47 protein-coding genes (1 of these 47 running past the window's edge) are annotated in these 57,671 nt (G+C 67.8%); 11 read left to right on the top strand and 36 right to left on the bottom strand.

Annotated elements, in window-relative coordinates:
- Positions 1 to 554: the 5' portion of a uroporphyrinogen decarboxylase/cobalamine-independent methonine synthase family protein gene (locus ACY0I8_RS01165; RefSeq protein ID WP_461393235.1), read on the bottom strand. 484 nt of this gene lie to the left of the window's left edge; the window shows 554 of its 1,038 coding nt (coding positions 1–554); it begins with the start codon at positions 552 to 554; its stop codon lies off the left edge, out of view.
- Between the two features lie 826 nt (positions 555 to 1,380).
- Here ACY0I8_RS01165 and lptF point away from each other — a divergent pair.
- Positions 1,381 to 2,517 carry an LPS export ABC transporter permease LptF gene (lptF, locus tag ACY0I8_RS01160; protein WP_461393234.1) on the top strand — a complete coding sequence of 379 codons (1,137 nt, stop codon included), beginning with the start codon at positions 1,381 to 1,383 and terminating at the stop codon, positions 2,515 to 2,517.
- Positions 2,514 to 3,596: an LPS export ABC transporter permease LptG gene (gene lptG / locus ACY0I8_RS01155; protein ID WP_461393233.1), complete on the top strand. Its 1,083-nt coding sequence runs from the start codon at positions 2,514 to 2,516 to the stop codon at positions 3,594 to 3,596. Before lptF ends, lptG begins: the two co-directional genes overlap by 4 nt.
- A gap of 6 nt (positions 3,597 to 3,602) precedes the next feature.
- Here the strand turns inward: lptG and ACY0I8_RS01150 are convergent, their stop codons facing one another.
- The 19 genes from ACY0I8_RS01150 to ACY0I8_RS01060 all read right to left on the bottom strand — a co-directional run bounded on the left by ACY0I8_RS01150 (position 3,603) and on the right by ACY0I8_RS01060 (position 25,791).
- Positions 3,603 to 4,079: a chemotaxis protein CheX gene (locus ACY0I8_RS01150; RefSeq protein WP_461393232.1), complete on the bottom strand. Its 477-nt coding sequence runs from the start codon at positions 4,077 to 4,079 to the stop codon at positions 3,603 to 3,605.
- Between the two features lies 1 nt (position 4,080).
- Entirely contained in the window at positions 4,081 to 4,461 is a 381-nt protein-coding gene (locus ACY0I8_RS01145) for a response regulator (RefSeq protein WP_461393231.1), read from the bottom strand.
- A 1-nt stretch (position 4,462) separates the two neighbouring features.
- Positions 4,463 to 8,011: a PAS domain-containing protein gene (locus ACY0I8_RS01140; RefSeq protein ID WP_461393230.1), complete on the bottom strand. Its 3,549-nt coding sequence runs from the start codon at positions 8,009 to 8,011 to the stop codon at positions 4,463 to 4,465.
- A 6-nt stretch (positions 8,012 to 8,017) separates the two neighbouring features.
- Positions 8,018 to 8,905 carry a CheR family methyltransferase gene (locus ACY0I8_RS01135; RefSeq protein ID WP_461393229.1) on the bottom strand — a complete coding sequence of 296 codons (888 nt, stop codon included), beginning with the start codon at positions 8,903 to 8,905 and terminating at the stop codon, positions 8,018 to 8,020.
- Complete coding sequence (locus ACY0I8_RS01130; protein ID WP_461393228.1) at positions 8,902 to 10,014, bottom strand: protein-glutamate methylesterase/protein-glutamine glutaminase; 1,113 nt, start codon at positions 10,012 to 10,014, stop codon at positions 8,902 to 8,904. Before ACY0I8_RS01130 ends, ACY0I8_RS01135 begins: the two co-directional genes overlap by 4 nt.
- On the bottom strand, positions 10,011 to 10,457 hold the full coding sequence (locus ACY0I8_RS01125) for a chemotaxis protein CheW (RefSeq protein WP_461393227.1): 447 nt from the start codon (positions 10,455 to 10,457) through the stop codon (positions 10,011 to 10,013). Before ACY0I8_RS01125 ends, ACY0I8_RS01130 begins: the two co-directional genes overlap by 4 nt.
- A 208-nt stretch (positions 10,458 to 10,665) precedes the next feature.
- Entirely contained in the window at positions 10,666 to 12,822 is a 2,157-nt protein-coding gene (locus ACY0I8_RS01120; protein ID WP_461393226.1) for a methyl-accepting chemotaxis protein, read from the bottom strand.
- A 45-nt stretch (positions 12,823 to 12,867) separates the two neighbouring features.
- Positions 12,868 to 15,000 carry a methyl-accepting chemotaxis protein gene (locus ACY0I8_RS01115; RefSeq protein ID WP_461393225.1) on the bottom strand — a complete coding sequence of 711 codons (2,133 nt, stop codon included), beginning with the start codon at positions 14,998 to 15,000 and terminating at the stop codon, positions 12,868 to 12,870.
- Positions 14,997 to 18,158 (bottom strand): hybrid sensor histidine kinase/response regulator, encoded by a 3,162-nt coding sequence (locus tag ACY0I8_RS01110; RefSeq protein ID WP_461393224.1) that lies wholly within the window; start codon positions 18,156 to 18,158, stop codon positions 14,997 to 14,999. The genes ACY0I8_RS01115 and ACY0I8_RS01110 overlap by 4 nt, the downstream gene beginning before the upstream one ends.
- Before the next feature lie 28 nt (positions 18,159 to 18,186).
- Positions 18,187 to 18,498 (bottom strand): STAS domain-containing protein, encoded by a 312-nt coding sequence (locus ACY0I8_RS01105; protein ID WP_461393223.1) that lies wholly within the window; start codon positions 18,496 to 18,498, stop codon positions 18,187 to 18,189.
- Between the two features lie 4 nt (positions 18,499 to 18,502).
- Entirely contained in the window at positions 18,503 to 18,931 is a 429-nt protein-coding gene (locus ACY0I8_RS01100) for an ATP-binding protein (RefSeq protein WP_461393222.1), read from the bottom strand.
- A 1-nt stretch (position 18,932) separates the two neighbouring features.
- The gene (locus ACY0I8_RS01095) at positions 18,933 to 19,976 is read right to left on the bottom strand and encodes a PP2C family protein-serine/threonine phosphatase (protein ID WP_461393221.1); all 1,044 of its coding nucleotides are present in this window, start codon (positions 19,974 to 19,976) and stop codon (positions 18,933 to 18,935) included.
- Between the two features lie 280 nt (positions 19,977 to 20,256).
- Entirely contained in the window at positions 20,257 to 20,697 is a 441-nt protein-coding gene (gene trxC, locus ACY0I8_RS01090) for a thioredoxin TrxC (RefSeq protein WP_461393220.1), read from the bottom strand.
- Between the two features lie 244 nt (positions 20,698 to 20,941).
- Complete coding sequence (locus tag ACY0I8_RS01085) at positions 20,942 to 21,832, bottom strand: chemotaxis protein CheW (RefSeq protein WP_461393219.1); 891 nt, start codon at positions 21,830 to 21,832, stop codon at positions 20,942 to 20,944.
- 510 nt (positions 21,833 to 22,342) lie between these two features.
- Positions 22,343 to 22,921 (bottom strand): cupin domain-containing protein, encoded by a 579-nt coding sequence (locus tag ACY0I8_RS01080; RefSeq protein ID WP_461393218.1) that lies wholly within the window; start codon positions 22,919 to 22,921, stop codon positions 22,343 to 22,345.
- Between the two features lie 108 nt (positions 22,922 to 23,029).
- Positions 23,030 to 23,587, bottom strand: a complete 558-nt coding sequence (locus ACY0I8_RS01075; RefSeq protein WP_461393217.1) for a 2-oxoacid:acceptor oxidoreductase family protein — start codon at positions 23,585 to 23,587, stop codon at positions 23,030 to 23,032.
- Between the two features lie 178 nt (positions 23,588 to 23,765).
- Entirely contained in the window at positions 23,766 to 24,518 is a 753-nt protein-coding gene (locus tag ACY0I8_RS01070; RefSeq protein WP_461393216.1) for a thiamine pyrophosphate-dependent enzyme, read from the bottom strand.
- A complete protein-coding gene (gene vorB, locus ACY0I8_RS01065; protein WP_461393215.1) occupies positions 24,515 to 25,591 on the bottom strand; it encodes a 3-methyl-2-oxobutanoate dehydrogenase subunit VorB in 1,077 nt (358 codons plus the stop codon). The genes ACY0I8_RS01070 and vorB overlap by 4 nt, the downstream gene beginning before the upstream one ends.
- Positions 25,588 to 25,791: a 4Fe-4S dicluster domain-containing protein gene (locus tag ACY0I8_RS01060; RefSeq protein ID WP_459941309.1), complete on the bottom strand. Its 204-nt coding sequence runs from the start codon at positions 25,789 to 25,791 to the stop codon at positions 25,588 to 25,590. The genes vorB and ACY0I8_RS01060 overlap by 4 nt, the downstream gene beginning before the upstream one ends.
- A 227-nt stretch (positions 25,792 to 26,018) precedes the next feature.
- Here ACY0I8_RS01060 and ACY0I8_RS01055 point away from each other — a divergent pair, with 227 nt between their 5' ends.
- Positions 26,019 to 26,417, top strand: a complete 399-nt coding sequence (locus tag ACY0I8_RS01055; protein WP_461393214.1) for a hypothetical protein — start codon at positions 26,019 to 26,021, stop codon at positions 26,415 to 26,417.
- A 187-nt stretch (positions 26,418 to 26,604) separates the two neighbouring features.
- On the opposite strand, the gene ACY0I8_RS01050 is transcribed toward ACY0I8_RS01055, so the two are convergent.
- Genes ACY0I8_RS01050 through ACY0I8_RS01030 form a run of 5 tightly spaced genes read right to left on the bottom strand, consistent with a single transcriptional unit; the run spans position 26,605 to position 31,148 of the window.
- On the bottom strand, positions 26,605 to 27,435 hold the full coding sequence (locus ACY0I8_RS01050) for a Clp1/GlmU family protein (protein ID WP_461393213.1): 831 nt from the start codon (positions 27,433 to 27,435) through the stop codon (positions 26,605 to 26,607).
- On the bottom strand, positions 27,432 to 28,064 hold the full coding sequence (locus tag ACY0I8_RS01045; RefSeq protein WP_461393212.1) for a 2-oxoacid:acceptor oxidoreductase family protein: 633 nt from the start codon (positions 28,062 to 28,064) through the stop codon (positions 27,432 to 27,434). The genes ACY0I8_RS01050 and ACY0I8_RS01045 overlap by 4 nt, the downstream gene beginning before the upstream one ends.
- Positions 28,061 to 29,962, bottom strand: coding sequence for a thiamine pyrophosphate-dependent enzyme (locus ACY0I8_RS01040; RefSeq protein ID WP_461393211.1), 1,902 nt, complete (start codon positions 29,960 to 29,962; stop codon positions 28,061 to 28,063). The genes ACY0I8_RS01045 and ACY0I8_RS01040 overlap by 4 nt, the downstream gene beginning before the upstream one ends.
- Entirely contained in the window at positions 29,959 to 30,507 is a 549-nt protein-coding gene (locus tag ACY0I8_RS01035) for a hypothetical protein (protein ID WP_461393210.1), read from the bottom strand. Before ACY0I8_RS01035 ends, ACY0I8_RS01040 begins: the two co-directional genes overlap by 4 nt.
- Positions 30,504 to 31,148, bottom strand: coding sequence for a methylenetetrahydrofolate reductase C-terminal domain-containing protein (locus tag ACY0I8_RS01030; RefSeq protein ID WP_461393209.1), 645 nt, complete (start codon positions 31,146 to 31,148; stop codon positions 30,504 to 30,506). The genes ACY0I8_RS01035 and ACY0I8_RS01030 overlap by 4 nt, the downstream gene beginning before the upstream one ends.
- 394 nt (positions 31,149 to 31,542) lie before the next feature.
- Here ACY0I8_RS01030 and ACY0I8_RS01025 point away from each other — a divergent pair, with 394 nt between their 5' ends.
- The 8 genes from ACY0I8_RS01025 to ACY0I8_RS00990 all read left to right on the top strand — a co-directional run bounded on the left by ACY0I8_RS01025 (position 31,543) and on the right by ACY0I8_RS00990 (position 41,539).
- Positions 31,543 to 32,931, top strand: a complete 1,389-nt coding sequence (locus ACY0I8_RS01025; protein WP_461393208.1) for a TrkH family potassium uptake protein — start codon at positions 31,543 to 31,545, stop codon at positions 32,929 to 32,931.
- A complete protein-coding gene (locus tag ACY0I8_RS01020) occupies positions 32,931 to 33,587 on the top strand; it encodes a potassium channel family protein (RefSeq protein ID WP_459941301.1) in 657 nt (218 codons plus the stop codon). The genes ACY0I8_RS01025 and ACY0I8_RS01020 overlap by 1 nt, the downstream gene beginning before the upstream one ends.
- A gap of 1 nt (position 33,588) precedes the next feature.
- Positions 33,589 to 34,260, top strand: coding sequence for a potassium channel family protein (locus ACY0I8_RS01015; RefSeq protein ID WP_461393207.1), 672 nt, complete (start codon positions 33,589 to 33,591; stop codon positions 34,258 to 34,260).
- A gap of 454 nt (positions 34,261 to 34,714) precedes the next feature.
- Positions 34,715 to 35,914: an aminotransferase class I/II-fold pyridoxal phosphate-dependent enzyme gene (locus tag ACY0I8_RS01010; protein WP_461393206.1), complete on the top strand. Its 1,200-nt coding sequence runs from the start codon at positions 34,715 to 34,717 to the stop codon at positions 35,912 to 35,914.
- 259 nt (positions 35,915 to 36,173) lie between these two features.
- Positions 36,174 to 37,481 carry a homoserine dehydrogenase gene (locus ACY0I8_RS01005; RefSeq protein WP_461393205.1) on the top strand — a complete coding sequence of 436 codons (1,308 nt, stop codon included), beginning with the start codon at positions 36,174 to 36,176 and terminating at the stop codon, positions 37,479 to 37,481.
- Positions 37,478 to 38,692 carry a cofactor-independent phosphoglycerate mutase gene (locus ACY0I8_RS01000; RefSeq protein WP_461393204.1) on the top strand — a complete coding sequence of 405 codons (1,215 nt, stop codon included), beginning with the start codon at positions 37,478 to 37,480 and terminating at the stop codon, positions 38,690 to 38,692. The genes ACY0I8_RS01005 and ACY0I8_RS01000 overlap by 4 nt, the downstream gene beginning before the upstream one ends.
- Positions 38,689 to 39,096, top strand: a complete 408-nt coding sequence (locus ACY0I8_RS00995; RefSeq protein ID WP_461393203.1) for an acyl-CoA thioesterase — start codon at positions 38,689 to 38,691, stop codon at positions 39,094 to 39,096. The genes ACY0I8_RS01000 and ACY0I8_RS00995 overlap by 4 nt, the downstream gene beginning before the upstream one ends.
- A 163-nt stretch (positions 39,097 to 39,259) precedes the next feature.
- Complete coding sequence (locus ACY0I8_RS00990) at positions 39,260 to 41,539, top strand: alpha/beta fold hydrolase (protein WP_461393202.1); 2,280 nt, start codon at positions 39,260 to 39,262, stop codon at positions 41,537 to 41,539.
- Between the two features lie 289 nt (positions 41,540 to 41,828).
- On the opposite strand, the gene ACY0I8_RS00985 is transcribed toward ACY0I8_RS00990, so the two are convergent.
- The 11 genes from ACY0I8_RS00985 to ACY0I8_RS00935 form a co-directional block, all read right to left on the bottom strand.
- Positions 41,829 to 43,718, bottom strand: a complete 1,890-nt coding sequence (locus tag ACY0I8_RS00985; RefSeq protein ID WP_461393201.1) for a polysaccharide biosynthesis protein — start codon at positions 43,716 to 43,718, stop codon at positions 41,829 to 41,831.
- A 126-nt stretch (positions 43,719 to 43,844) separates the two neighbouring features.
- The gene (locus tag ACY0I8_RS00980; RefSeq protein WP_461393200.1) at positions 43,845 to 45,020 is read right to left on the bottom strand and encodes a DegT/DnrJ/EryC1/StrS family aminotransferase; all 1,176 of its coding nucleotides are present in this window, start codon (positions 45,018 to 45,020) and stop codon (positions 43,845 to 43,847) included.
- Entirely contained in the window at positions 45,020 to 45,679 is a 660-nt protein-coding gene (locus ACY0I8_RS00975) for an acetyltransferase (RefSeq protein ID WP_461393199.1), read from the bottom strand. Before ACY0I8_RS00975 ends, ACY0I8_RS00980 begins: the two co-directional genes overlap by 1 nt.
- On the bottom strand, positions 45,676 to 46,281 hold the full coding sequence (locus ACY0I8_RS00970; RefSeq protein ID WP_461393249.1) for a sugar transferase: 606 nt from the start codon (positions 46,279 to 46,281) through the stop codon (positions 45,676 to 45,678). The genes ACY0I8_RS00975 and ACY0I8_RS00970 overlap by 4 nt, the downstream gene beginning before the upstream one ends.
- Before the next feature lie 47 nt (positions 46,282 to 46,328).
- Positions 46,329 to 47,543 (bottom strand): glycosyltransferase family 4 protein, encoded by a 1,215-nt coding sequence (locus tag ACY0I8_RS00965; RefSeq protein ID WP_461393198.1) that lies wholly within the window; start codon positions 47,541 to 47,543, stop codon positions 46,329 to 46,331.
- 7 nt (positions 47,544 to 47,550) lie between these two features.
- Positions 47,551 to 49,161, bottom strand: a complete 1,611-nt coding sequence (locus ACY0I8_RS00960; protein WP_461393197.1) for a heparinase II/III family protein — start codon at positions 49,159 to 49,161, stop codon at positions 47,551 to 47,553.
- Between the two features lie 212 nt (positions 49,162 to 49,373).
- A complete protein-coding gene (locus ACY0I8_RS00955) occupies positions 49,374 to 51,527 on the bottom strand; it encodes a bi-domain-containing oxidoreductase (RefSeq protein ID WP_461393196.1) in 2,154 nt (717 codons plus the stop codon).
- Positions 51,528 to 51,577: 50 nt separating this feature from the next.
- Positions 51,578 to 52,966 carry a hypothetical protein gene (locus ACY0I8_RS00950; protein ID WP_461393195.1) on the bottom strand — a complete coding sequence of 463 codons (1,389 nt, stop codon included), beginning with the start codon at positions 52,964 to 52,966 and terminating at the stop codon, positions 51,578 to 51,580.
- 133 nt (positions 52,967 to 53,099) lie between these two features.
- Positions 53,100 to 54,242 (bottom strand): glycosyltransferase family 4 protein, encoded by a 1,143-nt coding sequence (locus ACY0I8_RS00945; protein ID WP_461393194.1) that lies wholly within the window; start codon positions 54,240 to 54,242, stop codon positions 53,100 to 53,102.
- A gap of 244 nt (positions 54,243 to 54,486) precedes the next feature.
- Positions 54,487 to 55,719, bottom strand: coding sequence for a lipopolysaccharide biosynthesis protein (locus ACY0I8_RS00940; RefSeq protein WP_461393248.1), 1,233 nt, complete (start codon positions 55,717 to 55,719; stop codon positions 54,487 to 54,489).
- Between the two features lie 181 nt (positions 55,720 to 55,900).
- Positions 55,901 to 57,511, bottom strand: coding sequence for a Gfo/Idh/MocA family oxidoreductase (locus tag ACY0I8_RS00935; RefSeq protein ID WP_461393193.1), 1,611 nt, complete (start codon positions 57,509 to 57,511; stop codon positions 55,901 to 55,903).
- Between the last annotated feature and the right edge of the window lie 160 nt (positions 57,512 to 57,671).

The following is a 57,671-nucleotide window of genomic DNA, read 5'->3' as shown; positions in this document are numbered from 1 at the left end:
AGGGCCGAGAACAGGAACTCGAGCCCCGGCTCGTCCACGAACATGAACGCGTTGGGGTTCTTGGCCCGGAGCTCCTGGCCCATCACGTTCACCTTCCGGGCGAGGAACTCGATCAAAAGCCCCCGCACCTCGTCGTCGTAGATCAGCGGCCGGTCGGATTCGTCCTTCACGCTGAACCCGAACGAGATCGGCCCCTCCATCTGCCCCCGGATCGCCGGGCGATCGGCCAGGTCGAGCTCCAGGAAACGGCGGTACACCACCGAGTACCGTTCCGACAGGCGGTAGAGATCGGGGTCGTCCATCCGTTCCAGGAACGCGGGGAGCTCCTCGTAGAACCGCTCGGTGGAAAAGTCGATCCGCCGATTCTCCACGTCGATCCGCACCCCGGGGAAGTTCTCGGACACCTGGACGTACATGTCCTCGTAGTAGGAGAGCCGGGGCAACTGGGGCCAAAACGGGATGTCCAGGCTCAGCGCGACCTCCAGGGCCCGGTCCACGTCGGTGTGGGGCAAAATGCCCATGGCGGTGGTGAGGCAGTTTCCGGGAATCGGCACGGTGGGACTCCTCGCACGTAACTTCCGCTAGGCGGCCGGGCTGCTTGGCGGCTAGGCGGCCAAACGCTTACGGGACTCCGGCGTTGCCATCCGTCCCAACCTGTGGGAGCGGCTGCCGTATCGGGGGCCAGAATTCAGAGGACCGATGTCAGAAACCCTCTGTCCTCTGTCTTCTGGTACGGTCGACGGTCGACGGCCTCCGGTTCCGTGGTCCAGACGGGGGCGCGTCACCGTGTGGCCGAGGCAGAAGTTATTACTCCGGCGGCTAAATAGCCACGGTCGGGGGGCATGGGGCCTGCTGGAGCGCCGGGCGTGGCTCCTACAGTCGCTGCTTCCGGCACTCAGCCAACGACTGGGACTCTTCCGGCCCAGTGGGCTGACGAAAACGCCTAGAGCTCCTGAGTGGTTCCGTCCATCCGGCTGAGTGCCGGATGCAGCGTAAGCCGGATGCCGCACTCACGCACGGCCGGAAGCAGGCCCCATGCCCTCGCGATCTCCTCGCGCGCCTGTATTGACGCCGGGTTGATATTGTTTCTGCGAACAGGCCGCGCCCTGCAGCCTGCCGATGCTTCCATCCTACCCCGGTTTGCGCCGAAACGCACACCGAACCGCTCCCGGATCGGGCTCGCGCCCCGCGCGGTGGCGTGGAGACCCCCAGTTCCGGTACCCTTCCGGGGAACGTAGGCGACCCAGACCTTCCCCGCGGAGGGAATCGGACCCCCTGTCTGCGATGGCAGCCCGCGCTCAGACGTAACCATTCGTAACCGTTGCATCCCGGAGAAGTTTGGCCTCCCAGCTTCCCAGCCTCCTGGCATCCCGGCATACGATGACCGTTCTCGACCGATACCTTCTTCGGCTGTCCCTGCCCACCCTGGCCGTGAGCCTGGTGGTGCTGGCGTTCGTGCTGGTGATGCACCGCATGTTTCTCCTGGCCGACCTGGTGGTGGCCCGGGGGGTGCCCCTCGGCACGGTGGCGCGGCTCATGGGGCTTGCGCTTCCGGCGCTCCTGCCGCTTCTTTTGCCCGTGAGCCTACTGGTGGCCGTTCTCCTCGCGGCCGGCCGCTTGAGCCTCGACAACGAGGCCGTGGCCCTGCGGGCCCTCGGCGTGAGCCTCGCCCAGACGCTTCGTCCGTTCGGGCTCGTGAGCCTCGCCGTGGCGGTGGCGGCCGCGGCCGTGAGCCTCTGGGGGCAGCCGGCCGCGGCCCGGGCCTTCCGGCAGGAGCTCTACGACGCCGTCAAGAACCGGGTGGGGCTCACGGCCCAGGCCGGCGCGTTCACCGAGGTGGCCCCCGGCATCACCCTTTACGCGGGGGGAAGCCGGGACGGCGGCCGGGAACTCGAGGACCTCTTCCTCGTGGTGGAACGGGGCCCGAGACCCGTCTGGATCGCGGCCCGGCGGGGACGGCTCTGGGCCGAGGGCCGACGGCTGTCCCTCGACCTCGCGGAGGGGGAGGCCCACGAGTCCCAGGGCCCCGGCAAACCCTACCGGCGGGTCCGGTTCCGCCGGTACCGGGTGGACCTGCCCCTGCCCGCCGTGACGCCGGACCCCGACGTGGAAGAGATGACCACCCCGGCCCTCTGGGCCGCCGCGGCCCGGGGCGACCGGGAGGCCCGGTTCGAGCTCCACCGCCGGCTCTCCGTTCCCGTGGGGTGCGTGCTCCTCGGGCTCCTGGGCGGGTGTCTCGGGTTCCACCACTCCCGGTTCGGCAAGGGCCGCGGCTACGTGCTGGCCCTCGGGGTTCTGGTGATCTACTACGCGCTTCTCACCGTGGCCAAGGCGCTCGCCCGGTCCTCCGCGTTCCCGCCGGAGCTCGCCGTTTGGGGCGGTACCGCCGTGCTCGCCGGCCTCACCGCCTTCGCCTACCACCGGAAAAACCAGGAGCGGCCCCTCCCCCTGGAAGAGGGCCTCGAGGGGGCGTGGCTGGCGCTTCGCGCTCGGCTTCGCAGGGAGGGGGGGCCGTGAAGGTCCTGGACCGGTATCTGGCCGGCCGGTTTTGGTCCTTCTGGGTTCCCGTGGCCGGGGGCTTTCTGGCGCTCTTCCTCGTGGTGGAGGTGTTCGAGAAACTACGGATGATCCTCAAGTACTCGCCCCGGCCCTCGGACATGGCCCTCTTTTTCGCCGCGAGAATCCCCTGGATGCTCACCCAGATCCTCCCCATGACCGGGCTTTTGGCCACGGCCTTCGCCCTCACCGGACTCGCCCGCCGGGGGGAACTCGCCGCCCTTCGGGCCGGGGGGCTTTCGCTTCGCCGGCTGGCCGTGCCGTTCGTGGGCGCGGGGCTCGTCCTCACCGCGGGCCACGCCGTGCTCCAGGAACTCGTGGCCCCGCGGGGGTTCGCGCTGGCCCACGAGATCAAGAACGTCCGGATCAAGGGAAAGTCCGCCGCGAGCCTGGCGCGCACCACCGACGTGTGGCTTCGGGTGCCGGGGGGATTCCTCCACGTGGACCGGATCGATCCCGGGGAGAACCGACTCCAGGGCGTCGAGTGGGTGCGGGTGGAAGGGGGCGCGATCCGGGAACGGCTCACGGCCGCCTCGGCCCGCTGGACCGGGGAAACCTGGGTGCTCGAAAAGGGGGAGCGGCGGCGGTTCGACGCGGGGGGCGGGTTCGGGGCCGAACCGTTCGAGAGCCTCGCCTGGGACCTGGGGGTGCGGCCCGAGGACCTCGTGATCGAGGACCTCTCGGCCGACGCCCTCACCTGGCGGGACCTGCGGCGCCGCATCGCGCGGTACCGGGCCCGGGGCTTCGACACCCTGGACCTCGAGGTGAGCCTGTGGGCCAAAACGGCCCTCCCCGCGGCCACGGCGCTCCTGCCGTTCCTGGGGTTCGCGTTTTGCGTGGGCGGCCCGCCCCGGGCCTCGGGCCACCGGGGGTTCCTTGCGGCGCTCGGGGCGGCCGTGGCCTTCGGCCTCGCCCAGGCGGTGTTCCTGGCCCTCGGCCGCACGGGCGCGCTGCCGCCGCCGCTCGCGGCCTGGCTCCCGGTGGCGGCCTTCGCCCTCGCGGGGGCGTGGCGGCTCCGGCGGGCCGAGGCGACCCGCTGACGCCCCCTACCCCCCGCGCCCCTCGAACTTCAGCGTGGCCTGCACCCAGAACGGGGTCCCCAGGGTCCGGAACGGGATCACCAGCACCGGCCGGTCGCTGGGGTAGAGGATCTTGTGGCGCTCGCCCACGGCCACGGTGGGGGTGCTCAGCTGGAACCGCACCCCGAGCTTGTCGTAGGCCCGCTTCACACCCCCCGTCACGATGTTCGCGAGTTCCCCCACCGCGTCGGCGATCCCCGGGTCGTCGTCGGCCACCGACTCCCCCAGCAGGGCCTCGCAGATCCGGCGGGCCAGGGCACGGGGAAACGAAAGGGCCACGGCGCCGGTCACGTCGCCGGTGATCCCGATCAGGCCGCTTACGTCGGCGAGGGCCAAAAAGCGATTCTCTATCTTCGGCTGCCCGCGAACGACCTCGAGCCCCGCCATGGTGTCGAGGGCGCTCACGGTGGCCGAGAGGAACGGGTTCACGAACCGAACGTCCACCTCACCCCTCCCCGGCCCGGCCCAGGGCCCGGTTCACCGCCGCCAGGAGTTCCGCACGACGGAAGGGTTTCCGAAGCGTCTCCACGTCGCCGAGGGCCCGGGCCGTCTCGAGGAAATTCAGGTGGCCCCGGGGGCCGCCCCCGGAGATCGCGAGCACCCGGGCCCCGGGGTCGAGTTCCCGCACCTCCACGATGAGGGAGAGCCCGCCCCGCACCGGCATGAGGAGATCGGTAACCACGAGATCGGGCCGGTGTTCCCGAAAGGCCCGAAGGCCCTCTTCGCCGTCGGCGGCCACGACCACCTCGTGCCCGGCCCGGGTGAGAAGCTCGCCCAACACCCGGCGCACTTCCTCCTCATCGTCCACCAAGAGGATCTTCGCCATGTCACGCCTCCATCGCCGCCTCGGCGCGTCCTTCGTCCCTTCGTCCCGCGAGCGCCTCGGTCAAAGCCTCGAGCACGGCCCGGGCCGTGAACGGCTTCAGGAGCACCCGAACGCCCAACTCCGTCGCGGCCGCCCGGGCCTCTTCCCGATCGTACCCGGTGCAGAGCACCGCCGGAAGCTCGGGCCGCACCTTTCGCATCTGTCGCAGCACCTCCACCCCGTCGATCCCCGGCATGGCCTGATCGGTCAGGACCGCCGCGATCCCTGCCGGGTCCCGGTAGAACGCCGCCAGGGCCTCCCGCCCGCTCGAGTGGGCCAGCACCCGGTACCCGGCGGCCCGCAAGATGTCGGCCAGCACCTCTCGCACCCCCTCCTCGTCGTCCACCAGGAGCACGAGTTCGCCCCGCCCGCGGGTTACCGGCCCTCCGGCGGCCGAAGCCGCCCGAAGGGCCGGCACGAACACATGGAACGTGGTCCCCCGGCCCACCTCGGAGCGTACGTCCACGAAACCGCCCCAGGCCTTGACGATCCCGTACACCGAGGCGAGCCCCAACCCGGTTCCCTGGCCCACCTCCTTTGTGGTGAAGAACGGGTCGAAGATGCGGGGCAGCACCTCGGGCGGGATGCCGCACCCCGTGTCCGAGACCGTGAGCCGCAGGAACCGACCCGGCCGGACCCCGGGCCACCGCGCGGCCAGGTCGTCGTCCACCTCGGCATCCCGAATCGCCACCTCGATCCGGCCTTCGCCCTCCGGCAGGGCGTGGCCCGCGTTCGTCACCAGGTTCATGACCACCTGTTGCACCTGGACCGGGTCGGCCTCCACCCGGTCGTCCTCGACCTCCCGCCGGTAGCGCAGATCCACCCGGGGCGTCAACCCGGGCCGGAGAAGCTCCACGGCCTCCTCCACGGCTTCCCCCAACCGGATGGGCCGCGGATCCCCTTCGGGCTCCCGGCTAAAGGCGAGCATGCGGCGCACCAGCTCCCGGGCCCGCTCCGAGGCGCTGAGGATCCGTTCCAGATACCCCCGAAGCCGCCCGTCCCCGGCCAGATCGAGCCCCAGTTCGGCGTAGCCGACCACGGCCACGAGGATGTTGTTGAAGTCGTGGGCGATGCCTCCCGCCAGCGTGCCCAGGGCCTCGAGCTTCTGGGCCTGCCGGAGGTGGCGTTCCAGCTCCTCCTCGCGGGTCACGTCGAGGGCCACGGCCACCCGGTGCGACACCTCCCCCGAGACCGCGCGCACCGGCGACACCGCCACCGCCACCCGCCGGCGGTCCCCGTCCGTGCCCGGCACGTCCAGCCGGGCCCTCCAGACCTCGTCCTCCCTGTGCCCGGCCCAGAGGCCTTCGGGTAACCCGCCCGGGAACAGGTTTCGGAACGCCCGGTTCCCGTACAGCATCCTACCGCCGGGCCCCAACACCGCGAGGCCCTCGGCGGCCTGGTCCACGGCGGTCTCCAGCATCCGACGCGCCCCTTCGGCCTCCTCGAGGTCGGTCAGGTCCTGGATCGTTTCCACCACGGCCAGAAGCCGCCCCTCGGCGTCCCGCACCGGCGCGGCGTCGAACACGATGAACCGCCTCTTCCCGTTCAGGTTTTCGTACCACCCCTCGGCCCGGAGCCCCTGGGGGGCCAACGGCGACGGCCCCCACCGGGGGTACCAGCGGCCGGCCTCGATCTCCCGTCCCTCCCGCACGAGGTCGGCCAGGGTGGGCCGGGGCGCCGGGTAAAACCCCCGCCAGGCCTCCGCCGTGCCGATCACCGCGTCGGCCGGCACCCCGGTGAGCCGCTCGGCCGCCCGGTTCCACGCGATCACCCGGCCTCCGGGGTCCTGCACGAAGGCCGCCACCGCGAGCGACGCCACGAGCCGCTCGCCGAAGTCCTTGGCCTCGCGCAGGGCCCTCTCGGCCCTCCTTCGCTCCGTAACATCCTGGTACGAAACCAGAAATCCGCCGTCCGGCAGAGCCACAGCGTAGGCCTCGACCTCCCGGCCGTCCCGGCGGGGCGTGAGGAGGGTCTTCCGGCCCTCCCGCCGGGCCGCCTCCAGGTGGTCGGCCCGCAGTCTCGCGAGATCGTCCTCCTGGCTTGGGTCGTAGATGCCCCGGTTGCAGGCCCACCGAACCATGGCCTCGAGGGTGGGCTCGCTCCAGAGCACATCCTCGGGAATCCCCCAAAGTTCCCGGTAGCGGCGGTTGTGGTACCGGATCCGGTGATCGGGAGCCAACACTAAGATCCCGTTTTCCGCGTGGTCCAGCACCGTGGAGAGGAGCGCCCCGAGCTCCGCCTCTCGCCGGGAGCGCTCCACGATCGGCCCCACGTCCCGCAGCACCACGAGCCGGCACCGGGTTTCCCCGAACTCCGCAGGGGCTGCGGTCGCCTGCACCCAGGTCGTCCGGCCGGTCAGAGTGATCCGGAACGCCCCCTCGCCCGCGGGCACGGGCGGGGCATCGAAAGCCGCCCCGGCAACGTCCCCCAGCACCTCTTCGAGCGGCACCCCCGCCGCGGTCCCCGCCGGGCGGCCGCACCAGAGCTGGGCTGCACGGTTGGCCCACAGGACCCGCCGGGACGCCTCGTCCACCAGGAACACCGCGTCGGGGGCGGCATCGAGGATGCGGCGCAGACGCAGGTCCGCGCGGTGCTGCTGCCACCGTGCGCGCCGCCGGAGTTCCTCGAACGTGAACCCCAGGGCCACCAGGGCCACGGCCGAAAGGGTGAACGCCATGCCCGCCAGCCTCGCCGTGCGTACACCGGAGAGGTCGGCCCGCACCACGACCCACCGTCCCACCCGGTCCCAGCGGGCCGCCGCCACCTCCGGGCCGGCCGGCGGCTCCTCCGGGAGTTCGTAGTCCCCCGGCGGAAGGGGAGTGCAGCGCCGGCCCGCGGGGGAATCCCGACACACCGCCCCGTCCGTCACGACCCACCGGCCGCCCTCCCCCGCCTCGGCAGGCGGCTCCCCGAGGGAAGTTGCCACCTGGTCCAGGGCGGCGACCCAGGCCTTGGCGAGGCGGGCGGTCTCGCGCATGTGGGCCGACCACTCTCTCCGCCCCAGCGCGGCGGTGCCGGCCCAACCGGCGGCCAGAATCAGCACCATCGTCACGGCAGCCACATCGGCCACCCGGGTCCCGCCCCTTCGGGCCGACAGTGCTCGGCCCCTCCACCAGTTGGCACCGGCGGCTCCCCAGGCGAGAAGGGCCTCCGCCGCCTCGGCCGGCAGGCCCAACGCGCCCCACGCCTCCACGGCCCCCCATGCCGCCACCATCGCCCACCCCGGGGTTCCCAGGAACGCGCGCGCGGCCCGCCAGCCCCCTGCACCGAGCCCCAGGAGGGTGCCGCCCCATGGAATCCAGGCGGCGGCGCCAAGCCACCGGCCCGCCACTGTCCCCGGGCCGCCCGGGAGAAGGGGGGCCCACGCCGCCAGGGCCGCTGTCACGCCGAACGCGCCGAGCCACCAGGCGAGCCCCCGCTCGCCACGGGGGCGCTCCACGGCGAGGGCCGTGCCCAAGGCTACGAGGCCCCAGGCCACGCCCTGGAGAAACCGGAGATACTCGGCATCCATCGGGTCTCACCCTCCGTCGGTGTCGGGCACGGGCTCGTAGTACACCTGCCGCAGGTGCCGGCGGGCGACGAACCGGCGGCTCACCCCGGTCAGGAACTCCGAGGCGCCGATCAGAAGGGCGCCCCAGGGCTCTAGGACGTCGGCGATCCGGTCGAACAGCCCCTTCCGGTCCTCGGGCCGGAAGTAGATGGCCACGTTCCGGCACAGCACGATGTCGAACCGGCCCAGGAAGGCGAACGGTTCCAGGAGGTTGAGCTTCCGGAACCGGCACAGGGCCCGGACCTCGTCGGTCACCTGCCAGGTGGAGTGGCCCACGGGCCGGAAGAACCGCTCCCGGTACCGCGGCGGCAGGCCCCGCTCCACCTCGAAGGCGCTGTAGCGCCCGGCGCTCGCCCGGCCCACGGCGGCGCTCGAGATGTCGGTGCCCAGGATGGTCACCCCCACCCCCGGCGCCGCGTCCAGGACCTCGCGGCACACCATGGCCACGCTGTAGACCTCCTGGCCGAACGAGCAGGCGGCGCACCAGATCCGGATCTGGGGCGCGAGGGGGCCCGACCCCCGGGCCCGCTTTCGGTCGATCAGGTCGGGCAGCAGCTTGTGCCGGAGCAACTCGAACGGACCCTGGTCCCGGAAGAACAGGGTCTCGTTCGTGGTCATGGCGTCCACGAACCGGTGGACGAGGGATTTGCTCCGGTCGTGTTTCAGGCGGTAGAGGAACTCGCTGTACGAGGCGCAGCCGAGCTCCTCGAGCAGGCTCCCCAGCCGGGTCTCCACCAGGTACGCCTTCGCCGAGTCGAGATGGATGCCGGACACCTCGTACAGGAACTCCGCGAGCACCCGGAACTCCTGGGGGGTGATCCGGGGGCGCTTCGCCGCCCCCATCCGCCCGGTCACTCGCCCCATTCCGGCCCGGCGCCCCAGGGCCCGGGCCTCACCGCCCGCCGGATCTCCTCGGCCAGCCGGTCGAGCGGCACCACACGGTCGGCCACCCCGGCCTCCACGGCCGAACCGGGCATTCCCCACACCACCGAGGTCGCCTCGTCCTGCACCAGGGTGCGGCACCCGTTTTGTTTCATCCGGGTGAGCCCCTCGGTGCCGTCCCGGCCCATACCGGTCATCACGACGCCCACGGCCCGGCCCGCGAAGTACTGGGCCACCGACCGGAACAGGTAGTCCACGGCCGGCCGCACGGCGTGCTCCGGCGGGTCGCGGGTAAGCCGCAGGACCCGGCTCAGGCCGTCCACCCCGGCCACAACCTTGAGGTGAAACCCGCCCGGCGCGATGAGGACCCGTCCCGGCTCCACCCGCTCGCCGTCCCGGGCCTCCCGCACCTCCAGGGGGCATTTGCGGTCGAGGCTCTCGGCCAGGGACGCGGTGAACATGGGCGGCATGTGCTGGACCACGAGGATCGGCACGCCGAAATCGGCCGGGAACCCTGGAAGCAGCCTTGCCAGCGCGTTGGGCCCCCCGGTCGACACGCCCACGGCCACCACATCGGCCCCCTGCCAGGCCCGCGCCTCCGCCGGGGCCGGACGGGGCCGCGGGGCCGGGCGGGTGGAGGGGCGCGGGCGGACGAGGGCGTCCCGCCGGGCCCGGAACACCTCGATCTTCTTTTGCAGCTCGGCCCGAAGAAACGCCCGGTTCACCGCGGCCGAGGCCTCCTGGGGCTTCGGCACGAAATCGAGCGCGCCGAGCTCCAGGGCCCGCATGGTGAGCGCCCCGCCCCGCTGGGTCAGGGTGCTCACCATGATGGCGGCGGTGTTGGGGCACACCTCCGGGAGCCGCCGGAGCACCTCGAGGCCGTCCATCACCGGCATCTCGAGGTCCAGGGTCAGGAGGTCGGGCCGGAGGTTCTGGGCCCGGGCCAGGGCGATCTTCCCGTTGGCCGCGGTACCCACCACCTCCACGCCCGGGATCTCGGCGAGGGCGTCGCTGACGATCTTGCGGTAGACGATGGTGTCGTCCACCACCAACACCCGGACCGGCGGATCGGCGAGGGTCACTCCGCCTCCTCCAGCACGGCGTCCACGTCGAGGATGCCCACCAGCGCCCCGTCGGTCCGGAGCACGCCCAGGAACACGGCCCCCCGGATCCCCCCCAGGTTCGCGGGGGGCGGCGCGAGGGCCGCCGGGTCCACCTCCACCACGTCGGCCACCCGGTCCACCAGGAGGCCCACGGGCTCCTCGCCCGACTGGACGATGACGTTCCGGGTCTCCTCGCCGGGCGCCGTGTCGCCCAGGCCGAGCTTCCGGGCCGGGTCCATCACCGTCACCACCCGGCCGCGCAGATTCATCACCCCCACCACGTAGTCGGGGGCCAGGGGCACGGGGGTGGCCTCCACCTGCCGGTTGATCTCCTGCACCCGTCGGATGTCCACCCCGCACAGGGCGTCACCGATCCAGAACGTGCACACCTGCTCGGGCAGGTCGGTTCGCGCCTCGTCCATGCGCTGCTCCTTCCAAGTAACTTCCTGCTGGGATGCTAGGAGGCTGGGAAGCTAGGATGCTAAAATCCTTTTGGATTTCAGCGTCTGCGGCTGTCCCAACCTGTGGGAGCGGCCTCCGGGCCGCGAGGGTTTCTCCTTTTGCGGACCCGCGCCCCCGCACCCTCTCCCCCCACGCGGAGGCGAGCGCACGGGGGGCTTCGTCGCGGGGTTAGACCTTGAACCGGCCCATCATCTCCAGGAGCTTCGCCGCAAGCTGGCTCAGGTCTTCGGCCGCGGCGCTCACCTGGCTCGTGGAGTTGGACATCTCGCTCGCCGCGTGGTTCACGTCCGCGATCTCCCGGGCGATGTCCTGGCTCACCTGGGAGGTCTGGGCCACGTTGGTGTTCACCTCCTCCACGCCCCGGGCCGCCTGGGTCACGTTGTCGGCGATCTCGCGGGTGGTGGACGACTGCTCCTCCACCGCCGCGGCGATCGTGGTCACGATCTCGTTCACCTCCTCGATCACCCGGGTGATCTCGGCGATCTCGGTGACGGTGGCCGAGGTGGACCCCTGGATGCCCTCGACCCGCTCGCGGATCTCGCCCGTGGCCGCCGCGGTCTGGCGGGCAAGTTCCTTGATCTCGTTGGCGACCACGGCGAACCCCTTGCCGGCCTCCCCGGCCCGGGCCGCCTCGATCGTGGCGTTCAGGGCCAGGAGCTTCGTCTGCTCGCTGATCTCGTTGATGGTGTCGGTCACCTTGCCGATGAGCTGGGCGGCGTTGCCCAGTTCGTCCACCTTTTCGGAGGCGCTCCGGGCCACGGTCACGGCCTGGGAGGTCACGGTGCTCGCCTTCTCGGTGTTCCGGGCGATCTCGCGGATGGTGGAGGTCATCTGCTCCACGGCCGTCGAGATCACCCCCAGGTTCGTGGTGGCCTCCTCCATGGCCGCCGCCACGTTGGCCATGTTGGAACTCATCTCTTCGGCCGCGGCGGCCACCGTGTTGGAGCGCGAGAACATGTCGTCGGCCCCCTCGGACATGTGGGCGGCCAGTTCCGTGAGGCTCCGGGACGAGCGGCCCACCACCTCGGCGTTCTCCTTCACCTCCCGGATCATGTGCTGCACCTTCTCCACGAAGGTGTTGAACCACCGGGCCATCTCCCCCACCTCGTCCTGGCTCTGGACGTCCAGGCGCTTGGTGAGGTCGCCCTCACCCCGGGCCACGTCCTGGAGCATGGCCGTGGTGATCCGGATGGGCCGCGAGATCTTCCGGCTCACGGCCACGGTGAGGAGCCCGGCGATCAGGGTCACGAGCACGATGGCCCCCACCTGGGTCCAGACCTGCCGGTTGATCCGGCGTTCCACCCGGCCGGCGATCTCGGCCACCTTGGCCTCCACGTCGTCCACGTACACCCCGGTGCCCACGACCCACCCCCAGGGTTGGAAGAGTTTCACGTAGGAGATCTTCTCCACCGGCTCGTCATGGCCCGGCTTGGGCCAGAGGTAGGGCACGAATCCCTCGCCCTTTTCCCGGCAGACCTTCACGAACTCCCGGAAGATGTAGGTGCCCTTCTTGTCCTTGAGGTCCGAGAGGTCCTTCCCGTTGAGCTCGGGCTTGATCGGGTGCATGAGCACCACGGAGTTCATGTCGTTCACCCAAAAGTAGTCCTGGCCCTCCGGGCCGTAGCGCATGTCGGAGATCAGCCGGAGCATGTCCTTCTGGATCCGCTCCTCCGCCGCCTCCAGGTACACCCCGGTGCCCACGATCCAGCCCCAGGGCTTGAAGAGCTTCACGTACGAGAGCTTCGGCACGGGCTCGTCGTGACCCGGCTTGGGCCAGAGGTAATCGACGAACCCGGCCCCCTCGGCCGACTCGCAGGCCTTCACGAACTCCACGAAGAGGCGCTTGCCGTTGGGGTCCTTGAAGTCGGTGAGGTCCTTGCCGTCGAGCTGGGGCTTGAACGGGTGCATCACCATGGTGGGGTGGGTGTCGTTGATCCAGAAGTACCCGTCGGCGCCGTAGCGGAGCCCCTTCACCACGGCCTTGGCCTTCTCCTTCTTCTGGGCGTCGTCGAGGGACGGGTCGTCGTACACGGCCTGGATGGCGCTGTGGGCCGCCTCCACCAGGTTCTGGAGGCGATCGCGGTAGAGCTCCGCGATCCTCGCCGGGTCGTGGGCGTCCTCGTAGGCCTGCTGGAGCACGGCCTCCACGTCCCGCACGAGATCCTTGAGCTTCTCCCTCTTGGACTCCAGCATCCGGTCCCGCACTTCCCGGATCTCGGCCTCCCCGGTCTCCCGGATGGCCAGCGTCCCGGTGATCGCCGTGATGGCCCCCAGGGCCACCACCCCCGCCACCGCCAGCACCGTCATCTTTCCCGCGATGTTCATGCCGCATTCCTCCGCTTCGCGATGGGGATTCCGTTCCCCTGTCCCTCACACCCGAAACCGTTCCACGAGCCGCGACAGATGGGCCGCGGTGCCGGCCAACTCGGCCGCCCGGTCCCTGACGGCCTCGGCCTCGCCCCTGGCCCCGTCCACCTGCCCCGACACGGTGCCCAGAACGGACGAAACCTCGCCCGCCCGGTCCGCCACCCGGCTTACGGCGGCGGCCGAGGCGTCGAGCCCGGTCGCGGCCTGCCCCACCCCCTCGGCGATCTGGCGGGTCGTGACCGATTGTTCCTCCACGGCCGCCGCGATGCCGGCCACCACGTCCTCCACCCTACCGATCGCCCCGGCGACGGCCTCGATGTCCTCGCGGGTGGCCCGGGTCGAACCGACGATCGCCTCGATCCGTTCCCGGATCTGCCCGGTGGCCTCGGCCGTCTGGCGCGCGAGCTCCTTGATCTCATGGGCGACCACCGCAAAGCCCTTGCCGGCCTCGCCGGCGCGGGCCGCCTCGATCGTGGCGTTGAGCGCGAGAAGCCGGGTCTGCTCGCTGATCTCGTGGATGGCCTGGGTCACCGCCCCGATCCGGTCGGCCGCCTCGGTGAGTTCCCCCACCCGTTCGGTGGCCCGGCGGGCCTGTTCCACCGCTCCCCCCGTGGTGTCCCGAGCCGACTCCGTGCTCCGGGCGATCTCCGCGATGGTGTCGGCCATCTGCTGGGCCGCCCGGGCCACCTCGGCCAAGGTGGCGTTGGCCGTGCCCACCTCGGCGTCCACCTCGCCCGCGGTGCGGGCCAACTCGCCGGTGTCCGCCGCAGCCCGGTTCGCGTGGCCCGACGCCTCGCTCACCCCGGCCGCGATCGCCTCCACCGCCCCGGTGACGCCGGACGCCGTTTCGGCCACCTCCTGGGACGCCCGCTTCACCTCCTCCACCACCACCCGGATCTTGTCGAGGAACAGGTTGAACCAGAACGCCATCCGGTCGAACTCGTCCACCTCGCCCCCGCGGGCCGTGGAGTAGACCTGGCATTCCCGGCAGTCGGACACGAGGCCGTTCTGGACCTCCTCACAGCGCACGTTTTCGGATAGAGGTTGCAGGGTTCCGGACCGGCTCCAGCAGGGGTCGTCCACCCCGTAGGAGGGGCACTCCTCGGCCGAACACCCCATGACGTCGGAGCACACCGGAACCCGGTACGGGAGCCGCCGGGTGAGGTCCCCTTCGCCCTCGGCCATGTCCTTGAGGATGTCCACGGTGCGGGTGAGGGCCCGGGTGGTGCCCACCCCGATCCAGCCCAGCACGGCCAGGAGTACGGCCGCCACGCCCACGCCGGCCGCCCCGACACCCCACCGGGTGCGGTGGACCGAGGCCTCCGCCTCCCGCCCCGCCCGTTCCACCAGGGAGGCCACGGCGTCCTTCGCCCGGGCCGCCCGGTCCCTCACCTGGTCCAGCCCGGCGGCGGCGGCGTCCCGGGCGGCCCAGGTGGCCGCGGCCGCCTCGGCCACGCGCTCGAACGTCTCGCCGTACCGCCCGACGGCCTCGCCCAGGGTTTCGGTGGCGTCCCCTTTGAAATCCTCCATTTTCTGCTGCCGAAGTTTCGTCCGAAGGGCCTCCAGGCTCTCCCGGAACCCCTCGGCCAGGGCCGGATCCTGGTGGAGGAACAGGTTCTTCCCCGCCTCCCGGCAGCCCACGAACGCCTCCTTGAGGTACGAAAACCACTGGAGGCGCTCCGCGAGGCCGGCCTCCTCGGCCGCAAGGCGCGCCCGGAGCCCCTCGTCGGGGCCGAACCCCAGGGCCTTCTGACGCCGCGCCCACTCCCCGAGCTTCCCGACGAACCCATCAAGCGTGGCCCGCAGGCCGTCGAGCGCCCGTTCCAGGTCGCCCCCCGTGGCGGCTCCCACCGCCGCCAGGCGCCGGTCCACATCGGCACCCACCGCCACGAGCCGGTCCCGGAACGCCTCCACCCCTTCGGCGTCGAGCCGGCGGGCCTCGGCCGCCAGCGTGAGCGCCGCGATCTCGGCGTCGGCCACGGCCCGCAAGGCTTCGGTCGCCCGGCCGGTCTGGGACAACCGCTCCGCCACGGCCCCCAGGCCCAGGGACGCGGCCACCGCGATCCCGGCGAGCCCGGCCACGGCCACCCCCAGGGACACCCAGATTTTCTGCCGAAACGACAGCCGCTTTTTCATCCGTTCGCCTCCGTGCGCAGGATGCGGGACAGACTCGCCAGGAGCTCATCCCGGTCGAGTTTGACTTGGTAGTCCGTGACTCCGGCCTCTCGGCCCCGCTCGATGTCCTCGTCCTCGGCGAGGGTGGTGAGGGCCACCACGGGAAGATCTCGGAACCGTTCGTCGACCCGGATCCGCCGGGTGAGCTCCAGGCCGTCCATGTGGGGCATCTCGATGTCGGTCACGACGCCGTCGATCCCGTCGCCAAGCCGGCAGAGGGTCTCCCAGGCCTCCCGGCCGTCCTCGGCCTCCACCACCTCGTACCCGGCCGCCCGCAGGAACCCGGCCACCTGGCCCCGGAAGAAGGTCGAGTCCTCCGCCAGGAGGAGCCGCGCCCCCGCCCGGGCCGTGAGCTCCGCCTCGGCCCGGGGCCGGAACCAGTCGGGGTAGATCCGCCGGGCGAGGTCCATGGGATCCACCACCAGCACGGTGGCCCCGTCGATCACCATGGACCCGCCGATCCCCGGCTGGACGAGGGTCTCCCGGTCCACCGCCACCCGGCCCTGGAAGGCGTCCACCGGCCCGGTGGCCAGCACCCCGGCCACCCGGCCGGGAAGCCGGACCACGAGCACCACCGGATCGGCCGCTTCGTCCCGGGGGGACACCCGGGCCACCTCGTCGAGCACCAGAAGGGGCAGGGTTTCACCCTTGTACTGGAGCACCAGCCGGCCCCCCACGGTGGCCAGGGCGTCCGGCCGGATCCGCTCGATCCGCTGCACCACGTCGAGGGGCAGGGCGAACCGCTCGCCCCGCCCGAACCCGAACAGCAGGAACTGCTCCTCGCCGACCGCCCGGCCCCTCGCCGCGGCCTTGACCTCGGCCGCCCGCGCCGAGCCCTCCACGCTCGCGAGCCGGGCCTGGCGGGCGACGCCGGGGACGTCCAGGATGAGCGCCACCCGGCCGTTCCCCATGATCGTGGCCCCGGCGTAGCACCCGCACCCCTTGAGATGCCGGCCCAAGGGCTTCACCACGATCTCCTCGGCGTCGAGGAGTTCGTCCACCACGAGGCCGTACCGGAACGGGCCGGCGTTCGCCACCACGATGCACACGGCGCTCGCCTGGCGCCGGTCCGCTCCCCGGCGGCGGGGGTCGGGAGATGCCGCCGCAGCGGCCCCGGGGGCGGTCTCGTCCAACCCGAGGCGCAAGCCCCGTCGGTCGGCGATGGTCCGGCGGCGGTCCGGCCGCTCCTCCCCCGTGGACGGGTCCCGGTACCGAGGCTGGAGCCCCAAAACGTCGGCCAGGCGCACCAGGGGCAGCAGCCGGTCCCGGAGCCGCACCACTTCGGCGTTCCCCACGATCTCGACACGGTCTTTGACCTGGGAGGCGGGGATCCGGAGCAGTTCGTCCATGTTGACCTGGGGGATCGCAAACGCCTGCCCGCCGGCCCGTACGATCTGGCTCGGGATGATCGCGAGGGTGAGGGGCAGCTTGATCCGCACCGTGGTGCCCGCGCCCGGCGCGGACTCGATGTCCACGACGCCGCCGAGCTTGTCGAGGTTCGTTTTGACGACGTCCATCCCCACACCGCGGCCGGACACGTCGGTCACCTGCTCGGCTGTGGAGAATCCCGGGAGGAAGATGAGGCCCACCTTCTCCTTTTCGGACATGGCCCGCACCTGGTCCGGGGCCACGAGCCCTTTCTCCACGGCTTTGGCCACGATTCGCTCCGGGTCCATCCCCCGGCCGTCGTCGGAGATCTCGATGTTCACGTGGCCGGCCTCGTGGAACGCCCGGAGGGTCACGGTGCCCTTCGGGGGTTTGCCGGCGGCCTCCCGTTCCGCCGGGGGCTCCAGGCCGTGGTCCACCGCGTTTCGCACGAGGTGGGTCAGCGGGTCGTTGAGCCCCTCGAGGATCGTTTTGTCGAGCTCCACCTCGTTGCCCTCGACCACGAGCTCCACCTGTTTGCCGAGCTTCCGGGCCAGGTCCCGCACCACCCGCGGGAATTTCCCGAAGATCTTGCCCACCGGCTGCATCCGGGTGAGCATGATCGTCTCCTGGAGCTCCGAGGTGATGAGGTCGATGCGCTGGGCGATCCGCTCCACCGATCCGGCCCCGGTGTTCACGGCCTGGAGGAGCTGATTCCGGCTGAGCACGAGCTCCCCGGCCAGGGTCATCAGGTTCTCCAAGAGGGCCACGTTGACCCGGATGCTCGTCTCGGCGGGCGCCGCCGGGGAGGACGACTTGTCGCCCGCCCCGCCGGGAGCGGGCGAGGGCTTCCCGCGGGCCGGCCCCGGGGGCGATGGTTTCGGGAGCTCCGGGGCCGGCTTGGGGGCCTCGGCCGCCGGCCGGGCCACCACCTGCTCGGTGGGCGGCGGTTCGGGCGTCACCGGCTCGGGCGGCGCGTCGCGGAAGTGGGCCTCCCCGAGCACGTGGATCCGTTCCTCCGGCAGGTCGAACACGCCGGACACGATGTCGGTGCCGATGATGGTGGCGTAGAGCACGAGAAAGGGGATCGACCGGGGCAGCTCGTCGGCGAAGAGGTCCCCGGCCACGGAAGGCTCGACCTTGCTGTCCAGGATGACCCCGCCGTCGTCGAGCTCCTGGAGCACGGTGAGCGGCGACCGGCCCAGGCGGTGGACGTCGTGGATGAGGTCGTACTCGAACACGTAGAGGTTCTTGCCCCCCTTCAGAGCCTCGTCCACCTCGAAGCGGCTCACGGTGAACACCGGGCCCCGGCCTTCGAGCACCACCTGCACCCGTTCTGACACCGTGGGTTTTCGCTCCTCGGGCAGGTTGGCCGTGGTGAGGCCCTCCAGCGCCACTGTGAGTTCCGACACGTCGGCGTCGCGGCCGGCCTCCGTGTCCTGCAGGAGCTCCCGGAGGCGGTCGAACCCCTGCAGGAGCAGGTTGATGACGTCGGGATTGGGAACGAGCTCGTGGCTTCGCAACAGCCCCAGCACGTTCTCCAGTTTGTGCGCGAGCTGGTTGATCGCCTGGAGCCCCAGGAACCCCGCCCCCCCCTTGATGGAGTGGGCCGCCCGGAACACCTTGTTCACGAGCTCCTCGTCCGCCTCGCTTCCCGCCTGTTCGATGGCGAGCAGGTCCGACTCGATGTCCGCGAGGTGGTCCAGGGACTCCTCCACGTACATCTGGAGGGTTTCGTCGTCGAGAAACGTCATGGCGCGCTCCGTGATGGGACGTGGTGCCTCAGGCCGCCGACTCCACCTGGAGGTGGCGGTCGAGCCGCATGGTCCGGAAGAGCTTTGCGATCTCGGGGTGCACGCCGACCACCCTCACCCGGCCGCCCCGGGGCCCCACCGTGTTGTGGGCGGCCAGGAGGAGCCCGATCCCCATGGAGTCCACGTCGTCCACGCCGCCGAGATCGAACACCACCTCCGTGGCCCCCGCTTCCACGGCCTCCCGGAGGGGGACCCGGAGCTCCTCGGCCGCGGAAGCCACGAGTCCGGGCGCCGGCACCACGCGGACCACGGTTCCGTCCCGCTCCAACACGCTTTGCATCGGTTCACCTCCCTTCCGGCGCCGCCCGGTGGGGGCGACATTCCAGACACAGTTCGTTACCCCGTTCGTTGAACCGCACCTCGTCCGCGTAGAGCCGGAGCAGCCGAAGCCCCCGGCCGCCCTCCGCCGACGGGGCCGACCGGACCCCGAGCCACCGCTCCCAGTCGAACCCCTCGCCGCCGTCCGCCACCCGGGCCCACCACCGGCCGGGTTCGATCCGGACCTCCACCGCCACCTCCCGGCGGGGATCGAGCCGACACCCGTGGCGCACGGCGTTCACCAGGGCCTCCCGGAGCGCGAGCCGAAACCGGAACCGGTCGTCCGGGTGGGCGTCGGCGATCATCTCGGCCACCACGCCGAGCACCCGGTCCACGGCCCCGAACTCGGCCGGCATCGTCCCCCGGAACTCACGCACCACCCCCCGTTCGGGCATCTCACACCTCCAGGCCCACAAGCACCACGTCATCCCGGGGTACCGACCCGCCCAGCGCCCGCGCCGCCGCCTCGGCCACGGCGAGCTCCACCGGGTACCCGGCCACGTCCTCGAGGGCCCGGCAGAGGGCCCCCAGGGCCCGGGACCGCGCCGCCGCACCCGGGCCGTAGGCGTCCAGGAGCCCGTCGGAATAGAGATAGAAACGGGTCCCCGGTCCTACGGCGAGCTCCACCTCCCCCATCACGGGCGCCTCAAATACGCCGAGCACGTCGCCCTCTGACTCGACCACACGCGCCCGGCGGTCGGCCCCCACGAGGATGGCCGGAGGATGCCCGGCGCTGGCCAGGAGCACCCGGCTCCGGTACCGGTCCACCCGGGCGTACGCGGCCGTGACGTGGCCTCCGTCGGCCAAGAGCGGCCGCAGCGCCCCGTTGAGCGACCCGAGCACCGCCGAAGGCCGGCCGTGGCCCTCCACCGCCAGGTGGAGCCCCGCCTTCAGGGCCCCGGTGACGTAGGCCGCGCCCAGGTCGTGGCCCATGGTGTCGGCCACGAGCACCCCGTAGCTCGAGTGGTCGAGCCGGACGACGTCGTAGAAGTCCCCCCCGGCCTCGAGCGCCGGGGCGTACACCGCGCCGAACCGAAGCCCTGGCACCGAGCCCGGCCGGGGCAGCAGCCGAGCCTGGGCCCGGGCGAGGGTGGCCCTCTGCCGGGCCTCCTCGGCCCGTTCCCGCGCGCGCGCCCCGCGGTGCTCCAGATGAACGAGCACCCTCCGGGCGATCTCCGCAGCCGGGGCATCGGCCGGCACCGTGTCGTGGGCGCCAGCCCCGGGATCGGCCCCCCAGCCGATCACGGTCGGGCCCCGCCCGTTTCGAGGCAGCGAAAGCGCCGCCGCGGTCACGACGACCCCCGGCCGCTCCCCCAACACCGCAGCCCCAGCCGCCTCGGGCGTGGCCTCCAGGACCACCACCCCGGCGGCCTCGAGGGCCGCCATTAGCCGGGCCCGCGCCTCCCGGCGTTCGTGAACCACCAGAACGGTTTCGCCCACGCGTGCCGCCTCCTCACACGAAGGGCGGGCCGCCGCGGCCCGCCCCCAGAAACCAAACGCTGTATAGGAAATGAATCGTCCAACCCGGGCTACTTCTTGAGTCCTGAGGTGCAAAAAACTTTTTTCACAAATGAGCTGTCTTTTGCTCATTCTTGCATATACAGGAAAAACATTGCGGAGAGTCCCGGGGTGGCCCCTCAGAGGCCACGCGCTTTTGGCCGGGCGAACCCCAGGGAAACGGGAGGGAAAAGGGGATGGCGGTCGGATGGAGGACGGGCGGCTACGACCCGAGGTTTCGGCGGATCCAGTCGAGGAGCGCCGGCAGGGGCATGGCCCCGCTCTGCCGGGCCACCTCGGAGCCACCGCGGAAAAGAATCAGCGTGGGAACGGCCTGGATGCGGTACCGGCTCGCCAGGCTGGGCTCGGCCTCGGTGTTCACCTTGGCCACCCGCACCTGGGGCTCCAACGCGGTCGCGGCCTGTTCGAGAACCGGGGACATCATGCGGCACGGCCCACACCATGGGGCCCAAAAGTCAACGAGCACCGGAAGGCTCGCCTTCTCCACGTGGGCGGGGAACGACCCCTGGGAGAGCTCCACCGGCCGCCCGGTGAACAGGGGACTCCGGCATCGGCCGCACACGGGCCGCTCTCCAAGGCGCCCGGCGGGTACCCTGTTCAGCGTGGAGCACGAGGGGCATGCGATCAGAACCGGATCGGACATTCCTCTCCTCTCGGTGGAAGGATCGGAACCTCGAACGCCGGAAAGTTCCCTTTCGCCGCCTGTCGGCGCTGGCAGCACCTCGCTCCCGCAGGCGTTCCGGCGAACATTGCGGTCGAAAAGATAAGACGAGGTTTCGGGGCGGCAAGGGCTGACGCTCGCGCGGCCGCCCAGGCCGGCGCTCCAACCCCGCCCCACCCTGCTGGTTCCTGGCGGTGCGCCGGGGTCCCGGACGATCCTTGCGCTGTTACGGGTGCTCCAACACGATCCGGTCGACGGTTTCGAGGAGCTCGGGGAGGTCGGGTTTGCAGATCTGGGCGGTGGCGCCGAGGGCTTCGCCCTTTCGGCGCATCTCTTCGTGGATCATGGAGGAGTAGAGGACCACCGGGAGGCGGCGCAGGGCCTCGTCGGCCCGGATCCGGCGCAGGAGGTGGTGCCCGTCCATGCGGGGCATCTCGATGTCGGACACGACGAGATCCGGCCGCGGGGGATCCTGCAGCCGTTCCCAGGCGGCCTGGCCGTCGGCCACGGCCTCCACCGTGTAGCCCGCCCCCTCCAGGCGCGAGCACAGGAGCTTCCGCACGGCCCGGGAGTCCTCGGCCACGAGCACCCGCTTTCCCCTGCGGCGCTCGTCGAGGGGAACCGCGGCGGCCGCGTCCTCCTGGGGGGAGATCTCGGCCACGATGGTCTCGAAATCGAGAAGGAGGAGGATGCGGTCCCGGTTCTCCCCGAGCCGCAGGATGCCCACGGCGGCCTTGGACGCGGCCAGGCTCCCCTTCTCCACCGGCTCCAGGGCGCCCCACCCGGTGCGGTGGATCCGCTCGACCCCGTGGACCAGGAACCCCACGGTCATGCGGTTAAACTCGGCCACGATGATCCTGGCCCGGCGCGGATCGGGCTGGGCGGCGCTCCCCAGCCATTGGCCCAGGTCCACCAGGGGAATCACGGCGTCGCGATGGCGGAACATGCCCAGCACGCAGGGGTGGGCGTGGGGAATCGGGGTCGGCTCCACGGGCCGGACGATCTCGCGGACCTTGGCCACGTTGATGGCGTAGGCGCGGCCGTCCACCCAGAACTCCACCACCTCGAGCTCGTTGGTGCCGACCTCGGTCAGAATGCTTGTGAGCCCCTGGGCCATGGCGCTGCCTCCGCGGAAGCCGGGGGACCGAAACCGCCCTCCTTTCATCGGCCGCAGGGCCCAAAAGCTTTACTAACACCAACGGAAGTATTGTCAGCTCCCCGTCGTGGCTACGGAAATCCGCGGGTGGGGGGCTGGTGGAGAGCCGGGTGCGGCCCCTCACCTCGCCGCGCCTCACCAGGCTTGGATTGCTTTGGAAGTTCCGGAATTTCCGCTGCCGACGCTCCGGCCTGCCGACCTTGCGACGGCATGCGAGGGCGCGGCGATCGGGTGCCGCACTCGCACCCGGCCGGAACCAGTCCCCCACCCGCCTCAGGCAATGCGTTTGAAGGTATGAGTATCGGGGATCCGACCTGGGACGTCGGATGTCGGGGCGATCGAGCCCGGGTTCGGCGCCCCCCCGCCGGGGACCGGAGCGGGCTCCGAGCGGAACCCAGGAGGCCTTCGAGCTTCCCAGCTTCCCAGCTTTCCAGCCTCCCAGCTTCCCAGCGTCCTAGCTTCTTAGCCGTATCACTTCGGCTGCCAGATCACGGCCAGCACCTTCGCGGGCTGGTCGCCGTGGCAGGTGACCCGGTGGGGGAGGCTCGCGTCGTAGAGGATGGAGTCGCCGGGTTCCAGCACGTCGGTGTGGCCGGCGAGATACACCTCCATCCGGCCCTCGAGAACCAGGAGGAACTCCTCGCCCTCGTGGACCGAGGGCTTGGGGTGGGGCACCGTGGGGGGTTCCAGGGTGATCAGGAAGGGTTCGATGTGGCGGTCCTTCTTGCCGAACCCCAGGGACTCGTAGGTGTACCCGTACGAAACCCCTTCACGCGAGGCGAACCGGGACACCTGGCGGCTTTCGCCTTTGCGCACGATGGTGTAGGGATCCCGGGCCTCCTCGCCCCAGAGCTCCCCCAGGGGTACCCCCAGGGCGTGGGCGATCTTGCCGAGGGCCCCGAGCGGCGGGCTCACCAGGTGGTTCTCGATCTGGTTCAGCAGGGCCGAGGTGTAGCCCGTGCGGTCGGCGAGCTCCTGGAGGCTCAACCCCGCGCGCTCCCGCACCTGACGGATCCGCTCACCCACCATGACTTCTTTGCGTTCGGTCATCTCCGGACCTCCGGTATGGGTCAGTCGTCGGTCTTGGGGAGGCGGTCGAAGGCCCCGCGGCACACCATGCGCGCCCTTCCGTTCACGGTAGCGAGGGCCCGAGCGAGATCAGGCGGTCTCCCCTTTCCCGGACACCTGTGCCGCGCCTAGTTCCAACGCCTTGCGATTCAAGGGGATGAGCCCGTGGGCCTTCTCGGGCAGCGCCTCGGGCAAGGCCTCGATCACCGCGGCGAGGGGGAGGAGCCCGGTGAGCTCCACGTACGCGCCCAGGGCCACCATGCTGGCCACCCGGGCGTTACCGAGCTCCAGCGCTAACTCGTTGCAGGGGACCCGCGCCACCCGCACGTCCTCTCGCTGGAACGCCCCGTCCGCCACGATGGAGGAGTTTACCACCACGTATCCCCCCGGCCGCACCCGGGGTCCGAACTTCACGACCGAGGGCTCGTTCATGGCCACCACCCCCAGGGGCCGTGCCGTCACCGGGCTCCCGATCTCCCGGTCCGACAGGGTCACCGTGCAGTTGGCCGTGCCGCCCCGCATCTCCACCCCGTAGGCCGGGAAGAAAGTGACCCGCAGCCCGTGGCGCAGCCCCGCCACGGCCAGAAGGTTGCCGATCATCAAGATGCCCTGCCCCCCGAACCCCGCCATGATCACGTCGTGGTGCATCGGTCGCTGTCCTATGCTTGCTGCTGGAAGGCTAGAAGGCTGGGAAGCCGGAACGCCAAGACCTCTCGTGGTCCCCGCTTCGCAGCCGCCACCGATCGTTAGGGAGGGGCCCTCCCCCCGCCGTTCGTCCCAACCGGGACACCCGGCGCGGCCTCGCGGGGGCGCCCGCCCGTCTCCCTCAGAGCGCGTCTTTCCCCTTGCGCTCCTTGAACACGCCCAGCGGGAAGTAGGGGATCATCTCCCGCTCGATCCGCCGCACGGCGTCCAGGGGCGTCATGCCCCAGTTCGTGGGGCAGGTGGAAAGGATCTCCACGAACCCCATGCCCTTTTCCTCGAGCTGGGTCTCGAACGCCTGGAACACCGCCTTGCGGGCCTTGGCGAGGCGGGCCGGGGTGTCCACGGCCACGCGGGCCGCAAATCCCACCCCCTCCAACTGGGCGAGCATCTCGGTCATCTTGATCGGGTAGCCGTCCTGCCCGAACTCCCGGCCGTAGGGGCTCGTGGTGCTCCGCTGGCCCAGCAAGGTGGTGGGGGCCATCTGGCCGCCGGTCATGCCGTAAATCGTGTTGTTCACGAAGATGACGCTCAGGTTCTCCCCCCGGTTGGCGGCGTGGATGATCTCGGCCGTGCCGATGGCCGCCAGATCGCCGTCGCCCTGGTAGATGAACACGAACTTGTCGGGGTTCGTGCGCTTGATCCCCGTGGCCACGGCCGGCGCGCGGCCGTGGGGCGACTCCACCACGTCGACGTCGAAGTAGTCGTAGAGGAACACGCTACACCCCACCGAGGCGGCCGCGATCGTGCGTTCGCGCACCCCGAAGTGATCGATGGCCTCGGCCACGAGCCGGTGGATCACCCCGTGGTGGCACCCCGGGCAGAAGTGGAACGGTTTGTCGGTGAGGCTCTGGGGCTTGGTGAACACGGCCTTCATGCCGCCTCCTCCCCGGCGGGCAGCCGGCGCACGATCTCCTCGTAGATGTCGTCGGGGCTCGGCAGATACCCGGGCGGGTACCCCGCGAAGTGCACCGGCACCCGGCCTTCCACCGCGAGGCGCACGTCCTCCACCATCTGGCCGGTGTTGAGCTCCACGGTGAGGAGCGGCACCCCCTGCTCGGCCACCTGCCGCACCGCCTCGTCGGGGAACGGCCACAGCGTGATCGGCCGAATGTACCCGACCCTTCGGCCCTCGTCGTTCAGCCGGTCCACCGCGCTCTTGGCGATCCGGGCGGCCGACCCGAAGGCCACCACCGCGATCTCGCACCCCTCGGGCAGCTTCACCTCGGCCCGGGCTTCTTTGCGCCGAATCTCTTCGTACTTCTTGGCGAGCTTCCAGTTGTGCTCGGCGAGCTCCCCGTCGCCCAGATACAGCGACTTGATCCTCCGGCCCGGCCGGCCCGAGGCGCCCGTGACCGCCCACTCCTCCTTCGGGAACGCCTTCGGCTCCGGCTCCCATTCCTCCAGGGGCTCCATCATCATGCCCACCATGGCGTCGGCCAGGATCATGACGGGAGTCCGGTACTGGTCGGCCAGGTCGAAGGCCAGGATCGTGAGATCGTACATCTCCTGGACCGAGGCCGGGGCGAGCACGACGGTGCGGTAGTCGCCGTGCCCCCCGCCCCGGGTGGCCTGGAAGTAGTCGCCCTGGCTCGGCGCGATGCCTCCGAGGCCCGGGCCGGACCGTTGGATGTTCGCGATCACGCCGGGAATCTCGCTCCCGGCCATGTAGCTGATGCCCTCCTGCTTCAGGCTGATCCCCGGGCTCGAAGAGCTCGTCATGGCCCGTTTGCCCGTGGCCCCCGCGCCCAGGAGCATGTTGATCGACGCGATCTCGCTTTCGGCCTGCACGAACTGCCCGCCGATCCGGGGGAGCACCCCGCTCAGGTACTCCGGGATGTCGCTCTGGGGGGTGATGGGGTACCCGAAATAGTACCGGCACCCGGCCGCCACGGCGGCCTTGGCCAGGGCCACGTTGCCCTTCACCAGGGTCTTTTTTCGTTCGCTCATTTCCAGACCTCGATCACCACGTCGGGGCACATGCGGGCGCAGATGGCGCAGCCGGTGCAGGCCTCCGGGTCCTTGAGCCCGACCGGCTGGTACCCCTGGGGGTTCAGGCGGTCGGTGATCTCCAGGCACTCCCGGGGGCAGAACTCCACGCAGATGCCGCAGCTCTTGCAGCGCTCTTCCCGTATCACCAGTTTGGGCATGCTTCTCCTCCACGGCTTGGAGCCGCGGACCTTACCAGCCGGGCGGTTGAGGTGTCAATTGGCCCAGCCTTACGAAACCCAGCGTTTCGCCTCATCAAACCCTGCGTCGGACCGCCTGCGCAAAAGGCGGTCGTGAACCCCTTTACAAGTGGGGCCGACCTGCTATGTTGGATTTTCAGAACTTTGTTTCACCCAGCGAGCGACACGCTTCACCTAGGAGGTGGACCATGGCCCGACGCGCATCGACACGCCCCCCCAAGATCCGAGCCCCCTTGCCGGTGATGATGCGTCTACGCGGGCTCGCACCCGAGGTCGCCCGGTTCGTGACCGAGGTGGGGGAGTCGGTGGAGGCGGTGCCCTGCGGCAACGGGGTTTGCGCCCTCGTGGGGTCCCCGCCCGACGAGTTCCGGATCGTGTGGATCGACGCCGGCGGCCGCCGGTGCCTCGACGACGAGGTGCCCGCCGAGCGCCTGGAGGAGATCCGGGCCCGGATCCGGGAGGCCTACTTCCACACCCCCTGGGACGTGCGCTACCTGAGCGAGGCCGGAAAACGCACGTTCCTGGTGGCCGTGTCGGACGAACTGGCCCAGGCCGTGCGAGAGGCCTGCAGCGCGGCGCTGGCCTAGGGGAAGTTGGGCCGACGGGGGCCCGACGGGCCGATCGGTGCGGGTCGCCGGGGCCCAGGCCCGCGACGCCGTTTTGTCGGAGGAACGGTCTGTACCCTTTCGGCCACGGATAAACACCGATGTGCAGTGATTTCTAAGGGTTAACTGTGCGAATCCGTGTCCATCTGTGGCTCACCCCCTTCCCGATTCACGGCCGTTCCTCCCCCGTGTCCGGGTCGATCCGGAGCGACCCCCACCGCAGCGCCCCCACCCGGTCCGGGGGCACGGGCGTTCGCACCCACCATCCGCCGGGGGCCACCCGGCTCACCGCCCCGAGCCCCAGGCACCACCCCTCCCGGTCCAGCACCCCCACAAGCCGCCACGGGAGGGGCCGACCCAGGCCGTAGACCGGCAGATCCGGAGCAACGCGGATCTCCCCGGCGCCCTGGAAGTGGCTCCGGAACCGGGCCGCCCGCGAGGCGGCCCGCTCTTCGAAAGACCTCGCCCGCACCCCCTCCGGCGGCGGCCGCCGCACCACCCGAAACCGGGGATCCCGTTCCATCGGGCCCGCGACGGGCTCGAGTTCCCGGTCCCGCTCCAGGGCCACCACCGCGCACGGGGCCAGGGCCTCGGCCTTCCAGGTTTTGAGCGCCACCCCGCCCTCCGAGGGCGCCACAAGCCCGGTGGTGTCCACCACGATCCGCCGGCACCCCCGTTCCCGGGCCCGCGCCGCGAGTTTCGTCACCCCCACCACGGCGGGGAGCATGTGACCCCGGGGGCTCGTGCTCCCCACGAACCACCGGGCCTCCACCCGGGGTTCGCCCCCCTCCCCGCAGATCACCAGGCTCTGGACCGTGGGCGGCCCCCAGGCGCCCTGGCCCACGTCGGCGTCGACCCACCCCACCCGCTCCCCGGCCCGGGTCCAGGCCTCGACGAGCTCGCGGACCGTCGTGGTCTTCCCCCGGTCGGTGCGTCCGATCACGAGCACCGTGGGGACCTCGCCCACGAGCTCGGCGATCCGTCGCCCGCTCCCGGTCATCGGGCCGCCCCCCGGGCCAGCGCCTTCCCCAGTTCGAACGCCTCCCGGTTCGCCTCGAACCCCTGCAGCCGCTCCCGCACCGTGTCGAGGAGCGCCTCGTCCGGCACCGGCAGGTTCCCCAGGGCCGCCGCGAGCCCCAGGGCGATCACGTTCACCTGCCGGAGCGACCCAAACCGCTCTCGGCAGGCCGCCTCGAGCCCCACGAAATGCACCCGCGGCGTGACCCGTCCGATCCCCTCCCGGATGCGCTCGAGGCTCGGGTAGGCGGCCGTGCCGAGCCGCACCGCCGTGGGCACACGGGGCGCGGTTTCGCTCACGACCACCGTGTCGGGGTTCATGAGGGGAAGCGACCGCAGGGCCTCCAGGGGCTCGAGGGCCAAGACCAGGTGGGCCCCGCCCCGGGGGATCAGCCCCGAAAACGCCTGGCACCGGGGATCATCGAGCTCGGCCCCCTCGAGAACCCGGTAGCGCACGTGGGACGTGACCCGCCCCTCCCGCTGGGCCCCGCCCCGGCGCTCGGCGCCCGTCACCTCGACCCCGGAGCGCAGGGCCGCGAGCTTCAGCAGCGTGCCCAGGGTGATCACGCCCTGGCCCCCGATGCCGGCGATCAGGATGTCGTAGCGCCTCATGCCGCCCCCTTTCGCCGGATCCGGGTCGTGGTGATGGCCGAGTTGGGGCAGATCTCCTCGCACACCCCGCAGCGCTGACACAGCCCCGCGTCGATGAGGTAAACGGGCCCGTCCGGGGTCTCCTCCTCCCGGATCGCGGGGCAGGCGAGCTCCCGGTAGCACCGGTGGCAGCGCTGGCAGCGCTCGGGGTCGAGGTCCACCCACTCCTCGGCGGCCGGCGGGGCGAGCTTGCGGCGGCGCTCGGCCTGCAGCGCGCACTCGCCCTCCACCACGATCACCCGCACGCCCGACCCCGAAAGGGCCTCCCGCAGGAGCACCTCCAGCGGCCGCACCCGGAACGCATCGGCCCGCCGCACCCACTCCACCCCGAGGCTTCGGACGAACCCCACGAGATCCACGGCCTTGCGGGGGGTGCCGTCCACGAGCCGGTCGGTGGTGGGGCTCGGCTGGTGCCCGGTCATGGCGACCCACCGGTTGTCGAGGATGAGGAGCACCAGGTCCGCCCCGTTCTGCACGGCATTAAGGAGCGTGGGCACCCCCGAGTGGAAGAACGTGGAGTCCCCCACCAGGGCCACCACGGGCTGGTCGGTCACCTGGGCCACGGCCTGGCCGCTCCCGGCGCCGCAGTTCATGCAGGTGACCCAGTCCGACACCCGAAACGGCGGGAGCACCGACAGGGTGTAGCACCCGATGTCCCCGGCGAACACGGTGTCGGGCCCGGCGGCCTGTTTGAGGGCGTAGTTGGTGCCCCGGTGGGGGCACCCCGGGCAAAACGCCCCCTGCCGGGGAGGCACATCGGCCGCCACGGCCCGCCACGCCTCGGCCCCCTTCGTGCGGGACGCCGGCACCGGCCGGCCCAGGGCCTCGGCCAGGCCGTCCACCACCCGGTCCACGTCGATCTCGCCCGCGGCCGGGAAGATTTCCTTGCCCACGATGGGCGTGCGCACCCCGGCGTCGTAGGCCCACCGCTTCGCCTGGAACTCCAGGAACCCCTCGAGCTCCTCCACGAACACGGCCCGGTCGAGCCCGGCCAGAAACCGGGTGACCACCCCGGGATCCAGCGGGTAACTCAGCCCCACCTTGAGCACCGGCACGTCCCGGAGCCCGAGGATCTCCAGGGCCTCCATGGCGTAGGCGAAGAGAAGCCCCGAGCACACGAGGCCCACCCGGCCGCTCCCGGGAATCACCCGGTTGAGCCCCAGGCTCGCGGCGTCGGCCCGCAGCCGCTCCACGTTCGCGAGGCAGCGGCCGTGGTTTTTCACCGCGAAGTCGAAGAGGTTGAGGAACCGCTCGGGGTTCCGCTCGAACCGGCCCCGGTAGGTCACACGCTCCGGCAGCGTCCCGAGCCGCAGGGTGCCGATGTTGTGGCAGAGTTTGGAGGGGGCGTTCACCACGAACGGCAGGTCGTAGGCCTCCGAGAGCTCGAAGGCCCGGCGGGTCATCTCCTTGGCCTCCTGGATGTCGGCCGGCTCGAGCACGGGCAGGTGGGTGTGGAGGCTGTACCACCGGTCGTCCTGCTCGCCGGTGGAGCTCGTGGCCCCGGGGTCCGACCCGAGCACCACCACCATGCCGGCCCGCACCCCGGTGTACCCGGCGAAGTGGAACGGCTCGGCGGCCACGTTCATGCCCACGTGCTTCATGGCCACCATGGAACGCACCCCGGCCCACGAGGCCCCCAGGGCCCCCAGGGCCGCCACGTGCTCGTTGGTGCTGATCTCGGCGTAGAGCCCCGGGAACGCGGTCCGGAGATCCTGGAGCACGGTGCCCACCTCGCTCGCGGGGGTGCCCGGGTAGGTGGAGAAGTACCCGAGACCCGCCTCGAGCCCGCCCCGGGCCAGGGCCTCGTTGCCCATGGCCAGGATGGCCCGACCGGCCTCGGCCGATGCGAGCGGGTTCACGGCCCGGCCTCCAGGGGCTCGATCTCGGCCCCGTGGCGAAGGATCCGAAGGCCCTCCACGGCGACGGCCTCCTCCCCGGCCGGCAGGATCCAGCGGGTCACCCCGGCCCCGGCGAGCGCCCGGGCCCGGGCCCGTTGGGCCGGGGTGGAAAGCCGCCCTGCAGCCCAGAGCTCGAGGCCCACGCCGGCCCGCCGGAGTTCCCGGGCCAGCACCAGGGGATCCAGGAAATACACCGGCGCGTCCCCCGGGTCCCCCAGACGCCCGGTCAGAAGGAGAAGCCCCCGGCACCCCAGGGCCTCGGCGCCCCGGGCCTCGGCCAACAGCGCCGCCCGGTTCCGGTCGCGGCACACGAGCGGCACCACCACCGGCCGCTCGGGCCGGTCGAGGAGGACGCCTGCCGCGAGCGCCAGGGGGTGCACGCCCTCCCCCGGGTCGTCGAACGCGACCCCGACGCCTTCGGGGAGCCCCCGCAGGCGTTCCCACACCGCCCCGGCCCCGTCGGCCGACGACACGGCTCCCACGGCCACCCACCGTTCGGCGCTCATCGTCCCTTCCCTCCCGTGGACCGGGGCCGCCGGGGCGGCGGCGCGGGCGACCGGGCCCGCTCGAACGCCTCGGCCCGGCCCAGGGCCTCCAATCGCTCCCAGATCAGCTCCCACACGCAGTCGCGGCCCGGATCGGCCTCGCAGGCCCCGCCGTTGGCGTCTTCGCACGGCCCGTTCCGAAGGCTCTTGGGGCACCCGGTCACGGGGCAGAGCCCGGCCGTCTCGTTGAGGAGGCACTCCCCGCACAGGGCGCACTGCTCGTGGAACACCCCCACCCGCTCCACCGTGCCTACGAAATGGGCGTCGAGCCCGGCCACCACGGGCTTGCCCACGAGCTCCGCCACGGCCTGGGCCCCGCCCCCGCAGGCGAGGCACACGACCCCGTCGGCCACCTCGAGCTCCCGGGCCACCCGTTTGAGGTCCCGTCGGGTGAGCCGCCGGTCGCAGGGGCTCGGCAGGTCCACCCGGGCCAGCACCTCGAACCCCTCGGCCTCCATCCGCTCGGCCAGGTCGTCCACCTGGGCCGACCCGCCCGTCTGGCACACGGCCGCGCACTCGGCGCAGCCCACGATCACCCAGCGCGCCCCGTCCCCCAGGGCGAACCGGACCTCCTCCCAGGGCTTCGGCGTGGTCACGACCATGGCTGGCTACCTCCGTTGGCGGGGGACAACCGTGCGGACGCGAGGACGGGTGGAGGTGCGGACGGTCGAACTGCCGGAGGTCGGGGGTCGCAGGTCGTTGCAGCCCGACGACCAGCCACGAACGGCCTCCGACCTACGGAAGTTCACGCGACGAACGGCAGTCCCCCGATTCCCGATTCACGGCGATTGAGCGTCCCACCGTCCCGACGTCCGCCCGTCCTAACGTCCTAACGTCCGCACGTCCCAACGTCCGCCCGTTCAATAGCACCCCGGCTCCGGGGCGGTCAACGCGGGCAACGGGGCGCCTCGCTTGACTCACGGACCCAAGGGCGTAGAATGGCGCCGCTTTTTGCCCGGAAACCCGAAGGCCGGCACCGACCCGATTCCGACACCCGTGCGCCTTTCCAACCTCTCCGTTGCCGCCGTGCTGGAGCGGGAACTCCACCCGACCCAGCTCCTGGTGCTCTCGTTCGCGGCCGCGATCTTCGGGGGCGCCGCCCTCCTCATGACCCCGTGGGCCACCACCGGCCCCCCCCTGGGGTTCGTGGACGCCCTGTTTACCGCCACCTCGGCCACCTGCGTGACGGGCCTCATCGTGGTGGACACGGGCACGGCCTTCACCCGGTTCGGCCAGGGGGTGATCCTCGCCCTGATCCAGCTCGGGGGCCTGGGGATCATGACGTATTCGAGCGTGTTTCTCCTGCTCGCGGGCCGGGGCCTCTCGTTCCGGGGGGAGGCCCTCGTGGAGGAGACCCTGGGCCGCAAGCACCGCACGAGCCCCCGGCGGCTCGTGCGCGACGTGTTCCGCTACACCATGCTCATCGAGGCCGCGGGCGCGGCCGTGCTCTACGTCGCGTTCCGGCGGGTTCACCCGTGGGACGAGGCCCTGTGGTCGGCCGTGTTCCACAGCGTGTCGGCGTTCTGCAACGCGGGGTTTTCCCTCTACGCCACAAGCTTCGTGGCGTTCCGGGGCGACTGGCTTTTGAACCTCACCATCATGCTCCTGATCACCCTGGGCGGGCTGGGGTTCCTCGTCCTCGAGGACCTGGCCGACGCCTGGGCCGACCGCCGCGCGGGCCGACCGGCTCGGCTCGGACTCCACACCAAGGTGGTGCTTGCGACGTCTGCAGTCCTCACCTTCGGCGGCGCGGCCGGCGTGTGGTTCTTCGAGGCCCCCAACACCCTGGCCGGGCTTCCGTGGCACGAGCAGGTGCTGGCGAGCCTGTTCCAGTCGGTCACCGCGCGGACAGCCGGGTTCAACACCCTGGACTACGGATCGCTTACCAACACGACGCTCTTTTTCACGATTCTCCTCATGTTCGTCGGCGCGAGCCCGGGCTCCTGCGGCGGCGGCATCAAAACCACGACCTTCGCCGTGGTGACCGGGCTCTTTCGCGACCGGCTCCGGGCCCGGGAGCGGGTGAGCCTGTTCCGACGCACCCTCCCCGAGGCCACCGTGGCCCGGGCCGTGTCGCTCCTGATGGCCTCGTTCGCGTTCGTGACCCTCGTGATCTTCGCCCTCCTCGCCACCGAGATCGGACCGGTGCCCCACCGAAGCGGCGGGGGCACGTTCTTGGAGATCTTTTTCGAGGCGGTGAGCGCGTTCGGCACGGTGGGGCTCTCCACCGGCATCACCCCCACCCTGAGCACGGCCGGGCGCCTCCTTGTCACCTTCACCATGTTCGTCGGCCGGGTGGGCCCGCTCACGCTCGCGATCGCGGTGGGCCGGAAGCGCGAACCCGGCCGGTTCCTGTACGCCGAAGAGAACCTGATGGTGGGATGATGGACAAACGATTCGCCGTGATCGGGCTCGGGAACTTCGGCATGGCCCTGGCGGTGGAGCTCGCCCGGCTGGGCCGGACCGTGCTGGCGGTCGACGCCAACCCCGAGCGGGCCCGGGAGGCCCAGGCCTTTGTGGACCAGGCCGTGGTGGCCGACGCCACGGCCATCGAAAACCTGAAAGCCCTGGGCGTGGAGAAGGTCGACGTGGCCACCGTGAGCCTGGGCGGCCGCATGGAGGCCTCAATCCTGGTGGTATTGCACCTCACCCGGCTCGGGGTGCCCGAGATCGTGGCCAAGGCCCTGAGCGAGGACCACGGCGAGATCCTGCGGCGCGTGGGGGCCACCCGGATCGTGTTCCCCGAGAAGGAGATGGCCCACCGGGTGGCCGAACGGGTGAGCTCCCGCAACGTGATGGACTACCTCTCGCTGGCCTCGGGGTTCGGGGTGCTCGAGCTCGCCCCCCCGAAGGAGATGGTGGGGAAAACCCTGGCCGAGCTCGATCTCACCCGCCGGTTCGGGGTCCAAGTGGTCGCGGTCAAGGAACTCATCCCCGAGCAGGTCCACATCGCGCCGCCCCCGGACCGGGTGGTGAAGGACAGCGACATCCTCGTGGTGTACGGCCCCGAGGAGGCCGTGCGCCGGCTCAAGGAAGCGTGAGATGGAACGCCGACGGTTCGCCGTGATCGGCCTCGGAAACTTCGGGTCGTACCTGGCCCGGTACCTCTACGAGATGGGCCACGACGTCCTGGCCGTGGACCGCAACGGCAAGGCCGTGGAGGCGGTGGAGCCCTACTGCTCGGCGGCCCGGGTGGCCGACGCCTCCGACAAGGAGGACCTCCAGGCCGCCGGGGTACACAATGCCGAGGTGGCCGTGGTCGCCCTGGGCACCCGGATCGACTCCTCGATCCTCGCCACCCTGTTTCTCCGGGAGTTCGGCGTGAAGGAGATCCTGGTGAAGGCCATATCCCACGACCACGCCCGGATCCTTTCGCGCATCGGGGCCACCGAGGTGATCCAGCCCGAGCGCGACATGGCCGTGCAGGTGGCCCAGCGCCTGGCCGAACCCGACGTGCTCGACCGGCTGCCGTTTCTCGAGGGCTACGTGCTGGTGGAACTCCGAGCGCCCAAGGCGCTGTGGGACCGGAGCCTCGCCGAGGCCCACCTCAGGCGCAGATGGGGGCTCTCGGTGGTCCAGGTGCGGCGGTGGGAGGGGGGAAAGGAGCAGGCGATCTTTGCCGGGCCCGACACCGAACTGCGGCAGGGCGACGTGCTGGTGGCCCTCGCCAAGCCCGAGGACGTGGAACGGTTCCGGCGGGAGAACCCGGGATAGGCCCGTCCTTCGCGTTGACCGGTTCTCGGGGCATCAAGTAGCATACGGCCCTCCCGCGGCGTGGAAGCCCCCTGGGCCCCTGAGGGGCCGTACAACGCCTGGGGGAATCGAAAAGGGGGCGATTCCCCGATGTGGGAGCGCTTTCCAAGTAACTTCGGTCTACGGTCGTCGGTCTGGCGGTCTCCGGTCCCGTGGTCCAGACCGCGGCGGCCCACCGTGTGGCCGAGGCGGAAGTTATTGTTTTTGCAAACAGGCCGCGCCTCGCGGCCTACCGGAGCTTCCAAGGCGCGATCCGGACCAAACGCCCCTGGCAAGGCGGTGGTAGCCGGGACACCACTCCCACGCAGCGGTACACATCCTGGCGCTGAAATCACAAGGCCGCTCGGCAGCCTAGCCGCCTGGCTGCCCGGCCGTTCAGCCCCCGAGCCTTCTCGCCCGAACGAAAGGTTTTCCCATGTGGGTCAACGAGGCGCTGTTCCACCGGATCCAGAGGCTCCCGCCCTATGTGTTCAAGGTGGTGGACGACCTCAAGATGGAGGCGCGCCGCCGGGGCGAGGACATCGTGGATCTGGGCATGGGGAACCCCGACCGCCCCACCCCGCCCCACATCGTGGCAAAGCTCGTCGAGGCGGCCCAAAAGCCCAAGAACCACCGCTACAGCATCTCCCGGGGCATCTACAAGCTCCGCCTCGCCATGGCCAACTGGTACCAGCGCCGCTACGGGGTTGCCCTCGACCCCGAGACCGAGGTGTGCGTGACCCTGGGGGCCAAGGAGGGGCTCGCCCACCTCGTGATGGCGATTCTGGCACCCGGCGATGTCGCGTTCGTGCCGAACCCCACCTACCCGATCCACTCCTACTCGGTGGTCCTGGCCGACGGCGACCTGCGGGCCATCGAGCTCGGCGAGGGGGGCGACGAGTTCCTGGAGCGCCTGGAGCGCGAGATCAAGAACGTCTGGCCCCGGCCCAAGCTCCTCATCCTGAACTTCCCCCAGAACCCCACCACCCAGGTGGCCGACCTCGGCTTTTTCGAGAAGGTGGTGGCGTTTTGCCGGGAGAACCGGATCCTTCTCATCCACGACCTCGCCTACGCGGACATCTGCTTCGACGGGTACCGGGCGCCGAGCATCCTCCAGGTGCCGGGCGCCAAGGACGTGGCCGTGGAGTTCACGAGCCTGTCCAAGAGCTACAACATGGCGGGCTGGCGGGTGGGGTTCTGCGTGGGGAACCCGGCCATGGTCCACGCCCTCACCCGGATCAAGTCGTACCTCGACTACGGCATGTTCCAACCGATCCAGATCGCATCGGTGATCGCCCTCGACGAAACCCCCGACGAGGTGGTCCAGGAGATCGCCGAGGTGTACCGGTCGCGGCGCGACAAGCTGGTGGAGGGGCTCAACCGCGCCGGGTGGCCGGTGGAGAAGCCCAAGGCCACCATGTTCGTGTGGGCCCCGATCCCGGAGCCGTTCCGGGAGATGGGGAGCCTCGAATTCGCCAAACTCCTCCTGCGGGAGGCCAAGGTGGCGGCGAGCCCGGGCGTGGGGTTCGGCCAGTACGGCGACGGCCACGTGCGGTTCGCCCTGGTGGAGAACGAGCACCGGATCCTTCAGGCCGTGCACGGGATCCGGGGCATGATGCGCAGACTGGCGGGATAGCGGGGGGCAAGCGGGGAGGCTGGGAGGCAGGAAAGCCCAGGTCGTTGCCGTCTCACCACAAACGATGAACGACCGGCGCCCTTCAACGGCTCACCATTCACGATTCACGATTTACGACTTACGACTCACGACAGTTATACGATTCACGATATTTAGCCACAGATCCACACGGATTCACACAGATCGAAAAATCCCTATCTGTGTCCATCTGTGCAATCTGTGGTCAAAAAAATTCACGACCCCAACCACGGAGAACTCCATGAACGAGATCGGTGTCGGACTCATCGGGATGGGCACCGTGGGCGCCGGCGTGGTGCAGGTGCTCCTGGAAAACGCGGACGAGATCGCCCGGCGGCTCGGGTTCGGGCTGCGACTCGTCAAGGTGGCCGACAAGGACATCACCACCGACCGGGGCGTGACGGTGGACCCGGGCGTGCTCACCACCGACGCCCGCGAGGTGATCGGCAACCCCGAGATCCAGATCGTGATCGAGCTCATCGGCGGCTACGAGCCGGCCAAAACGTTCCTCCTGGAGGCCATCGCCGCCGGCCAGTCGGTGGTCACCGCGAACAAGGCCCTTCTGGCCGTGCACGGAGACGAGATCTTCGCCGCGGCCCGGGCCAACGGCGTCGACGTGGGGTTCGAGGCCAGCGTGGGGGGCGGGATCCCGATCCTCCGGGCCGTGCGGGAGGGGCTCGCCTCGGACCGCATCGACCGGGTCTACGGCATCTTGAACGGCACCACCAACTACATCCTCACCGAGATGAAGGAGAAGGGGGAGTCCTTCGACCGGGTGCTCCGGGAGGCCCAGCGGTTGGGCTACGCCGAGGCCGACCCCACTTTCGACGTGGAGGGGGTGGACGCGGCCCACAAGATCACGATCCTCGCCTCCATGGCCTTCGGGTGCCGGGTTCCCTTCGACCGGGTGTTCACCGAGGGCATCCGGGACCTGACGCCCCAGGACATCCAGTACGCCCGCGATTTCGGATACGACATCAAGCTCCTCGGGATCGCCAAGCGCGACGGCGGCCGGGTGGAGGTGCGGGTCCACCCCACCATGATCCCCTCGGACCACCTGCTGGCCGACGTGCGGGGCGTCTACAACGCCGTGTTCGTGGAGGCCGAGTTCCTGGGGCCCACGCTCTACTACGGCCAGGGAGCCGGCCGGCGGGCCACGGCGAGCGCGGTGGTGGCCGACGTGGTGGACATCGCCCGGAACCTGGCCCGGGGGGCGGCGTGCCGGGTGCCGGCCCGGGCGTTCCCCGAGGACGCCCTCGGGCCCGCCGATCTCAAACCCATCGAAGAGGTGGTCTGCCAGTACTACCTGCGGTTCACGGCGCTGGACCGGCCCGGGGTGCTCTCGAAGATCTCGGGCGTGCTGGGGTCCTACAACATCTCCATCGAGAGCGTGGTTCAAAAGGGCCGCGACGCGGGCCAGGCCGTGCCACTCGTCATCATGACCCACGAGGCCCGGGAGGCCGACGTGCGCCAGGCCCTGGGCGAGATCGACTCCCTGGGCGTGACCCTCGGCCGGCCCTCCCTCATCCGGATCGAGAGCACCCTGTGAAGATCGTGATCCTCCTGGGGGACGGCATGGCCGACCTCCCCCACCCGCACTACGGTGACCGTACGGCACTGGAGGCCGCCCGCACCCCCGAGATGGACGCCCTGGCCCGGGCCGGGGCCCTGGGCCTCGCGCGCACCGTGCCCGAGGGCTTCCCCCCGGGCTCCGATGTGGCGAACCTCTCGGTCCTCGGGTACGACCCTGCCCGGTGCTACACGGGCCGGGCGCCTCTCGAGGCCGCCGCCATGGGCGTGGAGCTCGGGCCGGCCGACGTGGCCTTCCGCATGAACCTGGTCACCCTGCTCCCGGGGGTGGACCGGGTGTTCCTGGACGACTTCTCGGCGGGCCACATCACCACCGAAGAGGCCCGGGCCCTGGTGGAGACCCTGGCCCGGGAGCTTTCGGACGACGGGTTCGAGTTCTACCCGGGGGTGGGGTACCGCCACCTCTTCGTGTGGCGAAACGGGCTCGCCGGCGCCGAGACCACCCCGCCCCACGACATCCAGGGCCAGGCGATCCACGAGCACCTGCCCCGGGGCGAAGGGGCCGAGACGCTCCTGCACCTCATCACCGGAAGCCAGATCCTCCTCAAGGACCACCCGGTGAACCGGGCCCGCCGGGAGCGGGGCCTCAAGGAGGCCAACTCCATCTGGCTCTGGGGCCAGGGCCGGCGGCCCGCCCTCGAAACCTACCGCGACCGGTTCGGGCTGGGGGGCGCCGTGATCTCGGCCGTGGACCTCTTGAAGGGCATCGCCCGGCTGGCGGGACTCGACGCCCCCCGGGTCGAGGGCGCCACGGGGTACATCGACACGAACTACGAGGGGAAGGTGGAGGCCCTTCTCGGGGCCCTGGAGGCCGGGGACTTCGGGTTCGTGCACGTGGAGGCCCCCGACGAGGCCGCCCACGCCGGAAACGCCCAGCACAAGGTCCGGGCCATCGAGGACTTCGACGCCCGAGTGGTGGGGCCGGTGCGCCGGGCCCTGGAGGCCCGGGGCGATCCGTTCCGGCTCCTCGTGATGCCCGACCACCCCACCCCCCTTGCGATCCGCACCCACACGGCCGACCCCGTGCCGTTCGTGCTCTACGATTCCGAGGGCCCGGCCGGCCCGGCCGGCGCCGGGTTCACCGAGGCCGAGGCCGAGGCCACGGGGCTTCGGGTGGACGCCGCCCACCGGCTGCTCGACCACCTCACCGGGAGGAACCGGCTGTGGTGATCGAGACCTCCTACCGGGTCATCTACGGCGACACCGACACCATGGGGGTGGTGTACTACGGCACGTACCTGCGGCTGTTCGAGATCGGCCGAAACGAGTACATGCGGGCCCGGGGCCTCACGTACCGCGAGGTGGAAGAGCGGGGCATCCAGCTCCCGGTCACCGAGGCCCGGTGCCGGTACCTGCGGCCCGCCCGGTACGACGACCTCCTCACCATCGCCACCCGGGTCACCCAGGCCCGGGGCGCCCGGGTGCGGTTCGACTACGAGATCCGGAGCGACGACGGAACCCTCCTGGCCCAGGGCCACACGGAGCACGGCGCCGTGGGCCCCCGGGGCCGGCCCGTGCGGCTTCCGCCCGACGTCCTCGAGGCCCTGGCCGCGGAGGAGGGGCAGGGGGCGTAGGTCGTGGGTCGCGGGTCGTAGGTCGGGGGTCGTTCGTCGCAGGTCGCAGGTCGCGGGTCGTTGGTCGTGGGTCGCCCGCACGGGGCCGCCCGCCGACTCCGAGGCGATTCCCGATTCCCGGAGGCCGCCTAGCCGCCGAACTGCCTAGCCGCCAGGCCACCCGATGCACGCTCCCGACATCGACACCGCCGCCTACGACTGGACCGCCAAGCTCCTCGGGCTCGCCGAGCGGGTGTTCCGCCTGCGGATCCGGCTCGGAGGCGATCCGGCCCTCCTCGAGGCCGGCGACATCTTCCTCTTCAACCACTTCGCTCGGATCGAGACCTTCATCCCCCCCTACCTGATCCACCGCCACACCGGGGCCCACTGCCGCACCGTGGCCGCGGCCGAACTCGTGCGGTCCACCGGGGCCCTGGGCCGGTACCTCTCGGCCCTCGGCGCGGTGCCCAACGACGAACCCGGGCTCCTCGAGTTCCTGGCGGCCGAGGTGCTCCGGGGCCACCGGGTGGTCGTGTTCCCCGAAGGCGGCATGGTCAAGGACCGGCGGGTCCTCGACGAGCGGGGCCGGTACGCCGTCTATTCCCGCACGCGCCGGGAACGGCGAAAGCACCACACCGGCGCGGCCGTGGTGGCGCTCGCCGTGGCCGCGTTCCGCCGAGCCGTCCGCCGGGCCGAAGAGCGGGGCGAGGACGACCGCATCGCCCGGTGGGCCGAGGCCCTGGGCATCGGATCCCCCGAGGCCCTGGTGAAAAACGCCCGGCGGCCCACCGTGATCGTGCCCGCCAACATCACCTTCTACCCGATGCGGGTCACCGGGAACCTCCTGGAGCGGGCGGCCCAGTGGTTCGTGGAGGGGCTGAGCCCCCGGCTCGCCGAGGAACTGCGGGTCGAGGGAAACCTGCTCCTAAGGGACACCGACATGGACGTGCGGCTCGCCCCCCCCTTGCGGGTGGACGAGGCGTTGGGGCCGTGGGACCGGGTCTTCCTGCGGCTCGCCGCGCCGCTCCCCGAAACCCCGGCCGACTTCCTGCGGCCCGGAACCCGCCTGGGCCGGCCCTGGGCCCGGCGCCGGCGGCGGCTCGCGCTGCGGCTACGCGACCGGTACATGGAGGCCATGTACCAGGCGGTCACCGTGAACCTCTGCCACCTGGCCTCCCGCGTCATCGCCCGCTGGGTCGAGGGCGGCCGGGCCGAGGTGGAGGGACGAACCCTGCGGCGGGCCGTGTACCGGGCGGTCAAGGCCGCCCAGGCCGAACCAGCCCTCCACCTCCACGAGAGCGTGGACCACCCGGACGAGTACGCAGGCCTCCTCGGGGCCGGGTGCGAGGGATTCGAGGAATTCGTCGCCACGGCCGAAGCGGCCGAACTCCTCCGGGCCGAGGGCGACCGTTTCCGGTTCTCCGACAAGCTCCGGGAGGAGTTTGGGCTCGACGAGATCCGGCTCGAAAACCCGGTGGCCGTGTACGCCAACGAGGTGGCGCCCCTGCCCGGGGTGCGCCGGGCCGTGGACCGGGGCCTCGCCGCGGTGGAGCGCCCCGATCCCCTCGACTGGGCCCGCACCCGGTTCGACGACGAGGTGCGGCTCTACCGGTACGACCTCGAGGCCTTCGGGCGGCCCGAGTCCGAGGAGATCGCCCGCACCGAGGGGGTGAAGCAGCCCGGGGAGCCCTACCTCCTCGTGCCCGAAAGGCCCCGGCCGCCCGCCGTCCTCCTGATCCACGGGTTTACGGCCTCCCCCGCCGAACTGCGGCCCTTTGGGGAGCGGCTGGCGGCCCGGGGTCATCCCGTGCTGGGGGTACGCCTGCGGGGCCACGGCACGAGCCCCTGGGATCTGCGGGAGCGGTCGTGGGAGGAATGGCTCGCCTCGGTGCGCCGGGGGTTCGAGGCCCTGCGCGAGGCCTGGGACCGGGTGGCCGCGGTGGGGTTCTCGGCCGGGGGGCTCCTGGCCCTCCTCCTCGCGGCCGACCGGCCCGAGGGCCTCGACCGGGTCGCGGCCATCGCCTCCCCGGTGCGGGTGCGCGACCGGGGCATGCGGCTTGTGCCCCTCGTTCACGGCGCCAACGTGGTGGCCCACACCCTCGGGGTGCCCGATCTCATGCGGTTCCACCGCTCGTCGCCAGAACACCCCGACATCAACTACATCCACGTGCCCGTGCGCGCCCTCTTCGAGCTGGGCCGGCTGATCGACGAGGCCCGCTCCCGGCTCCCCGACGTGGACGTGCCCGTGCTCCTCATCCAGGGCACCGAGGACCCAACCGTCGACCCCGAGAGCGGGGAACTCCTCTACCAGGGCCTTCGGGTACGCGACAAGGCCCTCGTCCTCATCCCCTCGGAGCGCCACGGCATCCTGCGGGAGAACATCGGCGGCACCCAGGACCGGGTGCTGGAGTTCCTGGAGTCCGGCGGCCGGGCCCCCGCCGGAGAGTACGCCCGATCCCGGTGAGACGTCCGTCCCGCCGCGCCCCCCAACGTGCTGGCCTGCCGAACGCGTGCCCCCCAATGGTGTTGGACTCCAGTCTCATATCCCTGGGGATCAAAAAGCCGCCGGGAGTACTTCGGACGGGCCGAGGACCTACATACACGCCGCAAAGACGCGCTCCGGGCGAAGCGCCTAAAATGTTTCGTCTTTCCGGCTTCTCTGTGACTCGGTGGTGTCAAACTCGGGTCTAGCCGTGCCCCGATTTCCTGCGCAGGGGGAAGTCGTCGACCTCGGAGGCTAGCGGATTTGTGGGCTACGCGGTGTGCGTGGCGGTTTCGGCGCGGGTGGCGGGGTGGAGCTTCACCTCAGCGCCGGTACCGCGGTTGGGCCGGTACTCGGGCACGATCTCCCTGAGCTTCGCCACGATGAGCTCGGGCTCCCCCTTTCGCACGCAGAACTTGAGCTCCTGAAGGTGGCGCTCCATCTCCTTGAGCGGCACCGTTCGGGCCGCGGCTACCAAAATCTTCCGGTGTTCTGTCTTCTTCACCCCTTCGCCGTCGATCAGGAGTTCCTCGAACAGCTTCTCCCCGGGGCGGAGCCCCGTGAAGACGATCTCGATATCGTCGTGGGGCTCTAGTCCCGAGAGCCGGATCAGGTCCTCGGCCAAGTGAACGATCTTCACGGGCTCGCCCATGTCGAGGAGGAAGATCTCACCGCCCCGCCCCATGCTCCCGGCCTGAAGTACGAGCTGGCTCGCCTCGGGAATCGTCATGAAGTAGCGGATCACGTCGGGGTGGGTCACCGTCACCGGCCCGCCCCGGCGGATCTGCTCCTGGAAGAGCGGCACCACGCTCCCGTTCGAACCCAGCACGTTTCCGAACCGCACGGTCACGTACTCCGTGCGGCTTTCCGCGTCAAAGGCTTGCACGAACATCTCGGCCGCCCGCTTGGAGGCCCCCATCACGTTCGTAGGGTTCACGGCCTTGTCGGTCGAGATCATCACGAACCGCTCCACCCCCGCGGCCGCAGCCGCCTCGGCCAGATTCCGGGTGCCGAACACGTTCGTCTTCACAGCCTCGGCCGGGTGGTACTCCATCATGGGTACGTGCTTGTAGGCGGCCGCGTGGAACACCACCTGGGGCCGGTACCCCTCGAACACGGCCCCCACCTGGTCCCGGTCGCGCACGTCGGCGAGCACCGGCAGCACGTCTAACCCCGGGAACTCCCGTCTCAATTCCAAGTGGACCTGGTAGAGCGGGGTTTCCGCGACCTCGAAGAGAATGAGTTTCCTCGGCCCGAACCGGGCCACCTGCCGGCAGATCTCGCTTCCGATCGAGCCCCCGGCCCCGGTCACGAGCACCCGCCGGCCCGCCAGGTACCCCGCGATCCGGTCGGTGTCGAGCTTCACCGGGTCGCGGCCCAACAGGTCCTCTAGGTTCACGTCCCGAAGCTGGGCCGCAAGCCGCCGGGGCTCCAGCATGTCCGTTATGGGCGGTAGTGTCTGCACCTGGAGCCCCTCGGCCTGGCACCGGTGTACCACCTCGCGGATCAGTTTCGACGGGGCCGACGGGATCGCGATGATGACCCGCTTCACCCCGTGAAACCGGGCGAGCCGTCCCAGGTCCCGGATGCGGCCCAACACCGGAATGTCCAGCACTCGGGCCCCCACCTTGGCCGGGTCGTCGTCCAGGAACCCCACCACCCGGAGTTTCATGTCGGGGTTCTGGCGGATCTCCTGCGCCAGCAGTCGGCCGCCCATGCCGGCCCCCACGATCAGCACGGGATCCCCCTCCTCAGCCCGTCGGGCGTAACAGTGCTCCTGAAAGAGCCTCCAGGCCAGGCTCCGGCCCATGACAAGCCCGTTCAGGATCATCCAGTCGAGAAGGGGGATGCTGCGGGAGTACCCCTCGAACCGGGTGAAAAAGAGCGTAAGCACCGTGGCCACGAGGCAGGCCACGGAAACGGTTTTCAGGATGTGGACGAGGTCGGGGATCGAGGCGTAGCGCCAGAGCCGGCGGTAGAACCCCGACAGGAAGAACACGAGGGGCTTGACGGCCACCGAAACCGCAAGGCCGACCAGCAACACATCGCGCTGGCCGGCCGGCACGGTCCAGTCGAACCGGACGAGGTAGGCGAGAAGGTACGCCACGACCACCAAGGCCGTGTCGACCGGAAGAAGGAGAAGCCTCCTGTACCGAACCATGCAAACCCCCAGGCCCGCCGAGCACCGGGCCGGGCTTCAGAAAACCAGCGACAGCCACCCGCCGCCGCAGCACGCCGTGGGTTCTACCACCTCCGAGGTCGGAAGTCCAGAAGGTTGCCGGCCCGCTCAGCGCACCGCACGGCGCACGACATCGGCCAACACCTCGCAGGTCTTGCCGATTTCGGCTTCGGTGAGCGTGGGGTGCACGAGGAACATGAGGCTCGTTTCCCCGAGCTCCCGCGCCACCGGCAACCGCTCGGCGGGCCGCCACCCCGTGCCCTCGAAGGCCTGTTCCAGGTAGACCTCGGAACACGACCCCGTGTAGCACGGCACCCCTTGCGCGTTGATCTCGGCGAGAATCCGGTCACGACCCCAACCCGGGCGAAGGGCTTCCGGCTCCACGAACACGTAACACTTGTACGCCGCGTGTTCGACGTGGTCCGGAACCCGGGGTACCCGCAAGCCCGGCACCGAGCGGGCCGCCTCCCAGATGCGGTGTGCGTTCCGAACCCGCGCGGCATGCCAGTCTTCCATGCGGCGCAACTGGATCCGGCCAATCACGGCCTGCATCTCCGTCATGCGCCAGTTCGTGCCGAAGTTCTCGTGAAGCCAGCGGAACCCGGGCGAGTGTTTCCGCTCGTACACCGCCTCCCAGCTCTTCCCGTGGTCTTTGTACGACCACATGCACTTCCAGCGTTCCCGCGAGTTCGTGGTCACCATGCCCCCCTCCCCGCCCGTCGTCATGATCTTGTCCTGGCAGAACGACCACGCCCCCACATCGCCTAAGGAACCCACCGACCGGCCGCGATAGCGTGCACCGTGGGCCTGAGCGCAGTCCTCGATCACGAAAAGACCATGCGCGTCCGCAAGTTCAAGGATCGCGTCCATCTCGCAGGGCCACCCCGCCAGGTGCACGCACACGATCCCCCGGGTCCGAGGCGTCAGCACCCGGGCGATCGTCTCGGCCGTGATGTTCTGGGAATCCCGGTCCACGTCGGCAAACACCGGTACCCCGCCCGCGTTCACAATGCACGAGGCAGACGCGATGAACGTCCGAGGCGCCACCACCACCTCGTCGCCCGACTGAAGGCCCACCGCCCGCAGCGCCAACTCGATCGCCACCGTGCCGTTCGCCACTGCCACCGCATACCGCGTGCCGACCCACTCCGCAAACTCCCGCTCGAACTCCCGGCCTTCGGAACCCGTCCAGTAATTCACCCGGTTCGACAGGAGCACCCGGCGAACCGCTTCGGCTTCCTCCTCCGTGAAGGACGGCCAAGGGGAGAATCCCGTCCCCAGCATCACGCGCCTTTTTTCTCGAAAATCCGGGCCGGGTTCCCCACCACCGTCACACCCGGCGGAACGTCCTTTGTGACCACCGCGCCCATCCCCACCACGGCACCCCTACCGATCACAAGAGGACTTCCAGGTCGGCCCTGTCGGATGATCGCCCCCGTGCCGATGTACGCATGGTCTTCAATCACCACGTTTCCGTTGCACCGCACACCCGGCGCAAAGGTCACGAAGTCCCCGATCACGCAGTCGTGCTCCACGTAACTATAGAGATTCGCGTGGAAGTGGCGACCGATGCGGATGTTGCTCGTGAGGGTCACGAAAGGGCACAGGATCGCCCCTTCTCCCAGATCAACGTCGTCCAACTGCACAACGTTTCCGGCAACCACGCTAAAAAACCCAACCCCGTCCCGCTCACATCGTTTTGCCAGCCTCTCGCGCACCCGGCTGTCCGCGATGGCGACGCACACCCGCCGCTCGCTCGCAGGCTCCCGGAGCCACTCCTCGTACGTGAGCACCCGATGGCCGTTCACCACCGACCCCGGTTTCCCATCATCCACGAACACCAACTCGTACGGTTCCGTCACCGTCCGGTTTAACTGGCACCGGGCCAGAGGCATCACGCCACGGCCGCACCCACTCGCCCCGTAGATCGCGTACGACTTCATGCCTGCCTTTCGCGCGCCTCTGTGTGAGAGGTTCCTGTAAACCTCGGCATTGTAGCCTCGCCGGCGGCGCTGATGCCCTCCCGCAGGAGCACCTTTTTCAAAGTCAACAACAGGATCTTGAGATCGAGCCACAGGCTCTGATTGTCCACATACCACACATCGAGCCGAAACTTTTCCTCCCACGTGAGAGCGTTGCGGCCGTTCACCTGAGCCCACCCCGTGATTCCCGGCTTCACCTCGTGCCGCCGGGCCTGTTCTGGCGTGTAGAGGGGCAGATACTCCATCAGTAGAGGTCGAGGCCCCACCAGACTCATCTCCCCCTTCAGCACATTGAACAACTCCGGCAACTCGTCGAGGCTGGTGCTCCGAAGCCACCGGCCGAACGGCGTCAACCTCTCCGCGTCGGGCAAGAGCTCCCCATCGGGTCCCCTCGCATCCGTCATCGTCCGGAATTTATACATTACAAAGGGCCTGCCGTGCATTCCGGGGCGGACCTGCCGAAAAAAAACGGGCGTTCCTAATTTGGCCCTCACGAGCGCTGAAAGCACGGCACAAACAGGTCCGGCCAAAATAAGCGCCCCGAAACCCAGGATTATATCGATCCCTCGTTTCCCCCAACTCCGATACCACCCCACAGATTGCCGAATGGTCACACCAATCGCTCCACCAAGCGGAGAAACTCGCCCGCGTGCGTCGCCCGGTTAAATTGACGGGCGACAAACTCCCGGGCGTTTGTTCCCATCTCGCGCGCTTCCGCAGGGTTGTCCACGAACCGTCTGACGACCTGGGCAAGGCTTTCGGGGTCGCCCGGCGGGACGAACACCCCACCCCGCGCGGCTTCCACCACCTCTCGGATAACGCCGTCAATCGCCAGAATCGTTGGACGGCCCGCGGCCATGTAATCGAACACTTTATTGGGGTACGTTGTTCGAAACATGGGAATATCTTTTAACGTCGCCACACAGGCGTCGCTGGCAGCCAGCACGGTCGGAATCTCGGCCTTCGGTCTAGGCCCAGCAAAAATGACATTATTTAGATTTTGTTCCGCCGCGAACGCCTCCAGCGCCGGTCTCTCCTTCCCGTCTCCAACAAGCACAAACCGGATCCGATCGTCTCCTCGCAGCAGGTCGGCGGCCCGAAGAATCGTCCAGATGTCATTTGCCAGACCCAACGCGCCGGCATACGTAACCACGAACTTCCCGTCCAGGCCGAACTCGGTTCGAAATGCCGCGCCATGATCCTCGGGTCGAAACATCTCGGGGTCTACACCGTTCGGAATGAGAGAAATCTTCCCGACGCGGATGCGCTTCTCCTTCAAATAGTCTCTATATGCCGGCGAGTTGACCACGATATGGCTTGCCCGGCCATACAGGAACAGTTCCAACCACCGCGCCAACGAGATAAGCAACCGATTCTTGAGAACCCCCATATCCACGGCAAACTCCGGCCACAGATCCCGAATTTCGAGAAGGAAAGGTCGCCGGCGAAGAGCGGCAACGAACCAAGCAGAAACTGCCTGGAAAATCGGTGGCGACGTACCCATCACGACATCCACCTTTCCTGCCCGCAACCCGGCAACCACCGACGTGCACATGAAACTGAGGAATGACACCACCCGCCACACGAAGCTCTTGTGCAAACTGGGGTATGTGTACGCTCGAAGGATCCGGATGCCGTCTACTTCTTGCTCGGACACGAGTCCTCCCCGGTCCACGATCTTCCCACCGGTGAGGTAACTCAAATCGCTGGCCACGATCGTTACCGTGTGCCCTTGGCGAACGAGGCGTCGGGCGAACTCGTAATGCCGGGTCCCCCCAGGTTCGTTGGGGCCAACAAAGGCTTGGTGAATAATCAGAAGATGCATCAGAAGGTCAGTCCCACTCCACGAGCGTATCAATACGACCAGGCGCCTTTATTTCGACCTCTAGGACCGGCAGTTCGCTCTTCTGCAGGTAAAACCGGGACTCCCACCCCTTGACCACACGCACTTGCAACCCAACTTCGGAACACACACTAATTCGAAGAGAACCCAGGCGCAGACCTATGTTCTCTTCACGCCAACTCCCCGGCTTCAGCCGCCAACGGAGAACCGCCCGTTCTCGGAAGCCTTCGACTTCGTCCCGTACGAGCAACCGGTTTGTCCCCAGCACCACCTCACGCCGGTGCCGATGTCCGTGGCGATCCTTGTACGCCGCCGCAAAGGAGACCTGGCCACCTTCTTCCTGTATGGGAGACACCTCCAACGGTTCCAGCCAGTCTCCGAACAGGAAACGACCGATCCGGGGCATCTGATCCATGTCATCGAACTGAACCGTGTTGTGACTCTCTGTTCCAGAGAAATAGCTTAGCCACTTCGGTTCCGAGTTATAGCTGAACGTCCCTGCATCGCGAAGCCAATTCTCCCCGCGAATCCAGAAATCCAGGTGAAGTGCGTCAGCGTGACTGGGGCGGAAGCGAAATCGGGGATACCGGACATAGGCTACCGCATTGCCCGCCCGAAGCACCGCGTATCCACCTTCCGGATACACCTCGCTCCCCGGGCGCGGGAGGTCACGCACAGTTGGGTGTTCCAACCCAAAAAGATTCACGTACGCCCACGCAGGCCCGCCTGGCTCCCCATACGCATACGCATTACAAAAAAGCACGCTCGCGAACTGCACAGAAGGCCGAAAATCCCTGTACGCAAGGACGGGAAGTGCCCAGAGCCAGGCCCCGTCGTTTGCGCCCAAGTTGGGGGCGTCGCCCGACTCCCGTAAAACAAAGGCGTGCAGCCATTGTGTAGCAGCAGCGGCTCGTTCGGTGAAGGTCGCGGAGAATTCGGGAAGTCCTAGCTCCCGCCTCCATAGCTCGACGAAGCACAACGTGTCGAGCATCAACCGGTGGTAGTTCACCGAGTGCTGGCTGAAGCTGCCATCGGAGGCGATCAGGCGGGCTACCCGATCTTCCAACCACTTCCGCCCCTTTCGAAACCACCGGCCCCCGTCAGAATCGTTCAACACTTTCTGGAGCCACGATCCCCCCACAAACATCGCCGCAGCTTCCAAGGTGCCGTGATTGTTGTCCTGCCCCATAGCGTAGAGCAGGGTCGGCTCGATCCGCCGGCAGTGGACGCGGAGGAGATCGAGCAACCCCTCCGGCGGGCGGTCCACAAGGCCCAGGAGGCGGGCAGCGGCGGCTAACTGTAGCACCCGAATCGATGCTTCCTGCCCGCACTTCCAATTCGGCCCTCGGTACGGCGGGTTTGCTTCGACCCAGTCGCGCAGAAGCACCTCCGCAAGCGCGAGATCATCTTCCGACCCCGCGGCCGCTCCCACCGCCAAAGGCAGAAGCCACGGAAACCGAGAGGCTTCCCAAACGGTCTTGATATCCCCGGCACCGCTCTCGAAATCCGGGACTTCCCACCACGGGCGGTCCCCGCCAGTCACCCTGGCCCCGGTCAACACGTTTGCATGCCAGTCGAACTTCCCTGGCACGAGGTCCACGACCTTCCATCCGAACGCCCGCCACGAAACTCCCTCACCAGCGGACATCCGTTTGGGTGGCCGTCGGCACAGGAATGGAGCCCGAGGTATCCCCGCTCGCAACCTCCGAACCGGATTGAGCCCCGTCCGCACCCCCAAACGGTACCACGCAACCCGCCCTACGCTCCGGAAGCCCAGCCGGGGCAGCGTGCGAACCAGCTCCGCAACCCGCGTCATTGCCCGCGAAGGATTTCTGCTGCGTGGATGGTGACCCGCGCGACCTCGGTCAACTCGCCCGCTGGAATCGGGGAGGGCGCACCTTCCTCCACCGCATGGAGAAACGCCTGGGCGCACCGCTCCTGGCCTTTGTCCTGTCGCCACAGCTTGATGCGCCGGAACCCAGGCCAGCCGTATCCGACCAACTCTCGAAAATTGTTCAACTGTAGGACGCGACCGCCTGCGAAGACCTCGATCCGCTCCTTTTGGAACCTCGGGGAACCGTTCGCGAGGTAGTGGATCGTTCCGAACGAGCCGTCCGCGAACCCTAGGACCAGCACGGCTTTATCATCCCTGACTTCCAACCCGTCATGGGGCCCCATACATTTGGCCTCTACGGAAACGATCTGGCTGCCCACCAGATAGCGCATGAGATCCACATAATGGCACGCCTCTCCAATGATTCGGCCGCCCCCGACCTCGGGATCCTGTGTCCAATGGCTTCTCGTGATGGCCCCTGCGTTCATCACCATGACGAACGTCTTGGGTTCGTGCACGGCGTCCAGAAGCTCCTTCATCTTCTGCACGTGCGGCGCAAACCTTCTGTTAAAACCAACCATGAGTCGCGCGCTCTGGCCCTCGGCCTGCAGCTCCGAGAGAAGCCCCTCCAACCGCTCCACCTCCTCCTTTCGGATCGCAAGCGGTTTCTCCACAAACACGTTTTTCCCGGCACGCAGAGCTTTCTCTACGAATTGCGCGTGCGAATCATGCCTCGTGGCCACGACCACTGTATTGATCTCTTCGTTCGCAAAAACATCCTCTACGTCGGTCGTGGCGTACAGAAAGCCGTGCTTTCTCCCCTGTACCCCTGCACTAGTACCACCGCTTGCTGCAATGGTATGGAGCTGCGCCCCGGCTTCCTTAAAGGCCGGGATCAGCATCCGCGACGCGTAGTTCCCTGCCCCGATAAAGGCAACCACAGGCTTCTGAGGGTCGAAGCGGGCCTCAGACTGTGGCTTCAGCCTCACCCGACGTTCCGGTACGGCGAGTGAACCCGAGTCATTTCCCCCGTATTCCAGCAGAATTCCGAGAACCGACCGATCCTTGAGAAGCAGATCATAGGCCTCCGGGGCACGATCAAACGGGAATCGGTGCGATATGAGCGGTTTTACGTCGAGCGCTCCAGAGGCCATCATGTCCAGGACCGCCTCGAAGTTCCGCTGCTCCGTCCACCGAACAAACCCGATCGGGTAGTCGTGCCCGTTCTCCTCGTACTCCGGGTCGTAGCGTCCCGGCCCGTAGGAGCAAGACACCTGAAAGGTCAGTTCCTTCTCGTAGAAATCTGCCCGCGAGAGCTCCAGCCCTGTCACTCCCACCAAGACGATGCGACCCCGCTTCCGGCACATCTGCGCCGCCTGGTGCACCGGTTCGCTGCTTTTCGTGGACGCGGCGATGAGGACCGCGTCCACTCCGCGGCCCCGCGAAAACGCCTGAGCCGCGGCTATCGGATCCCCCCCCTTCGAGAGATCCACAACCTCCGCCCCGAATTGCCGGGCCAGTTCCACCTTCGAGGAATCCAAATCTATGCCGAGCACCCTGCACCCGTGGGCACGAAGCAACTGCACGGCCAACAAACCTATCAACCCGAGCCCCGTTACGACGATGGCCTCGCCCAACGTGGGAGCCGCCAACCGGATCCCCTGGAGCGCTATCGCCCCGAGCACTGTGAACGCTGCTTCCTCGTCGCTTACGTTCTCCGGAACCTTAGCCGCCAAGTTCTTTGGCACCACCACGTATTCGGCGTGCGACCCATTTGAGACCACGCGGTCTCCCACTGCGAACCCGTCGACCCGTGGCCCTACCTCTATCACCCTCCCCACATTGCAATACCCCAGCGCCACAGGGTCACTGAGTTTCGATCGCACCGCCTCCACTGTGGTCATAAGGCCATCTGTGCGCACCTTGTCGAGCACCTGCCGCACCTTGTCAGGTTGCTGTTTCGCCTTCGCCACCCACCGCGACCGACCGAAATCAAGCAGCATCCTCTCAGTGCCGGCTGAAATCAGGCTTTTTGAGGATTGAATCAGCAATCGCCCGGGCCCAGCCCTGGGTGTCGGGACATCAGCAATACGCAGCGCCCCATCTTTGAGCAATTGCAGGAGTTGCCTCATCCTAGTCCTCGCCTTCCAATCAGTAAGCGCCTTATCAAGGCGCTTCGTTATTATCGTATAGAAGGACCACAGGAGTGCCTACCGTAGAGCCAAAGAAGACACAGACTGACCACAACGCCATGGCTGACCAACGTCGTCAAAAGATCACTATCAGCCCAAGCCGTCCGCAACGGCGCGAACAGGAGACTTGCTGCTAATAATTTTGGGACACCTGATTTCAGTAATGCATTAACGCATTTTAGTACTACCCCCAAGACACAGGCATACGCGACGACACCGAAGAAACCTGCCTGCGCATATCCCGCCCCAACGAGCCCAGCGTTAAACGCTATCTCGTTCCTCCCACTCAAAACATATCCCAAAAAGTGCGGCAAGTTTTCTCCCGCATAAACGGAAACGGACACCGTGCTCAAAAAGCGATCAGCGAACAGAACTTTCGGCTTATCCACGAAATACTCTACCCACGAGAACGCAACTCCTGCTGGAACAAAAAAAGCCCGCCTCAGAATTATTGCCGGCAGCACATCAAGTTGCAGAAACAAAGAGAACCCCAAAACAGCGACTACCCCCCCCCCGACAAAACCGTAAAATTGCGGGAGCGACATATAGCTCTTATCACGATACAACAACCAAACAAACAATACCAACAATGGCACAAACAGATGCATCCTATGCTGTGTAGTCGCGAAGTAATATATTTGATTTAATAAGCCTATGCAAATCAATATGTAACTTCGCCTCATGAACCCAAGCGCCAACACAAATGGGTTAAAAACCTTTGCCGCCAACAAGTTCAAATATGACAACGGCCCAACATTCATCAATTCACTAGCCACACCCCTAAATTCATATATTTTCAGAAGATCAAAATTTATGTAATTTACTGCGCCAGTAATAACACTCCATACATAGAAATAGACCAACACGAGGGCGCCAAGCAGAATTACGATCCCCTTACCTTTTTTTGCGACCGCAAGGCGCGCTCCACAAATTCTCACCTTAGCAACAAAATATGCAACAACCAGTGCGCTTAAGCACAGAAACACCCCCAAACTGGTCCTGCCCAAGTCCAGGCCGTAAATCGTGGTCATCGGAATGTACAAAAACACCAGTGGAATACAAAAAAACAGGCCGCTCAGATTTTCTTTTCCGTAAGGCAAGAACGTCGTGGGCACAACAACAAGTAGAAATGAACTGAAATAGCGCCCCCAATCGAACTCTAACTCCAACGGCACGAGAAAGTGATTCCCAAATACGGGAGCAACATACAGCACATATGCGGCATCCAAAGCTAATCGCAGAAACAGAACAGACAGGACGAACGACATTCGTCCCGCAAAGGGATGACCTTTTGTTTGCAGAGCATTCGCCGGCGCGAGTCTCATGCGACGAGAGGTTATCATATTTCTCATATGGCGTTCCTGGAACGGGAACCACACGGACTTCACTCGCTGCCTAGCTTCGATACTGGGAAACGAAATCGCAAAGCGGGGCCGGATTCTCGTCCTGAACTACGGAAGAGTCGTCTATCTATGCTCGGAGCTCTACCATTTATTTCGGACAGCGGTGGTTTCAGGGGTGCAACACCCGCTGGGACAAAACTTTGTAATCTAGCATATTAACAGAAAACCCATAGGCCCTATCGCGAAGCGCATCCAAATTAACCACGCTGGCCTCCTTAAACACAGTCTCAAGCGTCGTTTCTTCGTTTAACAACCAACCTGTAACTTGACTGTAGAATCTGTGGGCGGGCACGTCTGCGATAGCGACCGGGCAGTGACAACAAAGTGCATGCTGCATTGTTACCGACTGTGTCCCAGGTTGTATGTAGACATCTGCTGCGCAAAGCAGGTCTGTCAAGTCCTCAACGCTCTGCCATCCAAGGAATATAACTCGCGGGTCTTCCGAGATTAGTCTTTCGGCATCCACGCGGATATCGTCACCCAAGACGCCCGCTATGGCGAACCGCGCCTTTCTGTAGCCAACGGCAGCAAAGCTTTTAAGCGACTCAATCAACTTCTTTCGCCGCGTTAGTTTTCCTGACTGAACAAACAACAAGGTATCATCGTCAATTTGCAATTCTAAGCGTTTACGAATTCTACGTTCTTTGTATTCCGCAGGGGGCAATGGGCGTCCCCCCAATGGGAAAAGCTCAAGTTTGTCCATCGGTACTCGGTAAATCTTGTTCGCAAAGTCCACGGCTTCCGTAGATACGCAAAGCACCTTCACAGTGTACGGCAACGCTTTCTGCAAGCACAAACGATAGAACCAGCGGTGCAACAGGTTCCTACTGATAAAATTCCTCCCACTATTAGCCCAGTAGGCATGATTATCTATGAACAACAACGTACCAGGATGATCCCGTACGTACCGAGCAACCGTTACCAACTCATAAGACGCAGCGCCGTGAAACAAGATTGATTGGGGCGCGAACTCGGCCAATCTCTTATACACTCCCGGATGTATGCGTAACTTGCGTATGACAGAGTGTGGCAACCAGCGACTGTACGGAATTCGCACCAACGTTGCCCCTTCCTTGGAGACGTAGGTCATAGGTTTACAATACACCAAGCGTCCGTTCTCATCATGCGTCTCCGTTGACGCCAGAACGAGCACATCGTGTCCAGCCGCCACATGATGGCGGACCAGTTCGTTCTCTTGATAGGCACGCTCATCTACAAAAAAATTCGACAAACAGACATGAGCAATTTTCATAGAGATCCTTTGGTCACGGCTTTTGTCCGACGCCGGCGTTGACACGTGTCCTCCAGTCCAGAGGTTGGCTGAGAGGTTCTTCCTGATTTAGTGGGTAAAGAGCACGGAGGTGTGGTTTGCCGAGAGACTGAGTGCCGGATGCAGCGACTGTAGGAGTCGCGCCCGGCGTTCCAGTCGGCGCCACGCGTCCGGCCGTGCCAATCGCTAGTCCGAGCAATAGCACGGAGGACATGATTACAACCCACTAAACCGATCTCATCACAATTAATAAGTATGTAGCATAGAAAGCCGCGCTAGATATTGCAAATGCTTCGGAAACGCCATGCACTCCAGTCCATGCCACAATTAGAACTACACCAACCCGCAGAATCACGCCGCCAGCTTGTAATATACACGCCAGAGATTGCTTTCCAACAACATGCAGGGCCATTGAAACGGGTGACACCATAAATTGAAGCAGGAACCAAGGAGTCATCAAAGCTGTTAGAAAACCTGCCCGATTCCAATCGGCCCCGAAAAGGCTTGAAAACATCCAAGGTGCAGAGAGGCCGAGCGCTATGGCCGGTGGAGCTCCCACACGAAATAGGGTCCAGATATTCTTCCATACATACCGTCGAAGCGTTCCAGCCCGCGCTCTTGCTGGTGCCTCAGCCACAAAAACTTGCGCAACAGACCTCCCCACAATCCCAATGGGGAGCCCCATGACTCGCATGCCAAGGTATAGGTACCCAATCTCGTGCTGCCCAGCAATAGCACCTATTGCCAAAACCGGGACCTGCACTCCCGCAGTGTTAAACAGCGCCTCCGGAACCGAAAATATCGGAAAACGCCGTTGTGACCGCAGTTGCCAATAGACCTTCGCCGGCGTCAATTTCCTTATGGTGTTTTTGTCGCTCCGCCATATGGCCCTCGCCAAGGGGCCGATTCCGGCACCAGATTGAACGATTTGCCCCAGGATTAACCACACTGCACGGGGTGCTATAACCCCGAGAGCCAGTTGCACAACCGACCCCCCCAGTGCGCGACTCACGCGGGTTCTAGCAATTAGCGGGAAACGGCTTTTTCGGGAAGCCCAATACTGGAGAGCGTTGTACACCGCGGTCGCAAAGACCCCAGCGGGAACCAACCAAAGGTAGGGCGCAAGACCAGGTTGTCCAATGAGCCTTGCTGCTTGCACGGGGAAAAACAACGCGGGCACTAAGCATAGCGCCGCCACGAAGCCTGCAGAGAGGATCGCGCCGACCAGAAGTGCAAGCCCGTCCGTATCGCTGTCCGGAAGAGGGATCGCGATTTCATACCGAAGGCAGGCAATCACGGACAGAACCGACAACACGGCCGTGTAGGCCGCGAGCAAACCAAAATCTTCAGGGCTGTACAGCCGCGTCAGAAGCGGCAGGGAAAGGGCTGCTATTCCCTGCGCCGCCACGGTGCCGACGGTGAGTGTAGTAACGTTTCGCGCAAAGGACCCAGCAGGCACCCGCTTCGCCAACCTCTCCTGGAGGTTTCCCCAGACGCCCCTCGGCCGACTATCGGTCACGGAGAGACCCCCTTTGGGCAAACCCCACCACGACCGGCCGAACGAGAACTCGCCGGCGTTTCCCCAGACAGTCGGTCTGCAGGTGCCCAACGTCTACCGAGGACATCTGTGCCGCCTGTGCCTACCCGACGACGGGGCGTAAACCATTCCCCCCCTTGGCAAACCGTTTCCCACAACTTGGGCAGGCCAGATCCTCGTCTAGCTTTTCTCCACACACGCAGGCCCAACCGATTTGCCGCGCCGGGTTACCGACGACCAGGGCGTGGTCCGGAACGTCCCGCGTCACGACCGCGCCCGCCCCTACAAACGCATACGCCCCAATGGTGTTTCCGCACACGATGGTACAGTTCGCCCCTAAAGTTGCCCCGCGCTTCACGAGCGTCGGCCTAACCTGGTCCATCTTCCGGATGGCGGCCCTAGGGTTGTATATGTTCGTGAATACCATTGATGGCCCGCAAAAAACTTCGTCCTCAAGGGTCACACCTTTATATACGGACACATTGTTTTGGATCTTACACCCGTTTCCGATGGAAACATCTGGTCCGATAACAACATTTTGCCCAATATTGCAGTTCTCTCCTATCAGGGAATTCGAGAGAACGTGAGAGAAATGCCATATCTTAGTGCCCTTGCCAATTTTCACATCCGGATCGACAACTGCTGTTTCATGCACGAAATACGCCGGCGCAGGTGCCCGTGGGGCTGTATGGTCCCCCGCGAAAGAACCAGCGCTCCCTTGCTCCTTTGCTTCCAAAGCCTTCTGGCTCTGTTCCAGAACGGCCAGGACCCGAAGGCCCTCTTCGCCCGAGGTGATTGCCGGTACACCCGTCGTAATCGCATCCAAGAACGCCTCACATTCGGCGCGGAGCGGTTCTTTCCACGAGGATCTCAAATCGATCGATTGACCTTCGGCCTTCACCGGAACCGGCTGATTGTTCTCCCACTTGATCTCGTGCGGGTACAGCACGAGCTTGCCCTCCACCGGTTGCGTGTCATCAAAAACGAGCATCCCGTCGCTTCCAACAACAACAAGCTTCTGTTCTTTAAATGGATTCAACCAGCTCACAAAAATGTGAGCGCCTATTCCGGACGGGAATTTCAGAGTCGTCATTGTCACGTCGGCAATTCTCTCATGGAGAAAGTTGCAGCCGACCGCATCCAGGTAGGAGGGGTCTTCACCCGTAAGACTGAGAATCACCGATATGTCATGCGGCGCGAAAGACCAGAGGATATTCTCTTCCCTGCGGATCTTGCCGAGAGACAGACGGCGTGAATAGATATATTGGAGCCGGCCGATCCCCCCTCTGCGCACAATTTCCTTCAATTTCACCACAGCAGGGTGATACTGAAGAATGTGCCCCACAAACAGCGTCAGGCCCATGTCTCTGGATAATTTAACTAACGCCTCGCCATCCTCGTAGGTAAGGGCGAGGGGTTTTTCCACGAACACGTGTTTCCTTTGCCGCAGCGCCCGTTCCGCCAAGGTATAATGCAGTGCTGCCGGAGCCGCGATGGCCACAGCCGTGATGCTAGGGTCGCTCAGAACCGCCTCAAAATCGCCTGAAACCGCAACGTCGGGGTAGGATTGGCTCGTACGGTCCTGGGCCTCCCGTGACGGGTCGCAGACGTGTGCGAGCACACCGAGGTCGTGGAAATTTCGCACCAGGTTTTTCCCCCAGTACCCGGCCCCCAGAACCGCTACCTGCACACCCCTTGCGTTTGCCTGCGGCATTTATCTCCCCTTCGGTAGATAGTGTCCGTCCGGAAATCGCAACCACTTGAAAAATTTACGATTTTGCGCCAGCTCTGTTATTGGTTTTTGGACAAAAATCTGTTACGATGCACCGTGCAACCATTTGATATGATTGACGAATGCCTGTCTAAGGGGTGCG

Source organism: Deferrisoma sp. (genome assembly GCF_054681715.1).
Note: the sequence above shows the minus strand (reverse complement) of the source record. Positions and strands in the feature narration are given on the sequence as shown.

Excerpts from the sequence above, each read along its gene's own strand:
- ACY0I8_RS01005 (WP_461393205.1), top strand. The coding sequence starts at position 36,174 with ATGAACGAGATCGGTGTCGGACTCATCGGGATGGGCACCGTGGGCGCC.
- ACY0I8_RS01105 (WP_461393223.1), bottom strand. The coding sequence starts at position 18,498 with ATGCAAAGCGTGTTGGAGCGGGACGGAACCGTGGTCCGCGTGGTGCCG.
- ACY0I8_RS01020 (WP_459941301.1), top strand. The coding sequence starts at position 32,931 with ATGGACAAACGATTCGCCGTGATCGGGCTCGGGAACTTCGGCATGGCC.
- ACY0I8_RS01050 (WP_461393213.1), bottom strand. The coding sequence starts at position 27,435 with ATGACCGGGAGCGGGCGACGGATCGCCGAGCTCGTGGGCGAGGTCCCC.
- ACY0I8_RS01120 (WP_461393226.1), bottom strand. The coding sequence starts at position 12,822 with ATGAACATCGCGGGAAAGATGACGGTGCTGGCGGTGGCGGGGGTGGTG.
- ACY0I8_RS00975 (WP_461393199.1), bottom strand. The coding sequence starts at position 45,679 with ATGAAGTCGTACGCGATCTACGGGGCGAGTGGGTGCGGCCGTGGCGTG.
- ACY0I8_RS01035 (WP_461393210.1), bottom strand. The coding sequence starts at position 30,507 with ATGAGCGCCGAACGGTGGGTGGCCGTGGGAGCCGTGTCGTCGGCCGAC.
- ACY0I8_RS01145 (WP_461393231.1), bottom strand. The coding sequence starts at position 4,461 with ATGGCGAAGATCCTCTTGGTGGACGATGAGGAGGAAGTGCGCCGGGTG.
- ACY0I8_RS01085 (WP_461393219.1), bottom strand. The coding sequence starts at position 21,832 with ATGGCCCAGGGGCTCACAAGCATTCTGACCGAGGTCGGCACCAACGAG.
- ACY0I8_RS01060 (WP_459941309.1), bottom strand. The coding sequence starts at position 25,791 with ATGCCCAAACTGGTGATACGGGAAGAGCGCTGCAAGAGCTGCGGCATC.
- ACY0I8_RS01100 (WP_461393222.1), bottom strand. The coding sequence starts at position 18,931 with ATGCCCGAACGGGGGGTGGTGCGTGAGTTCCGGGGGACGATGCCGGCC.
- ACY0I8_RS01110 (WP_461393224.1), bottom strand. The coding sequence starts at position 18,158 with ATGACGTTTCTCGACGACGAAACCCTCCAGATGTACGTGGAGGAGTCC.
- ACY0I8_RS01055 (WP_461393214.1), top strand. The coding sequence starts at position 26,019 with ATGGCCCGACGCGCATCGACACGCCCCCCCAAGATCCGAGCCCCCTTG.
- ACY0I8_RS01115 (WP_461393225.1), bottom strand. The coding sequence starts at position 15,000 with ATGAAAAAGCGGCTGTCGTTTCGGCAGAAAATCTGGGTGTCCCTGGGG.
- ACY0I8_RS00985 (WP_461393201.1), bottom strand. The coding sequence starts at position 43,718 with ATGGTTCGGTACAGGAGGCTTCTCCTTCTTCCGGTCGACACGGCCTTG.
- ACY0I8_RS01070 (WP_461393216.1), bottom strand. The coding sequence starts at position 24,518 with ATGAAGGCCGTGTTCACCAAGCCCCAGAGCCTCACCGACAAACCGTTC.
- ACY0I8_RS00965 (WP_461393198.1), bottom strand. The coding sequence starts at position 47,543 with ATGCATCTTCTGATTATTCACCAAGCCTTTGTTGGCCCCAACGAACCT.
- ACY0I8_RS00935 (WP_461393193.1), bottom strand. The coding sequence starts at position 57,511 with ATGCCGCAGGCAAACGCAAGGGGTGTGCAGGTAGCGGTTCTGGGGGCC.
- trxC (WP_461393220.1), bottom strand. The coding sequence starts at position 20,697 with ATGTCCGATCCGGTTCTGATCGCATGCCCCTCGTGCTCCACGCTGAAC.
- ACY0I8_RS01080 (WP_461393218.1), bottom strand. The coding sequence starts at position 22,921 with ATGACCGAACGCAAAGAAGTCATGGTGGGTGAGCGGATCCGTCAGGTG.
- ACY0I8_RS00945 (WP_461393194.1), bottom strand. The coding sequence starts at position 54,242 with ATGAAAATTGCTCATGTCTGTTTGTCGAATTTTTTTGTAGATGAGCGT.
- vorB (WP_461393215.1), bottom strand. The coding sequence starts at position 25,591 with ATGAGCGAACGAAAAAAGACCCTGGTGAAGGGCAACGTGGCCCTGGCC.
- ACY0I8_RS00980 (WP_461393200.1), bottom strand. The coding sequence starts at position 45,020 with ATGCTGGGGACGGGATTCTCCCCTTGGCCGTCCTTCACGGAGGAGGAA.
- ACY0I8_RS01140 (WP_461393230.1), bottom strand. The coding sequence starts at position 8,011 with ATGGATGCCGAGTATCTCCGGTTTCTCCAGGGCGTGGCCTGGGGCCTC.
- ACY0I8_RS01010 (WP_461393206.1), top strand. The coding sequence starts at position 34,715 with ATGTGGGTCAACGAGGCGCTGTTCCACCGGATCCAGAGGCTCCCGCCC.
- ACY0I8_RS00955 (WP_461393196.1), bottom strand. The coding sequence starts at position 51,527 with ATGAGGCAACTCCTGCAATTGCTCAAAGATGGGGCGCTGCGTATTGCT.
- ACY0I8_RS01015 (WP_461393207.1), top strand. The coding sequence starts at position 33,589 with ATGGAACGCCGACGGTTCGCCGTGATCGGCCTCGGAAACTTCGGGTCG.
- ACY0I8_RS01075 (WP_461393217.1), bottom strand. The coding sequence starts at position 23,587 with ATGCACCACGACGTGATCATGGCGGGGTTCGGGGGGCAGGGCATCTTG.
- ACY0I8_RS01125 (WP_461393227.1), bottom strand. The coding sequence starts at position 10,457 with ATGGACGAGGCGCGAACCGACCTGCCCGAGCAGGTGTGCACGTTCTGG.
- ACY0I8_RS00990 (WP_461393202.1), top strand. The coding sequence starts at position 39,260 with ATGCACGCTCCCGACATCGACACCGCCGCCTACGACTGGACCGCCAAG.
- ACY0I8_RS01030 (WP_461393209.1), bottom strand. The coding sequence starts at position 31,148 with ATGGTCGTGACCACGCCGAAGCCCTGGGAGGAGGTCCGGTTCGCCCTG.
- ACY0I8_RS01045 (WP_461393212.1), bottom strand. The coding sequence starts at position 28,064 with ATGAGGCGCTACGACATCCTGATCGCCGGCATCGGGGGCCAGGGCGTG.
- lptF (WP_461393234.1), top strand. The coding sequence starts at position 1,381 with ATGACCGTTCTCGACCGATACCTTCTTCGGCTGTCCCTGCCCACCCTG.